The organism is Paenibacillus sp. NRS-1782 (genome assembly GCF_050467685.1).
GTDB lineage: Bacteria > Bacillota > Bacilli > Paenibacillales > Paenibacillaceae > Paenibacillus > Paenibacillus terrae_A.
Genome location: NZ_JBITPH010000012.1, coordinates 115,344 through 173,014 on the forward strand (window position 1 = coordinate 115,344; position 57,671 = coordinate 173,014).

Here is a 57,671-nt window from a genome sequence, read left to right on the forward strand (position 1 = left end):
GGCGAGGAAGTTGCCGGATTCTGATTCTACGCGAGAGACGCGCCATAAGGCTGCGGAGGTGGAGATTCATCATGAGGAGCCTGACGTAGATGCCAATACCAGGCCGATGAGAGTTAGCGTACACACCAAAGATTCCTACGGGGATCAGGACTATCGGGCGGCTTTACGCGGATTTGCCGGAAAGAGCGAAGAAAAGGAAGAACCGCATAGAAATAATCATGGAGAACGTGAGACGCACAAAAGCGAGGATGAGCAATATCGTGAAGCGCTGCGCTCTATGAACCGAAAAAAATGAAGCGCGAACGAGACATGCCTTAAGGCTGCTCTTCTGTCTGGACTACAGGCAGAGGGCAGCCTTTTTTGTGGTACACGGCTATAGCCATTCGGTTAGACCAATCATCGTAATCAGACCGAGAATAAAAGAGAAGGTTGCGATACGTTGGTTGCCGTCCCCGTGGCTTTCGGGAATCAGCTCCTTGTAGACGATAAACATCATCGCTCCTGCGGCAAAGGCAAGACCGTAAGGAACCAGTCCATGAACCCAACTGCTCAAATAAAATCCAATCAGACTTGTAATAATTTCAACGGCCCCGGTGAGGGTGGCAATGCCCAATGCCTTGAAGCGACCAATGTTTTGATTCACGAGGAATAGAGCGACGATAAAGCCTTCCGGGGCATTTTGCAGACCGATGGAAAAGGCAATGAGATTACCAAGATTTTGAGTTGCGCTCGCATAGCTGACTCCAACGGAAAGTCCCTCAGGCAAATTATGTAGTGTAATGGCCGCGATAATGAGAAAAGATTTGGATTCCAGATGAAAGGTTTTGGAATCCGGGTCCTCCAGATCGGCATGTGGAATATACATTTCCATCACTAGCAGCACAAGACAGCCGAGTAAAATCCCCGCAGACAGCACGAACCAGTTGGAATGATTGATGGCCTCGGGAATGAGGTTGTACACCGATGCAGAAGTCATGATCCCCGCAGCATAAGCCAACAGTACATCACGAAGACGGTGCGTAATTTTACGCATAAACAGTATGGGCACGGCACCGAGCCCGGTGGACAGGGCAGAAATAAGGCTGCCAACAAACATGTCACTCATAATCGGGATATCCCTCCATACCTGATTAATCTTTAAGGTTCGCTTCATGAAAACTTCATTTGACTGTTTGAAGCACTTTCCGCATAATGGAATTAGGATTTAGAATCAGTCTAATTCATTTTTTGAATGAGCGTCTGGCAGAACTACTTTTAGAGTATATGCATTAGCCCATCTCTCGGTACCGAAAACTCGCTATATCATTCTTATCATATTTTAGGAGGAACAAAGATATGTACAAGTCCATTATTATAGGTACCGGCCCTGCCGGTTTGACAGCTGCTATTTATCTGGCACGCGCAAATATGAGTCCACTGGTGATTGAAGGACCACAACCGGGCGGACAATTGACTACAACAACAGATGTTGAAAACTTCCCTGGCTTTCCCGAAGGAATCATGGGACCCGATCTGATGGATAATATGCGTAAGCAAGCAGAACGTTTCGGTGCTGAATTCCGCACAGGCTGGGTGAACAAGGTCGACACAGCCGCTCGTCCGTTCACATTGGATGTGGAGGGCTTGGGCGAATTGGTTACAGATACGCTGATCATTTCTACAGGTGCGACTGCGAAATACCTAGGTATTCCGGGTGAGCAGGACAACATTGGACGCGGTGTGAGCACTTGTGCAACCTGTGACGGATTCTTTTTCCGTGGCAAAGAAATTGTTGTTATTGGTGGTGGAGACTCGGCGCTGGAGGAAGCCAACTTCCTGACACGTTTTGCCTCCAAAGTAACGCTGGTGCATCGTCGTGAAGAAATGCGCGCCTCCAAAATTATGCAGGACCGCGCTCGTGCAAACACTAAAATCGAATGGGCACTGAATCGTACGCCTGTAGAAGTGATTGCTGACGAGAACGGGGTAACTGGCTTGAAAGTATTAAATAATGAAACAGGTAAAGAGGAAATCATTACAGTTAGCGGCGTATTCGTGGCGATCGGTCATCATCCGAATACGGGCTTCCTCGAGGGCCAAATCACAACCGATGCGAATGGTTATATCGTCGTAAATCCTGGTACCTCCGAAACAAACGTACCTGGCGTATTCGCTTGTGGCGACGTCCAGGACACACGCTACAGACAAGCGATTACAGCAGCAGGCAGCGGCTGCATGGCCGCTATGGACAGCGAGAAATACATCGAAAGTCTGGAACACAGCGCACTGGCCCTGTAATATTTCGTTTAAGTATGAATAAACATAATTTCTACAAAAATAATTGATGAGGTGATATTTCATGGAAAAAGCGATTGTATACACATCCACAAACTGCCCGCATTGCCGTCAAGTGAAAAGCTATTTGACTGAGAAAGGTGTAGAGTACGAAGAACGCAACATCGAAACCAATGATGCTTTCGCTCAAGAAGTTTGGGACATGGGCATTCGTGCCGTTCCATTGACCCTGATCGGAGAAGAACGTATTTCCGGCATGAACAAAACCAAGTTTGAAAAAGTATTGAACGCTTAATCAGCTTCACAGCGGATTCACAAATCGTCATATGATTTCAATAAGGCTCTCTCGCAGGTACAGACTGCGATGGGGGCCTTATTGCTAATTTTGAACGACAACAATTGTTAAGTTTCAAAGCAGTCGTCGCCCTGTGCCCTGTGGTCCTACGATTAGGAGAATTTTGTCGAAAAACGTTGCATCTCTTGCTGGTTGGTGTTATATTTGGATTGTAAGCGCTTAAAACCCGGGTTGCTTTATGTAACAGTTCATCATTGTACAATTATCAATCAATCAGTATCTCTTCATTAATTAAATAGCAGATTATCCAATACAGGCGTGTTACTGTTCGGCAGGCAAGACCTAGATTGGGTAGGATATTTTTCCCTACCCTTTTTAGGTCTTTTTTTGTTCCCTATTTTAAGAAAGAAGGTGTAATTCATGAATTACAAAGATATCGCACAGGCCATTTTTAATAAAGTGGGTGGGAATGATAATATTAACAGTGTCATTCATTGCTCTACTCGATTGAGAATGACGCTCCGTAAACCGGAATTGGCACAAACAGATGAAATTAAAGCCTTGGACGGGGTTATGGGAGCCGTGAATAGCGGTGGACAATATCAGGTCATCATAGGGAATGATGTAGGCTATGTCTACAATGAGCTGGTAAAATTGCTGGACCCGGATAAATCGTCCTCGGATGAAGCCGAAAAAGTGAAGGCAGACCGAAGCCTTAAGGGATTGTTTAATACCTTTGCGAACATGATCGCAGGTATTTTCCAGCCTATTATCCCGGCCATTGCCGCTTCCGGGATGCTAAAAGCATTGCTCTTGCTGTGTACAGTAACCGGAATCATGAGCAAGGAAAGCCAAACGTACATGGTTTTAAGTGTAATCGCGGATGCGGCATTTTATTTTCTGCCTATGCTGCTGGCTTTCTCCAGCGCACAAAAATTCAAGACCAACCCATTCGTATCCGTACTGCTTGGGGGCGTGCTGCTTCATCCAAACTTAATCAGTTTGTTAGGTGGTGAGAAGGCCGTTACATTTGCGGGCCTGCCCGTAGCGTCGGTACAGTATGCCACCTCTGTTATTCCCATTATTTTGACCATATGGTTCATGTCCTATATTGAGAAATTTGCTGATAAAATCTCTCCGGGACCTGTGAAAATTTTTCTAAAACCATTAATCGTTATTCTGATTGTCGCGCCTGTCGCTCTCATTGCTTTAGGGCCGCTGGGGACGTATCTGGGCTTGGGGATGTCAAACGGTGTATTCTGGATTCAGGAAAGAATTGGCTGGCTTACAGTAGTGTTGATGTCTATCGTGATGCCGCTAATCGTCATGTTCGGCATGCACAAAGTATTTTATCCTATCATATTTGCTGCGCTGGCTTCACCAGGATATGAAACATTGGTGCTGATTGCCATGCTGGCTTCCAATATGGCACAAGGAGCTGGTGCGTTTGCCGTCTCGCTGAAAACAAAAGATCCCAAGTTCAAACAAATTGCTTTGTCGGCAGGTATTTCAGGGGTATTCGGAATTACAGAGCCTGCCTTGTACGGCGTGCATTTACGCTTGAAAAAAACACTGTTCGCTTGCATGATTGGAGCTGGTGTTGCCGGATTGTTTGCCGGACTTGTGAATCTAAAAGCTTATGCCGCTGTGGGTCCTGGTTTTGCATCACTGCCGATGTTTATCAGTGAAGATCACTCCAACCTGGTATATGCGCTCATTACAATGGCCATTTCGATCGTTGTGACGTTTATAGCAGTATACGTGATCGGATTTAAGGATACGGTTATCGAACCGGTCAAAACAGAATCTCGTCCGGAGCCTGCTCAAGCGAAAGATAAGAGCATCAAGTCCAAAATCGTTATTTTTGCACCTATGGAGGGGGAGGTGATTCCCTTACAGCAGGTCAAGGATGAAGCGTTCTCTCAGGAAGCCATGGGCAAAGGGATTGCTATTCAGCCAAGTAACGGCAAAGTAGTTGCACCCTTTGACGGCACCGTGGACACTGTGTTTCGCACCAAGCATTCCATAGGCTTAAAATCGGTTGAAGGCGTAGAGCTGCTCATTCATATCGGTTTGGATACCGTGAAGCTGAAGGGCCAGCATTTTACGGTGCATGTACAAGAAGGTGACGTCATTAAGCATGGACAGCTTCTGATTGAATTCGAGCTTGAAGCCATACAAAAGGCGGGATATGATACGATAACTCCAATTATTGTGACCAATACGCCGGACTATCTGGAGATCATGAGTCATGAAAATTCAGGAAAGACAGGGCCAGAGAAGCCTCTGATTACTGTACTTTAACAGTGTGTTTGTTGGGGGAATCAAGCCTGGAAAGTGAGAGGTTGTTCGATATGAAAGTAATAAAAGTTCTCAATACGAGTATTGTGCTTGCCAAACGTGAGGATCACAAAGAGATTATCGTGATGGGGAAAGGTATCGGCTTTAAAAGCAAACCCGGTGACTTCGTCGATGAGAACGAGATCGAAAAGATATATGTTCTTGAAAATGAAAGTATGTCTTCCGATTTGACAGCCTTAATGAAGGAAACTCCCAAGGAGTATTTGATTATGGCAGATGAAATCATATCTTATGCCAAAAGCGTTCTATCCAGTCACTTGAATGAACACCTGTATATTTCCCTGACAGACCATCTGTTTATGGCAACCAAACGGTTTAAAGACCACATGACGATTCAGAACCGGATGCTGTGGGAGGTCAAAAAGTTTTACCCGGAAGAGTTTGGCATTGGTCTGTATGCGCTCACCTTGATTGAAAAGCGAATTGGTCTCAAGCTACCTGAAGAGGAAGCGGCGAATATCGCCTTTCATCTGGTCAACGCTCAACAGACCGATAACAATATGAACCAGGTTTTATTGATGACCAATACGGTCAAAGACATTTTGAACATCATTAAAATTCATTACCAAATTGAACTGGATACCCACAGCATCAACTATTCACGGTTTTTAACGCATCTTCAATTTTTTGTTCAGAGATTACTTGAGCATAAAATGTTGGATTCTCAAGACCAGGAATTAATGAGCCAGATTGTGAACAAGTATCCAGAAGAAGAGAAATGCGCGTTAACGATTCAACAGTATATTGAAGCCAAATTTGAGCTTTCTATTCCTGACGAAGAACTAATGTACCTGATTATTCACTTAAAACGAGTCATGAGCAGAAATTAAAGAGGAGGAGCTAGATGTGACAGAGATCAAAAGAACATTTCCAGAAGGCTTTCTATGGGGAGGAGCTGTAGCCGCGAACCAGGTCGAAGGAGCCTGGAATGTCGATGGTAAAGGGATATCTACAGCAGATATGGCTATTTACAAAAGAAATGTTAGCAAAAGTGATTACAAAAAACACAATTCAATGACCGAGGAACATATCCAAAAGGCGATGCAGGACACATCAGATCATGATTATCCCAAACGCCAGGGAATCGATTTCTATCATCGCTATCCTGAAGATTTAGCATTGTTTGGTGAAATGGGCTTTAAAACGTTGCGGGTATCTATTGCATGGACGCGTATTTTTCCAAACGGAGATGAGGACAAGCCTAACGAGGCTGGATTGCAATTTTATGATCGGCTGTTTGATGAAATGCATAAAAATGGGATCGAGCCGCTTGTTACCCTGTCTCACTACGAAATGCCGATGTATCTTGTCCATCATTACGGGGGCTGGACCCAACGGAAGGTTGTAGATTTCTTTATTCATTTTTGTAAAACCGTGTTTACAAGATACAAAAATAAAGTAAAGCACTGGATCACTTTTAATGAAATAGATAGTATCGTTCGGCATCCGTTTACGAGCGGTGGGATTATACCGGAACGCTTTGAAAATGTAGAGCAGGCGGTTTATCAGGGGTTGCATCATCAATTTGTGGCTAGTGCTTTGGCTGTGAAATACTGTCACGAAATTGTTCCCGGCTCGAAAATCGGCTGTATGTTAACCCGGCTGACGACATACCCGCACACCTGTAATCCGCAGGATATGCTTGCAGCGTTTAAAGCGAATCAGTTTAACTTTTTTTTCACAGATGTACAGGTTCGTGGTGCGTACCCGCATTATATGAAACGCTTCTTCCATGAAAAGGGGCTCGTGATAGAAAAGCTTGAGAGCGATGATGAAATTTTAAAAACGCATCCGGTGGATTTCATTTCTTTTAGCTACTATATGTCGCTCGTTGCCAGTGCAGATAGTGAAGGCATGGAAAAAGTCAGTGGAAATACGATTGGCGGCGTTAAAAATCCTTATCTGGAAACGAGTGATTGGGGCTGGCAGGTTGACCCGGTCGGCTTGCGACTTTCTCTTAACGAGCTGTACAGCCGCTATGAAGTACCATTGTTCATTGTAGAAAATGGTTTGGGAGCGTACGACAAGGTAGAGGAAGACGGTAGTATTCAGGATGATTACCGTATTGATTACTTCCGTGCTCATTTTGAACAAATGCATGAAGCTATTCTGGACGGGGTTGAACTCATGGGTTACACCAGTTGGGGAGCGATTGACTTGGTCAGCTACTCCTCATCTGAAATGGAAAAAAGATACGGATTTATATATGTGGATAAAGACAACGACGGTAACGGAACGCTTGAAAGAAAACGAAAAAAAAGCTTCTACTGGTATAAAGATGTGATCTCCAATAACGGTTTGTAGAAATAAATGGGCGTATAGGAACTTTAATGTTCCTGTACGCCTTTTTTTACAAAGATACCCTTACACGCCTGAGAAAAGGGGCTGTCGCTGCATAGGCAGCGCCTAACATGGTCGAACGGCTGCCAAGCGTGGAAAAACGGATTTGCAGCTGCCGTCGGTGATAGGGCAGGGCGCGTTCATCAATCACCTCACGCATACTCTGCTCCAGCCATGGTCGGGCCTCCGCCAGCGGACCGCCGATGATAAGCATTCCGGGGTTGAGGCTGTTCACAATATTGGTAATGCCCACGCCCAAATATCGCCCGATATCACGAAAGACGCTTAGCGTATTCGTGTCACCTTGCCGGGCAAACGGCAGTAATTCCGCTGTACTGTGCGCGGGCAGGGGGAGGGTAGGCGCTGTGTATGCTTTTTCCGAAGCATACAGCTCCCAGCAGCCCCGGCTGCCGCAGGAGCAGAGCCGCCCGTTCCAATCAATGGACATATGACCTGTCTCTCCGGCGTACCCCCAAGCTCCTTGATACAGCTTGCCGTCAATGATAATTCCGGCCCCGATCCCAGACCCTGCACTAATGTAGACCAGATCCCGCACCAGTTGCCGGTAATCGCTGTCCATACCATAGTACAACTCGCCCTGTGCGCCGACATTGGCTTCGTTATCCACCACCACGGGAAGCCCAAGCTCTTCCTCAAGCTGTTGCCGCAGCGGAACCTCTTCCCAGCCCAGATTGGGCGCGAACAAAACAGTTCCCGATTCATCCACCATACCTGGCACTCCTAGCCCCATACCGACGATGCCATGAGGGGAGGGAGGGACCGTCTGCATAAGCTCCTGAACCAGCCTTTGAATCTGCTCCATAACAAAAGCAGGATCATGCTGCGCAAGGGGGAAGGTAAGCTCTGTTTCAATGGTTCCTGCCAAATCGGTCAGAGCACCCTTGATATACTGCACGCTGACCTCGATGCCGAGAACAAAGCCCGCACGACTGTTAAACAGCAACATTAAAGGCTTGCGACCACCACTGGATTCACCTAATCCCGTTTCATATACAAGCCCGTCGGTGATCAGCTCCGCCACCAGGTTGGAAACGGTAGCCTTATTTAACCCGGTTTGACTGGATAATTGTGCCCGGGAAAGGGGAGCATGGAGGCGAATGCGCTCCAGCACAATGGATTTATTCAGCTTTTTGACAAGCGCCTGATCGCCAGTGACATTCATGATTTTTTCACTTCCTGTTGGTGTAATTCCCAATAGTATATCATAAAAACAAACTTAGTTTAAGCAATAGACAAAGTGTTTTGGCTGTGCTAGAATCTTTTTTGTAAACGTTTACTATAAAGGAGGAGCTTATAATGGCTTATTTCGAACAGGTATCTAAAATTAACTTTGAGGGCAAGCAATCCAATAATCCTTTTGCATTCAAATTTTATAATCCTCAGGAAATTGTGGCTGGGAAAACGATGGAGGAGCATTTGCGTTTTAGTATGGCTTATTGGCATACACTGGTTGCAGGTGGATCTGATCCATTTGGGGTAGAGACGGCGGAGCGCCCTTGGTCCAAGTTTACTGGACTGGATTTGGCGAAGGCCCGTGTGGAGGCTGCTTTTGAGCTGCTGGATAAGCTGAACCTGCCTTATTTTGCATTCCACGATGTGGATATTGCTCCGGAGGGCGCGTCGCTGAAGGAATTTTACAGCAATCTGGATACCATCGTGGATTTGATTGAAGAGCATATGAAGGCAACGGGTAAAAAGCTGCTGTGGAACACGGCGAATATGTTCAGCCATCCACGTTACTTGCATGGGGCTGCGACGACTTGCAATGCAGATGTATACGCACACGCAGCGGCCCAGATTAAAAAAGGCCTGGAAGTGGGCAAGCGTCTGGGCGCGGATAACTATGTGTTCTGGGGAGGCCGTGAAGGCTACGATACGCTGTTGAATACAGATTTGAAGCTGGAGCAGGACAATTTGGGACGGATGTTCCATCTGGCCGTAGACTATGCGCGGGAGATTGGCTTTGATGCTCAGTTCCTGATCGAGCCGAAGCCGAAGGAGCCAACCAAGCACCAGTATGATTTTGATGCGGCAACGACGATTGCTTTCCTGCAAAAATATGATCTGGATTCGCATTTCAAGCTCAATCTGGAGGCTAACCATGCAACCTTGGCGGGTCATACGTTTGATCATGAAGTGCGTGTAGCACGGATTAACGGTATGCTGGGGTCACTGGATGCCAATCAGGGAGATTTGCTGCTGGGCTGGGATACGGACGAATTCCCGGTTGATCTGTATGATGCAACCCTGACTATGTATGAAGTGCTGCAAAATGAAGGCTTGGGCCGCGGCGGTATCAACTTTGATGCCAAGGTGCGTAGAGCATCATTTGAGCCAGAGGATCTGTTCCTCGCACATATCGCGGGTATGGATACGTATGCGAAAGGCCTGAAGGTAGCCGCCAAACTGATCGAGGACCGCGTGTTCGAGGACTTTATCGATAAGCGCTATAGCAGCTTTAAAGAAGGTATTGGAGCAGACATCGTATCCGGTAAAGCAACGCTTGCGTCTTTGGCTGAATATGCACTGGCGAACGATGCACCACGTAAAAACGTATCCGGTCGTCAGGAGTATCTGAAAGCGACATTAAATCAATACATTTTGGCGGATTAATATCAGAGCCTATCCATGAGACAGCGTCTATAGGGTAACAGGAAAGGAGGAATTTCCATGCAGGAAAAGCAGAAACAGGAGCAGGAGCGCTATGTCATCGGCGTGGACTTGGGTACCAGCGCAGTCAAAACGGTGCTGGTCAACCGCAAGGGACAGGTAGCTAATGAAACCTCCGAGTCTTATCCGCTCCATCAGCCCAAGGCAGGGTACAGCGAGCAGCATCCCGAGGACTGGGTTCGTGGCACGCTAACAGCACTGAAGCAGCTTGTTGAAAAGGCTGGAATCGGCGGGGCAGATGCTGTGGACGGCATTAGCTTTTCGGGACAGATGCACGGGCTTGTGCTGACCGACAAGGACGGGCAGGTGCTTCGTCCGGCTATTCTGTGGAATGACACGCGCACAACGGCACAATGTCGTCGCATTGAAGAAAAGCTCGGACCAGAGCTGCTGAGCATCGCGCGTAACCGGGCGCTGGAAGGCTTTACGCTGCCCAAGCTGCTGTGGGTGCAGGAGCATGAGCCGGACGTGCTGACTCGTGCAGCCCATTTTATGCTGCCGAAGGATTATGTGCGGTATCGCCTGACGGGAGAACTGGCGATGGAGTATTCGGATGCGGCGGGCACGCTGCTGCTGGATGTGGCCAAAAAGCGGTGGAGCCAAGAGATTGCTGCTGCTTTCGAGCTGCCGTCGTCTCTGTTTCCATCGCTGGTGGAATCGTTCGATCAGACGGGTACACTACTGCCGGAGATTGCGGAGCAGACCGGACTTTCGCCTGCAACGAAGGTGTATGCAGGTGGAGCGGACAACGCATGTGGTGCGATTGGCGCAGGCATTTTGAGCGAAGGCCGCACCTTGTGCAGCATCGGCACCTCAGGCGTTGTGCTTTCTTATGAGGAGCGCAAGGATATTGATGTGCAGGGTCGGGCGCATTTTTTTAATCATAGTGAGCAGGACGCTTATTATATCATGGGTGTTACGCTCGCGGCCGGGTACAGCCTGACGTGGTTTAAGGATACCTTTGCACCGGAGCATTCCTTTGATGCACTGTTGGAAGGTGTGGATTCGATTGAGCCGGGTAGCCGCGGGCTGTTGTTTACGCCTTATATTGTCGGCGAACGTACCCCTCATCCAGATGCTACCATTCGAGGCAGCTTTATCGGGATGGATGCGGGGCACAAGCTCGCGCATTTTACACGGGCGGTGCTGGAGGGAATTACATTCTCGCTCAAGGAATCCATTGATATTCTCAGAGGAACGGGCAAAGCGGTGAATGAGATCATTTCCATTGGCGGCGGTGCGCGTAATGAAGCGTGGCTGCAAATGCAGGCAGACATTTTTAATGCGGATATCATCAAGCTGGAAAGCGAGCAAGGGCCTGCCTTGGGCGCGGCGATGCTGGCCGCTTACGGAAGCGGCTGGTTTGAATCGTTGCAAGCGTGCGCGGCAGCTTTTCTCCGTGAAGCAGCCAGATACTCGCCAGACCCGGAACGTGTAGCCCGATATGAAGGCCTATATGAGCTGTATCGTGAAGTCTACCTGCACACGCGGGAGCTAAATGAACGGTTGGCGGAATACCGCTAAATATTGTGAGTTTGAGAGTAAAGGAAAAGCGTCTTCGGGTCAGGATAAACCCGCAGACGCTTTTTTCATGGGGATGCTAAGCTTGGATTAGATATTTCTGTTGATGTTCGCTTGGTCTTCCTTCACAGCACTCGTGGCACAGCCCGGACATGATTTGCTAGATGAGCATCCGGCACAAGCACCTTGACGGCTTTTTCGCAAAAAGCGTACGAACACCCACGCGCTATAACCGAGAATCACCAGTAAAATGATGATATTGATCATGGAATCCACTTCCTTCTATTTTCATAAGGCTCTAACTTAACCCCAACCTAATAATCTGCCACACTGATAGATCACAACGGCAATAATATATGCAACGGTCAAAGGATAGATCACGGAAAATCCGGTCCAGCGCCACGAAAGGGTTTCTTTACGAATGACCGCTACCGTGGCCAGACATGGCACATACAACAGAATGAACACCATGAAGCTAAAAGAGGCCAATGGCGTAAAGGCATGCCTTACTTGCATTTCTAGTCCCTGCATGTCCGGAACGTGGTAAATGATATTCATCGTCGATACCACAACCTCCTTGGCCATAAAGCCTGTGAGCAGGGATGCGCCTGCTTGCCAGGTACCGAAGCCGAGAGGGGCCAGTATGGGGGCGAACCATCCTCCAACAGTGGCGAGCAGGCTGTCATTCATGTCTGCACCGAACCCTTGGGGGCCGAAATTGGACAAAAGCCAAATACCGACGGACCCTGCGAGAATAATGGTTCCAGCTTTGCGGACGAAGCCCTTGACCTTTTCCCACGTGCTGCGAAATAGCGTAAGAGCTTGCGGCACACGATAAGGGGGAAGCTCCACGATGAAGAGGGAAGGCTCACCCGACAAAAAGGATACCTTGGAGAACACCTTCGCAAGTACAAGCGACACGACAATTCCTAGCACGTACATCAGCATGATGATGCTTGCTGCGTGTGTTGGGAAAAATACGCCCGCAAACAACGCATAGACTGGCAGGCGGGCGGAGCAGGACATGAAGGGTACCAGCAACGTTGTAATGAGGCGTTCTCTGGGCTGTTCAATGGTGCGTGCCGCCATAATGGCAGGAACATTGCAGCCAAAGCCGATAATAAAGGGGATGAAGCTTTTCCCGTTCAAGCCCACAGCTTGCATGAGACGGTCCATTAATATCGTGACCCGTGCCATATACCCGGAGTCTTCAATCAGCGAAATAATAAGGAACAAAATAGCGATCTGAGGCAGAAAAACGAGCACGCCCCCAACTCCCGCCACGATACCGTCCACGATAAGACTTTGCGTAAAAGCGGACGCGTTCAAGTGAACGAGCGCTTCAGAAATCCAACTGCTCAGTGCTCCTGAGAAGAATCCATCCAGCATATCTGAAAGGATCGTACCTGCCCAATCGAAGGTGAACTTGAAGGTAGCGTACATCAGCAGCAAAAAGATCGGAATCCCCAGATACCGATGTGTCAGCAATGCGTCCAGCTTGTCTGTCAGACTGTGCGGCTTGAGTTTGGTCGTATCCAACGCCTTTGTACACAGATCAGCGATCCACGCTGTACGAACAGAACGGATATGCTGAGCGGGAGTAGCCGAATAGCCTTCAAGGAGAAGCTCTTTCTCGCAACGCTGGATGTGATCCGTTACTTTTTCACGCTGTACCTCATTCGTCATCCATTCCATAACGACAGGATTGTTTTCCAGACACTGTAGAGCTGCCCACCGAGGGTTTGGCACAGATGTATTCGTCAGCAAGCTGCCAATATCTACAAGGGCTGCTTCGACGGCAGAGCCATAATCCAACTGGAAGGAATTTGGCGAACGTCGTACCTCTCGAAGGGATGCGAGCATTTGCTTACTGCCGCTGCCCGTGCGTGCCACCATAGGAATGATGGGAACATTCAATTGATCAGCCAGCAATTCCTTGTTCACTAGCAGGCCTGTGGCATCGGCTACGTCGGTCATATTTAAGCCAAGTACGAGCGGACGGCCATATTCCAGCAGTTGTACAGTCAGGTACAGATTGCGCTGGAGCTGGGAGGCATCCACGATGTTAATCAGAGCCGCAGGCGGTTCTTCCAGCAAATAACGGGTAGCGATACCTTCATCCAGCGAAAGTGGAAGCAAGGAATAGGCACCTGGCAAATCCACCAAAACGGCAGACTTGTCGCGCAGCAGACCGGTTTTCTTTTCCACCGTAACCCCGGACCAGTTCCCTACCTCTGCATACGTACGAGTCAGCTTGTTGAATAATGAGGTTTTTCCCGTATTGGGATTACCGAATAGAGCAATCATGTCCATGAAGGAACGACCTCCAGTTGTTTTACCTGATTTTGACGGAGGCCGACCAGTTGACCGTTGCATTCAATAACGATAGGGCCGCCCAACAGACTGATTTTTTTTAACCGTATAATGGAGCCTTCGTCAATCCCCATGTCCGTTAAGCGTCGACGCAATGAGGGGTGAAGAGAAGCAAGAGATTGCAGCCGCACGGGTTGACCCGGTGGAGTACGAAGGAGTGAGATACATTCTGGCATGGTGCTCAGCCTTTCTAATATAGAATGAGAATCAATATCAATGATTTCCGATGCCAGTACCATATCATGAGGATTACTAGATTGCTGTGATAAAATTCTCTGTGAACGGTATGGCCTGTCTGTAACCGACAAAACTAGAGTCCTTGGGCCAACTGATTTTATGGTAAGATAGAGCTGTTTACAATTATGCTAAGAAGGGCAGGAACGCTCTGTATGAACAGAAAAATCGGGGTTAGGCTTATAAAATGCCTGGCGGCAGGTGCAGTGCTGGCTGTGTTGCTGCCGCATGCTGTGGAGTGGGGGAACAATGTATATGCTGCGTCGGTCAAGCCAGCTCCATCCGTTTCGTCACAGCAGCTTCAGAATAAGCTCTTACAGGCCATGGCTACGCGGAGTGAAACGCTGACCTTTACATATCAAGGGCGGGTGAACGGTCTCAAGCAGCAGCTACAGACAGCCATCAAGCAGGCGATGGAGAGCGATCCCTATGTGAATTATACGATCAAAAGCTACGCATTCAGCTATACAGGCACAACCACGTCCGCCGAGGTTACGATCCGTCTGAGTTACCGGGAGACGAAGGAGCAGACTGCATATGTAGATAGCACGGTTAAAGCTGTGCTGGGGGACATCATTACGAAGGGGATGACGGATCATGAGAAGGTGAAGGCCATTCATGACTGGATCGTGGTTCGTTTGAAATATGATGAGACGCTGCAAAAGTACACAGCATACGATGGTTTGAAAACCGGAAGCACGGTGTGTCAGGGCTATTCCTTGCTCGCCTACAAAATGCTGGAACGCACCGGGATTACCAACCGGATTGTGGAGGGAAGAGCAGGGGGCCAACTGCATGCATGGAATCTTGTTTTGCTGGATGGACAATGGTACCACATGGATACGACATGGGATGATCCGACCCCGGATCGTGGCAACGAGGTAAGCAATTCGTATTATCTATTGACTGATGCCGAAATGCGCAGGGATCACTCCTGGGTTAAACAGTATCCTCAGGCGAACACCTCGTATCGGCAGACATTGTCGGGATTGGTCGCTGCGGGAGGACCCAAGGCTGCTGTGTATCAAAAGCTGTACAATAACTTGGAATATCCGCTACAAGACGGCAAGGGTCTGGTTAAATCATCCTCCGAAATCAAGGAGCAGGTTCGCAAAGAGATGAATAAGGGAGGGGCCACGCTTACCTTTGGCTATCAGGGGACAGAGCGAAGTCTCAAAGAAGATTTACAATCGTTGTATCAGCTCGGGGTAAAAACCATCTCTTATCAGATCACAGATTTAGGCAGCACCGGAAATCTTCGTGTAACTCTGAAATGGACCTGATCATTTTGCTGCAATAAAAAAAGCACATTCGTAAGGGAGTATTTTATTCATATGCATAAGCGTTCTTTTACTTATCTGCTCGGCACGCAGACGATGTCGAATGCGGCCGATATCCTTTATATCATGGCGCTGGTTTCTCTGGTGTTTCATGAAACGGATTCAATCTTTTCCTCGGTTCTCGTTCCGTTGTTGCGAATGGGCGCACAGATGATTAGCGGCTTTTTAGCACCGCTGATATTGGCTCGGTTCCAGCTTCCATTTATTCTGTTCGTTTCTCAATTTGGCCAACTGGCTTTCTTCGCTCTTCTGTTGGGGCATTTGTGGTCAGCGGGAACAAACCCAGTATGGGTGCTTGTGTTTACACTGGTAGCAGCCATGTCCTTTCTGGACGGTTGGACCACACCTGCACGTAATGCGCTGATTCCGCGCCTTGCGTCTGGGGAAGGGCTGATGCGGGCGAACAGTCTCGTATCGGTCAGCGATCAGACCGTACAATTGGCCGGATGGGGGCTGAGCGGTGTGCTCGTAGCCGTAATGGGCTCGGAAAAAACACTGCTGGTCGCTTGCGGGCTGTATACGGTGGCCCTGATCTTTACCAGCTTGATCCGTGATCCGCTAGAGGGCAAAGCCCATTATTTACTGCAACCCGGAACTCGGGTGCGAAGCGGAGACACCTTAGCGTCCGGAGCTGTGGCTGAACAGGGGCAAGAGCATCATGATATGCCTCTCGTACAGCTGGAAGACACGCTGTACGGCCCGGAGTCGGAAAGCCCGGCGTTACCTCCCAAACGCAAAAAGGAAATATTGCGCGAAGGGTGGAGTCTTATCGGAGCCAGCCGAAGGCTCAAGGCTCTTATTTTTATGGATATGATCGACCTGCTGGGTGGTTCGGTTTGGGTAGGAGCATTCACGCTTGCCTTCGCTCAGCAGGTGTTGCACAAAAGTGAGGCATGGTGGGGGTACATTAATGCGGCGTATTTTGCAGGAGCGATAGGCGGTGGGATCATTGTTCTCGCTTGTGTCAAGTATTTGCAGCGCAGACTGCTGCCCGCGATGCTGGTGGGGATGGCTTGCTATGGACTGTTAACGGCTTGGTATGCGCTTAACACATTACCGCCGCTGACGCTGCTGATCGTACTGTTAATGGGATTGCCTGCGGAAATGTCCGTCGTATCCCGCCGCACGATGATGCAAATGAGCGTATCTGTGCACGATTTACCCAAGGTGCTATCCGCACAGGCTACGCTGACGAGCATGACGTTTTGCATCTCGCTATTGCTGATGGGCTGGATTGCAGATCATCTGGGCATCGTTAATTTGTATTTGTTTTCTGCACTGCTGACGCTGATTGCTGTGATTTATGGCATGTTTAGCCGCCGTGCCTTGTCTATGTCTTTGTCTTTGACAGCCCCGGTAGCTTCTTCTTCCGAATAACAGAAAAAGCCCGTCTCTCCACATATCAGGGAGAAGATGCGGATGAACCTGATCCGATCCATAGGATCGTTCATTCGCATTTTCACCTGTATATGCCCGGAGACGGGCTTTTTTACTATTGTTTATTTACCGGAGGACGCATCCGGGTCCAAATCACACTCATGGAGTGGAACGATTTTGGTACGCTTGATCCATTTGTAGCCGAGCCACAGAAGAAGGAACAGCGGCACACTCATGTACGTAGCGATCATCGTTTTCCAATCAATGGCTTGCCCGGTAAAGGCATCGGCACCTTGCCCGATAATCACGATGATACACAGTGCGAAGGCAAACAAGGGACCAAACGGGAACCAGCGGGCTTTGTACGGAAGCTCACTCAGACTGCGACCCTGTGCAGTAAAGGCACGGCGGAAACGATAATGGCTGACCGCAATACCGACCCATGTGATAAACCCGCACATCCCGGAAGCATTTAGCAGCCAGTTGTACACCACACCGTCCCCATACAGGGAGGCGAGGAAGGCCAGCATACCGACAGCGGTCGTGATCAGCAGTGCATTCATGGGAATGCCGCGCCGATTGATATGTCCGAGGAAACGGGGGGCTTTGCCTTCCCGTGCCAAAGCGTACAGTACACGTGTTGCCGCGTACATCCCGGAATTACCTGCCGACAATACGGAAGTTAAAATAACGGCATTCATGACGGAGGCGGCAATGGCAAGCCCCGCTTTTTCAAATACCAGTGTGAACGGGCTGACCCCGATGTCACTGATATCTCCCCGCAGCAAATTCGGATTGGTGTACGGAATAATCAATCCAATGACGAGAATCGCCAGAATATAAAAGAACAGGATGCGCCAAAAGATTTGACGGATGGCACGCGGCACATTTTCACGCGGATTTTCACTCTCTCCGGCGGCTACCCCGATCAGCTCCGTTCCCTGAAAGGAAAAGCCTGCGGCCATGAACACGCCCAATACGGCGAAAAATCCGCCATGGAACGGGGCATCGCCCACAGTGAAGTTAGCGAAGCCAATCGCTGGACCCCCCATAATGCCGAAGATCATCAGCACACCCACAGTCAAAAAGATAACCACGGTTACAATTTTAATCATGGCGAACCAGTATTCGGATTCACCGTAGCCCTTGACTGTCAGCGCGTTCAACGCGAAGATCACGGCCAGAAATAGTAAACTCCACCAGGCGGAGTGACTTTCGGGAAACCAGTATTTGATCAGCACGGTCGCCGCTGCCAACTCGGCGGCAATTGTCACGGCCCAGTTGTACCAGAAGTTCCAGCCCATGGCGAAGCCAAAAGCCGGATCGACGAAACGGCCTGCATAGGTATTAAAAGAGCCGGATTCAGGCATAAACGTAGCCAGCTCACCGAGGCTGGTCATCAGGAAGTAAACCATGAGGCCGACTGCTGCATACGCCAGCAGGGCACCTCCGGGTCCGGCTTCTGCAACCGCGCCTCCACTGGCGAGGAACAGGCCTGTTCCGATGGAGCCCCCGAGGGCGATCATCGTCATATGTCGGGCTTTGAGACTTTTCCGCAAGGTTGCGGCAGGTGTCGCTTTGTGTTGCACGTTCAAACACTCCTTCATGAAATGGTATTTCATGTCAGGGCAAGAGCCTGAAGGAGGGGGATTACAAACGTCAAAAGACCGCAGGGAATACGCCTGCGGCCTTGTCTATGCATTCCGCACCATACCTTCTTCTATAACAAGATAGCTCAACACACGTGTCTGTGTTAGGACATCGCGTGACAGTTCTGCTCCTTTCGGTTAGCAGCCCCAGCATTCGGAGGTTTACAAAGAGTCGACTCCGCATACTTCGGCGGATGCACCTTTCCACAGGAATCACAGACGGCTCTTGGCGTCTCCTCCGGTGTACTGATTACATCCGCGACCTCTACCTCATCATAAAACAGGGTTGATGAGGTGTATGACATGATATGTTATTGTATAGCAAACTAAAGTATAGCGTACCTGTACATCTTCTGACAATCGACAATTTTTTGAAGGTCCAGTCGTAAAATCATAAATTAAGAGTTGCGTTTAGCCATCTGCTGCCAAACCGTACCTGCGGCTTGCTCGCCTGACTCAATGCGCTCCAGCGCCATTTTGGCCTGTAGACTGACCTCGAATTCGGGGTCATCAACAGCCTTCTCCAGCGCGTCACGCGCGTCCTCGGTGCCGACCTCGTACAAAAAGCGGGCAGCCCGCCAGCGAACCAGCTTGCTGCTATCTGACAAGGCTCCGATCATAGCTCCGGTAGCCGCCGGGTCGCCGATATCCGACAGCGTATCGCCCGCCGTACGGCGTACGGCCGCTGAAGGATCACGCAGCGCCTCGAATAGCAGCTCCATCGCCTCCGGTGTGCGCAGATCGCCCAGATAGACGACCCCCAGCCGCCGTAGCTGCATTTTGTCGTCATGCAGCGCTTGCCGGATGAGCGGCAAATGCTCGGGCGTCGGCTCCAACCGATCCAGCGCGGCGTAGCGGGTACGCCAATCCTCGTGCTGTAGGGCCTGCTCCAGCTCAGCATCGCTCCATTCGCGGCGTTCCTCCACGAATTCGCTGTTGTCCGCGCCGTGGGCAATCGCCTGCTGGATAATCTGCTCCAGCCGCTCCTGCGGGAAGGCCGCCTCCAACTCCTGCTCCACCTCGCGTGCGATATCCGGCAGCTCTCCGTAGCGGACGCCGTAATCGCTCAGCTTGCGCTCCTTGATCAGTGTCGCGCTGGCTACCCGGGTTACGGCCTGCACGAAACGGTCGGACAAGGAAATCCGTTCCTCCTGCTGGCCCGCTTTGACCCGGATTTGCATCGGAATGCCCCGGAAAAATTGCACAAATACCTGTGCCTCACCAAACGCTTCCCCTGAGGTTTCCTCCGGCAAGTCCCAATTGGCGTCTGCGCCTTCCTCGCCTAGCCGGTCCCGAACCTGACCCAGAATGGTAGACCAATCTGCGTTCCCTTTGCGGTCGAGGGCTACAAAATCCGTCGTATGAAACACGCTTTTGACTCCTTCAATGCCCAGCATACGCCGGATAAACGGGGGAGCGGAGCGTTCATTATCCCGTGTATATGTTCTGCGAATGCCCGCTTCCAGCCGTTCATCCAGATGCAGCATCATGGTGTTCGGACTGGGAGTTGGCTCGATAGATGTTATTTTCATAGCTCGGTACAGCCTCCTATTCAAAAGTTCTCCATATATAGCTTATCTGTATTGTACCTCATTCTACGAATGTCTCCAAAGAGAGATTTCGTCATTTTGAGAAAAATACAATGATAAATCTCACACTAATGAGGCTAAAAAGTAGCTGCCCAGAACGATTCGAATGCACATAGCAATATCCAAAATGGAATCCTGCTAAATTTATAACGGCAGCATGGTTAAAAATAACAAATTTTAGCTAGACTAAGATGTGTTCTCCCCATGCTCCAAACGACGAGTAAAGGAGGCGTTCCCATGTTCCGCAAGCAGGAAAGGACGCTCATTATTGTGTGTATTGTGATAGCGGCTATTATGCTGTATGCAGTCATTAAAAGCATAGCCCGCCTGACTCCCTAGATCGTAATCCAAAGGAATATATGCAGGTGCTTTCTATTTAGAATGTGAAATGAAGGAGTGAGTACCATTTGTCTTCACTGGACCCCGTATTGCTAAGCCGGATGTTGACTGGAATTACCCTGTTTGTTCATATTGTATTTGCATCCATTGGCGTTGGCGTACCTTTGATGATTGCGCTCGCCGAATGGCGCGGGCTGCGAACTGGTGATCCGCACTATACGCTGCTGGCCCGACGGTGGGCGCGAGGGTTTGTCATCACCGTTGCCGTAGGTGTCGTCACAGGTACTTCCATTGGACTGCAACTCAGCTTGCTTTGGCCTACCTTTATGCGGGTGGCTGGACAAGCGATTGCGCTGCCCCTGTTTTTGGAGACGTTTGCTTTTTTCATTGAAGCCATTTTTCTGGGTATCTACTTGTACACCTGGGATCGGTTTAAAAGCAAATATTTTCACCTGATGCTGCTCATTCCGGTAGCGATTGCCTCATCTGCATCAGCGGTTTTTATTACAACTGTGAACTCGTTCATGAACCAGCCTCAAGGCTTTACACTTAAAAATGGAGTCATGACAGATATTCATCCCATCCAGGCCATGCTGAATCCGGCCACGCCGACCAAAGTTTCTCATGTGCTGGCTTCCTCGTATACGTTGAGCGCCGGGCTGCTGATGGGACTGGCTGCCTATAGTTTGCTGCGGGGGCGTAACCACCCGTATTTCAAAAAAGCGCTGAAGCTGACCGCCACCTGCACCATTGTATTTGCTATCAGCACCGTGATGATCGGAGATGCCTCCGGTAAATTTCTGGCCAAATATCAACCGGAAAAGCTGGCTGCTGCCGAATGGCATTTTGATACCATGACGCACGCTCCTTTCGTATATGGCGGTTATATGGACAAGAACGGAGATATCAAGTATGCCCTGAAAGTGCCTTATGCGCTTAGTATTTTAGCCGGTAACCTGCCCAGTACGGAGGTCAAGGGACTGAATGATTATCCCGTGGATCAGCGTCCACCGTTGTCTATCCACTATATGTTCGATCTCAAAATCACCACCGGGGTGCTGATTCTGGTCATTCCGCTGTTGTATCTGATTCGCAAACGTTTGCCGGGACGCAAACCATACCCCAAATGGCTGCTGCTGGCACTTATTCTGGTGGGGCCGATGGCTATGGTAGCCATTGAGCTGGGCTGGATGTTTGCGGAGGTGGGCAGGCAGCCGTGGATTTTGCGCGGCTACATGAAGGTGTCCGAGGCGGCAACCACCTCCACGAGTGTCGGATGGATGCTGATATTGTTTATCATTTTGTATCTCGTGCTGTGTTTCTCGGCCATTAAGGTCCTCAGCAAGCTGTTCCGTAATAAAGATGCAGTGGAGGAGCTGAGGCAGCTGGGGCTGGAGGGGGCTGAAGGGAAGTGAGCTATGAAATTGTCGGTATCGCCATTTTGTGGACCTTCCTGTTCGGTTATTTGATTGTGGCATCTATTGATTTTGGCGCAGGCTTTTTCAGCTTTTACAGTGTGCTGACAGGTCACCAGAATAAAATCCACAACATTATTCAACGGTATTTATCACCGGTGTGGGAGGTAACGAACGTATTTCTCATTTTTTTCGTGGTGGGACTGAACGGTTTCTTCCCGGATGCGGCTTATTACTATGGCACCGCGCTGCTCGTTCCCGGCAGTATTGCCATTGTGCTTCTCGCGATTCGCGGGGTGTATTATGCGTACAATACGTATGGACATTCCGGTACAAATAATATCGTCTACATGGCATTGTACGGTGCGACGGGGCTGCTGATTCCGGCGGCGCTGTCGACGGTTCTCGCCATTTCGGAAGGCGGCATTATTGTGGAGAACAGCACAGGTGTTCATCTGCGCTGGGGTGAGTTATTAAGCAACTCCTATACGTGGGCGGTTATTTTCCTGGCGCTGGTGAGTGTGCTGTATATCTCGGCGATGTTTCTGTCCTATTATGCCAAAAGGGCAGGAGACAAGGTTGCTTTTGAAATCGTGCGTGGATATGCGCTGCTCTGGAGCGGCCCAACGATTGTGGCGAGTCTGCTCGCATTTTTTCAGATTAACAAACAAAATCCGGACCACTTTGCCAATATGCTGAACATGGCATGGATGTTTGTCGCCTCCTTCATCTGCTTTGTCGGAGCTGTCTATCTGGTATGGCGGCGGCGTCATCTCGGAACCACCTTTATTCTGGTCATGCTGCAATTTGCATTTGCCTGGTATGGCTATGGACGCTCGCATTTGCCGTATGTTTTGTATCCCTACATTAATGTGCATCACAGCTTTACGAACTCCGCCATGGCGTATGCATTGATTGCGGCGTTTAGTGCGGGGCTGCTGGTGCTGATTCCGTCACTGATCCTGATCTTGAGACTGTTCCTGTTCGATGCGGATTATGTGCGAGGACAAGCGGGGAAGAAAGGGTGAGTACAAATGGCTGCTTTCGAGCATTTTACGATCATGTATGAGTCGCCTATTATTATTGTGGTGGCGATTGGATTTCTGTTTATGTACTCGGCACGCTTTAAAAATCCACAGGACTGACAGCAGCATCTGAGATGGCCCTTCCTGATTGATGGGGAGGGTCCATTTTTGCATGTAAAAGGCGGATTGAATTATACTTTACATACACCAGCATGTTGCATCATTGGATGTTCACACTTGCGTGTAATATATAAATGAATTGAGCCGCTTCGGTTTCTTTGGAGAACGGGTCCATCAGGGGAGGAGTTACATCATGCCCAAAGTTCGTTTTAACAACATGGATCATGTCAACACGGATAAAACACTCAAGCAATTCAGACAATGGCGGCAGGAGCGCCGCAGCAAAACGAAGGATTATACGTTCGTTGTTCCGAACCATCCGCCGGAGCTGGAGTTTTTGCACAGTAACCGGGAAACGACGACGGCGACCTGGGTAGGGCATTCTACCTTTTTCATCCAATACCTCGGACTGAATATTGTTACGGATCCGGTGTGGGCTGAGCGTATGGCTTTCGACAAAAGACTGGCTCCGCCCGGCATCCGCATTCAGGATGTACCGCCGTTGGACATCATTCTGCTGTCTCATTCGCATTATGATCATTTGCATATGGAATCGTTGCGCAAATTGTATCGTGCAGATACGCTGATGCTTGTACCTTCGGGGTTAAAGTCGAAAATGGTCCGCAAAGGCTTCCGTAACTGCCATGAGCTGAAATGGTGGGATCATTTTACGATAGGCGGGGTGTGCTTCACATTTGTTCCGGCCCAGCATTGGACGCGGCGTACGCCGTTTGATACGAATACTTCGCATTGGGGTGGATATGTGCTGCAAAGTGAGCAGCAGGTGATTGGCTCTGCCACGTCCGTCACAGAAACGGCAGCTGCACCGACGTTGTACTTTGTGGGAGATACCGGATATTTTCGTGGCTTTAAGGAGGTTGGCGAGCGCTTTGACATTGACCTGACCTTTATGCCGATTGGTGCGTATGAGCCGGAATGGTTCATGACTTCGCAGCATGTGACACCGGAGGAGGCGTTGCAGGGGTTCGTGGATTGCGGTGCGGATCAGATGATCCCGATGCATTACGGAGCCTTTAAGCTGGCGGATGATACGCCGAGAGAGGCGCTGGATCGTCTCGAAGCGGAGCGTGAACGCTTGGGCATCGCCAAGGAGCGCATTCATATACTGGGACACGGTGAGACGCTGAAAATTCAAAGCCGCTGTTCAACTACAATCTGAGGATTCCACATAAAAAGCGACTCTGCGGACAATGGTCTGCGGAGTCGCTTTTTATGGTTGGCTTGAATATGTGAAAAGGTGCGGGCAGACAAGTCTGTCGCTGTGTTACAGGATTAGACCGCTTCGGTATCGTTCACCAGAGAGGAATCGGAGTCGGCGATGCTAATGGGATGACGCACGATTTTGACTTCATAAAACGTAATTTTATTTTCTAATATATAGTCCGGAATTTGGCGGTGGCTGTGTGATTCACGGAAGGCCTCGCTTTTGGTCCAGCCTTGGAAGTTCTCTTTTTCCTTCCAGCGTGTGCTAATCGTTACTTCCTCATAATCTTTTGTGTTTTCAGTGAGCAGTACCTCCAGACCGAGGAAGCCTTCCATTTTTTCCACTTTACCTTCTTTGTTAAAGCGTTCGATGAGCAGGTGGGCATTGCCCGGGGTGATTTTAGATGTGTTGGTAATAATAATCATATTAAATTCCTCCTGAATGATGTGGTATGGTCGGTATAATGACCGGATAGCCATCCTCAAATTTGATAGTAGCGTTCATTTCATAAATGTCGCGAAGAAAAGCAGACGTCAAAATCTGACGGGGTTCGCCAGCCATGGCGATTCGTCCCCTTTTAAGCGCAATCATATGATGACAATAGGCCGCAGCTTGCTGCAAATCATGCAGTACCATAACAATCGTTAAGCCAGACTCGTGATTAATACGCCTCAGCATATCCATAACCTCAAATTGATGGGCGATATCCAGAAAAGTGGTAGGTTCATCGAGCAAAAGAATGCCCGTTTGTTGGGCCAAAGCCATTGCAATTCGCGCTTTTTGTTGTTCACCTCCCGATAGAGTATGGAACATCCGATCCGCATAGGGCTTCATGCCTGTGATTTCCATGACATGGTCTACAATATGCTGATCCTGTCCGGTATGCCGTGTCCTCAAGCCTTTGGCATGAGGGGATCTTCCGTAAGCAATCAGCTCACGAACCGTTAATAACGGCAGCATATCCTTCATTTGCGGCAGCATGGTAATCGTCTGGGCAAAATCACGCCGCTTGTACTCCTGCACGGGCTTGCCCAGTACGGAAACCAGCCCCTGATCCTGCTTGAGCAGCCGAGTAATGATCCGTAGAAGCGTGGATTTGCCCGAACCGTTGGGCCCGACAATTGCAGTGAGCTGTCCGGCGGGCAAGGTGATGTTTACATCGTCCAGCCTGAAATACCCGCGCTGCAAGGAGATATGCTCACCCTGAATGGCTGTCATCCGAAATTCCCCCGTTTCTTGAGCAGGATTAAGAAGAACGGCGCTCCGATGACGGCCAGCAAAATACCTACAGGCAGTTCAATCGGGTCAAACCAGGACCGTGCCACTGTATCCGCCAGTACGACCAGTGTCCCGCCGCCCAGAATGGAAAGGGGAAGGAGGAAACGGTAATCCTCCCCGATCAGCAATCGGATGACATGAGGGACAACCAGTCCTACAAAACCGATCAGCCCCGCTACACTGACTGCCGTACCGGCGAGCAGGGCAGAGAGCAAAATAATGAGCAGCCGCTGAAGCTCTACACGCTGTCCGAGCAGTTGCGCTGAATCGTCGCCCAGTAGCAGCAAATTGGCAGGCTTGATCGCAAACAGGGAGGCGATTAAGCTAATGATGGCGTAAGGTGCCATGAACTCCAGATGATGCCAGCTTCGTCCGTTCAATCCACCGGATAGCCAAGGGAGAACCGCTTGCACGCGGTCGCTGTACATGACCATCACGCCGTTCATGATCGCGCCCAGCAGTGCGTTGATCGCAACACCCGCTAATACGATTTTGACGGGAGAAGCGCCCCGATCCCAAGCCAGCAGGTAAATTGCAACGGCAGTCAGGAAGGCTCCCAAAAAGGCAGTTACCGGAAGAAGGTAGCTAAGCTGTGGAAGCATGACCATCGTGATGACCGCAGCGAGTCCGCCACCAGCCGATACACCAATAATGCCGGGATCAGCCAGTGGATTTTTCATGACTCCCTGAAGAAGTGCTCCCGCAGCTGCCAGACAGGCTCCTACGAGCAGACCCACTAATACTCTGGGCAGCCGGAGATCCATGAGGATCGTGCGATAGGTGGAGTCATCATGATGTAGCAAAACCTGATTGATTTCTCGTAGTGGAATCGACACCGATCCGTAAGCCAGGCCGTACACGGATACAGCTAACAGCAAGATCGGAAGCGTAATCCAGGCGATGGTGCGTCTTCTGGCGCGTTGTAGTTTGTTCATCGCTTATTTCGCCGGATACAGCTTCTGGTGCATCAAATCCAGTGCCTCAGTAACCCGTGTGCCCGGATTGGTTCCGAACAGATCAGAGGGTAATACCTCGACCTGATTGTTTTTGACCGCCTTGATTCCGCTCCAGGCTGCATTTTCCTGCATTTCCTTGATAAATGCAGCTTTGACCTCCTCCGTATTGCCGTGGGTCATAATCAGGATGTAGTCAGGGTCGGCCTGTACGATGCGTTCCGTGTTTAGCTGCGCGTATTGCGGGAAATTTTGCAGGCCCGGAAAATCAGCGGCAATATTGGCACCGCCAGCTAGTTCCAGAATATTTCCACCTAATGAATTCGGCAATGCCGCCATATATGTGGCCGGGGCTCCGTAAACAAGTAGCGCTTTAGGTTTGTAGGTAGAGGCTGTTTCCTTTTGTAAGGTGGCTATCTGCTGGTCAATTTGCTGATTCAGCTTCACAGCCTGAGCCTGCTTTTGCAATAATTGCCCGAAGAGTGTAATTTGCGACTGAATATCCCGGACTGAATTGGCGCCTGTCAGCAGCAGCTGTGAACCGACACCTTCAATAGCTGGAATGTCCTTCTCATTCATAGGGTAATTGCCCAATACAACATCTGGTTTGAGCATCGTAATTTTCTCCAGATCGACCTCATGAGTAGAACCTACTTGTTGAACGTTTTCAGCAGCAGGCACGACGGAAGGTCCATTCGAGTTGGGTCTGCCGACGGCTGTTCCGCCCAAAGCATATATGATATCCAGATCGCCATTGCTGAGAGCAATGATATGTTGAGGGATACCTTGGAACGCCAACGTTCGCTTGGAAAAATCAGTAACCTGTATTGCCGCATCGCTTGTTGTGCCGGAAGTGGCAGATACAGATGCAGTGGTTGGTTTGTGATCTGCGGCCGGAGTATCGTTACTGCATCCGGTAACTGCCAATAAAAGCGCTGCGGATGACCACAACACATAAGATTTCATGTCATTCCTCCTGCAATTTTAAGTTAAACAATAATGATAATCATTTTCATTTATGTATAAGAGAATGATAATGAATATCAACGGGGATTGTCAATTGAAAAAACCAAAATTTTAAATAATTTATTTACTGAAATGGAGAGGAGGGGATTCATGGTATAGAGGAAGGTATCCTAAATTTTTCTTAAAAAATAGCATATATCAAGGGGTTATATACACGCAAATACATATTGACATATTCGAAAAGTGTAAGATATATTGGTGATGGGTTCACTTGGTTTTGCGAATTTCTGGATGGAAAGGTGGGAGGAAAAGCTCAAGAAGAGCTATTTTTTTTTAAAATTCAATTGAGAATGATAATCAATTAACTTATATTCTCGTGGGGAGGGACTGCTGTCAAAATGAGGAAGGGTTATTCTGCAATGATTGCTGTGTTTCTGCTGGTCAGTGTGCTTAGCTTTTGGCCAACTTCATCATCTGTGGTAGCCGCTACGGCTTCTACAAAATTGGCGGATGGTACATACACGCTTAAATACGATATTCTCAAGGCCGAAAATGATTCTGTATCCATGGCTAATGATTATTTTGAGAAGCCAGCCAAGCTGTATGTGAAAAAAGGCCAAATGACCATGCAAATCAAGCTGAATCACAGCGAATGGACAACCGGGTTTAAAGTGGATTACAAAGGAAAAATCATCGACACAAAGGTCATTCATAAGGATGCCAAAACCGATACCCGCACTGTACAATTTCCAATAACAACTGTGAACAGTCCGTTAATTTCAAAAATTCATGTTACCGTCCCTGCGTATAACTACGATCATGACTATACCATTCGCTTCGCTTTTGATTCCAAAAGTGTCAAAAAAGTAGCAGCAGTCCAGTCAACGAAATCAACCAAATCTTCTAAGAAGTAAATTCAAGCAATCTTATCGTTCATGAAATCAACATAAATTCAAGCATAAAAAATAGAGGAGTGTATGTAGATATGAATATGGTAATGAATCGCTTTGAATCGTTTTCTTTCAAAAAGGTACTCGTAGCCTTGATCATGACAGCGTTTGTTTTTGCAGTTTTCACTCCATTCTCAGCTAAAGCGGCAGCAGCGGACGGCACGTATGCAGTAGACTATACTGTTCTGAAAGACCAAACGAATGAAACCTCGCGTCTGGATAGCTATTTGACGAAACCAGCTCAGGTAACTGTGGCTAATGGTAAAACTATTGTTCATTTGACTGTGAAAAGCAGCAATCTGATCACAACGTTCAAAGTGGAACAAAATGGCGTACTGCAAGACGCGACTGTGGTAAGTACAGATACTGCCAGCAACACTCGTGTAGTAGAATTCGAAGTTGCTGACCCGAATGCTAAAGTCAACGCTTATGCCGAAATCACTATTCCAGTTATTGGTTACACAGGCCAGTATGATGTACAACTGCAATTCGACGAAATCTAATCCAAAATAAAACGTAAAAGGAGACTGAGAACATGAACATGATCATGAACCGTATGGAAAAATTGTCTTTAAAAAAAGTGATGCTTACTGTATTGATGGCTGCGCTTGTTTTTGTGGTACTAGCTCCGTTTTCTGCAAATAAAGCGAATGCGGCTTTGCCTAATGGTACGTACACCATTGATTACACAGTGTACAAAGATGGTACAACTTCACCTTCCTACATGGATACAGGCGGTTATGTGGCGAAGCCAGCTACCTTGATTGCTGCTAATGGTCAGTACAAGGTTAGAGTGATGATTACCAAAAGCGCTTGGGTCACTGAATTCAAAACACAACAAAATGGTCAATATGTGAATGCAGCTGTAGTCAGCACATCCGGTGATACTAGAGTGGTTGAGTTTCCGGTGAGCGATGTGTCCGCGCTATTGAACGCTAAACTTCACGTAAGCGTGCCGAAAGAATATACTGGCGGTGTGCCATACGATCACGATTACATCGTTCAATTTGGTTTTGATGAAGATACGATGAATTAGTACAGAGACATTGTATTGATTTGAATACTCATTTGAAGCCCGGGAGAGCTTCAAATGAGTATATTTTAAGTAGGGGGATTAATACACTTGAAGAGGCAATTTAGAAAATACTTAATAATGTTAGCGACCTTTGCCATGCTGCTTTCGGTTGTTTTCCCGTCTGCACCAGTTGTATCTGCCGAAGATACTGTCACATCAACTGAATCTGGTGCGTCTGCTACTTCTGTGAGTGAGGATGTATATTCGACAGAACCAAGTATGGCGGAAACAACCCTGACAGAGAACGAAACGGCACCATCGGTAGGTGTGGTTTCAGTTGCAGAGGTACAGAGCCCCAGCGTCGTTCAGGACTCCAATAAATATTCGATTGAATATGCAGTGAAGAACAGAAAAACAGGCAACAATTCACCACAAGCTCTCTATTTTGTGAAACCAGCTACTTTTAAAGTAGAGTATAATGCGTCAGTCGGACAAGCTACGTATCATGTTTCTTTGAATATTGATAATCCAACAGAACCATTATTAACAGATTTTGAATTGAAACAAAATGGAGAAGGTATCTCTGCTCATGTTTCAGATTTGATCCAAACAGGAGATAAGTATAATCAAAGATCTGTAACATTTGACGTGTATGATTTAACTCAGAAAATTGATGTGGATTTTAATTTCAAAAATATAAAAAGAGAAAACTCGATTGAATTTGATCCATCTACAATAAAGGTTGCAGAGGAGACGACTCCGCCTGTAACATCGCCAGAACCCGAAGTTCCTTTACAACCAGGAAGCCTCGACTTCACGATTTTGACAGATAAATCGCAAGATGTTTCCGTTATGGACGGCTATGCTGTAAAACCAGCTAAACTGGTTCAAAAAGCGAACAAATGGTATGTTCAACTGACGATTAAAAACAGCAGTTGGATACCATCCTTCCAAACAGAACAGAATGGAAAATATGAAGAAACGACTACGGTATCCACTGAGGGTGACCAACGTACAATCGAGTTTGAAGTAGGCAATCTGTCTAACAAAGTAAATGCTTATGCTCACATTATTGTGCCTGGGCTGGAATTGGGCGGAGTACCATACGATCATTGGTACAATGTTCAAATTCAGTTTAACGGCAGTGTTACCCCTGATCCGGGTTCTTCTCTGCAATCGGGAAGTATTGACTTCTCTGTTTTAAAGGATAAGTCGCAAGATATGTCTGTTATGGACGGCTATACTCTAAAGCCAGCTAAAGTAGTCCAAAAAGGAAACAAATGGTACGTTCAACTGACGATTAAAAACAGCAGTTGGATACCATCCTTCCAAACAGAGCAGAATGGAAAATATGAAGAAGCGGCTACGGTATCCACTGAGGGTGACCAACGCATAGTAGAGTTTGAAATAAGAAGTCTGTCTAACAAAGTAAATGCTTACACTCACGTTATCGTACCTGGCTTGGAATTGGGCGGAGTACCATACGATCATTGGTACAATGTTCAAATCCAATTTAACGGCAATGTTACACCTGATCCAGGTACACCTTCGACCTTGGTAGATGGTACGTATTCCATTAACTTTGATGCGCTGCACGCAACCAAGGATCAAGCCTCTTCGATGGCACGGTACTTGGTGTCGCCAGCAACACTGACAGTGACGAAAGGCAAGTATGAGGTGTCCATCCAGATCAAGGATAGCGCAACGATTACGAAGTTCAAAACCGAACAAAACGGAACATTAACGGACGTGGACATTGTGAGTGAGGATAAAGCATCCGATACTCGCATGGTGAGGTTCCCATTGGCTGATGTGGATGCCATTTTAAATGCACAGGTTCATGTTAGTACCAGCTACAACGGAACCTCTTATGAAATGGACCATACGATCCGTCTAAAATTTGATAGAAATAGTATAACGCTTAAAGATTCGACACCAACAAATCCAGGCACACCATCGACTTTGGCGGACGGCACATACTCCATCAGCTTTGATGCCCTGCATGCTACCAAGGATCAAGCATCCGCGATGGCACGATACTTGGTGTCTCCAGCAACGTTGACGGTATCGAAGGGTAAGTATGAAGCTTCCTTTACGATCAAAGACAGTGCCACAGTGACCGAGTTTAAAACGGAACAAAATGGAACGTTAACGGATGCAGATGTCGTAAGTGTGGACAAGAAAGCAGACACTCGTGTTGTAAAGTTCAAAGTGGCGGATTTGGACGCCATTCTGAATGCACAGGTCCACGTAAATACGAGCTATAACGGAACGGTTTATGAGATGGACCATAAGATTCGTCTTCAATTCGACCGTAGCAGCCTTGCGGTTAAAGGAACGGATGGGGGTACAACTCCTGGGACTGAGAACGGCAAATATAGCATTGATTTCTCCGTACTCAAAAATGGAAGCAATGAAATATCTGTGATGGATGGCTATATGCAAAAACCAGCCACTCTGTTGAAGGAATCCGGCAAAAATTTGATCCAGATCAAAATGGACAAGAGCAGCTGGATTAAAACGTTCAAGGTAAACGGTGCAGAGGCTCAGGTTATTGATCAATCGACCTCCGCAGATACAAGAACCGTCCAATTTGAAGTCGCAGATCTATCGGATAAAGTTTCAGTGAATACACATGTCATTGTACCGGGTCTGGATTTGGGTGGCATCCCTTATGACCACGTATACGATGTGCAGTATCAATTCGAGCCTGCTACCATTCGCAGCTTTGTCGAACCGTCCTCTACAGGAGCGGCAGATCCAATCGTTAAATTGGATTTTGACAAGCTCGCCAATGGTAAATATGTTTTGAAATTCAGTATTGTATTAGCGGATGGAACAACAGGAGAGAATTCTCCGGCTCAACGCTTTATTGCCAATGAACCAGCGCAATTGGTCGTGGAAGGCGACAAACGTTTTGTAGATCTGAAGCTGCAAAACAGTAATGAAGTGAAGGCATTGCGTATTTGGGATAACGCAAGCGGAGGCTACAAAGACGCAGAAGTGACCCAGGAGGATGCAGCAAGTAATACAAAGAACGTTCGTTTTAGCGTGAGCGACTTTAAGAACAACGTAAAAGGCCAACTGGTTGTTTACGAAGCTCCCAAGGTAGCGAGTGCTGCTCCGATGGTCTTCAAGGCTGAGGATCGTGTGGAGAAGGTATATGATTTTGAATTCAAATTCAATACTAGCGATGTAACGTATTACAACGATAAAAAGACAGGCGAAGTTGAAAAAGGGAAGAGCAATTTAGCCGATGGAGAGTACACAGCGAGCTTCCGTGTGCTGGCGAATGGAACAGACAAGGATTCTCTTGTGGCGCCTTTTGTACAGAGTCTCGCAAAGCTGGTTGTGAAGAATGGCAAAGTGCAAGCACATCTCACCGTTACGGACAATCAGGCTTTGAAGTTGTTCCAAACGGACTTTGAAGGCCGCTATGCCAATCCAACCGTTGTTGGTTCCAACACGAAAGGTGACACGCATACCATCGCTTTTGAAGTGCCTGATCTGGACCAAAAGCTGAGCGTGTACACACAGGTATACTTGCCTGAGAAATTTATTGTGAACGAGAAGTTCGGCGGACAAATTCAATTTGACCGTGCATCGCTTAAAGGTGAGGGAGTCAATGCAGCTACAACCGCACCAGCTACTGAGCAGACAGCAGAAACGCCAACACCTGTGGCTGAAACGAAACCTGTAGTGGAGCAACCAGCTCAAACAGTCACTTCCGAGAAGCAATACTCGATCAATTACAACGTATTTAAAGATAAAACGAGCGAAGCTTCCGTCATGGATGGATACCTCGACAAGCCTGCTACATTGATTGAAAAGGGAGACAAGCGTTATATTCAAGTCACTTTGAAAAATAGCTCTTGGATGCCTATTCTACAAGTAGAGCAGAATGGTAGCCTGAAAGATGTAGAGGTCATCTCGACATCTGGCGATACGCGTGTCATTCAATTTGAAGCAGGGGACTTGTCTCGGAAAATCAGTGCCTACACACACGTCATTGTGCCCGGTTTAGTTCTTGGTGGCGTGCCATATGATCACTGGTATACCGTTCAATTCCAGTTTGATGAAGCGAGTCTGAAAGCAAAGTAGCATCAGGTCGCAGTAGCATCAAGCCTGCTCCAATAACAGAATAGCTTGTATGCAAGCAAGTCTTGGTGCCCTGGCATCAAGACTTGTCAGCATTTCATTACCCGAAAAGTTGAGGCTCAGGCTGCTTCTATATTTTGAATTGAGGTGATTTGGCTTTCATGAAACGATATGCAGCTGTGGTAAAAAGGAAAACGTTCTGCTTTTATATGTTGATCGGTCTGGTGCTTTTGTTGCTCGCTGGATGCTCGGGAGGGGCGGCGGCCGGACAGAACGATAATGAAGGTGCAAAATCGGTGGCAACGTCTGGCGATAAAGCACAATCACGTATTGTCGCTACAACGGTAGCCATTACGGAAATTACGGATGCGCTGGGCCTGGATTTGGCAGGCAAGCCGACAAGCACGAAAGTACTGCCTGACCGTTACAAGGATGTCCCTGATGTGGGCAATCCGATGAGTCCTGATATGGAAAAGGTGATGTCGTTGAAGCCGACAGACGTACTGTCGGTTACGACACTAAAATATGATCTGGAGCCTAAATTTAAGGACATGAAGATCAATGCCGAATTTTTGAATTTTGAAAGTCTAGCGAATATGCAAAAAGAAATTCAAAAGCTGGGAGATTCGTTCGGCAAAGCCGAAAGGGCCAGGGAGATTAATGGAGCTTTGGACGCCAAGGTAACCGAGATTCAACAAAAGATCAAAGAGAGGAAATCCCCTAAAGTCTTGATCTTGCTGGGGGTGCCGGGAAGCTATCTGGTGGCTACCGAGCATTCCTATATAGGGGATCTGGTTAAAATCGCAGGCGGGACGAATGTAGTCCAAGGTGAGAAGGTTGAATTTATTGCCCACAATACAGAAGCCTTGCAACAGTCCAATCCGGATATTATTTTGCGTGCTGCACACGGGATGCCGGATGAAGTGGTCAAAATGTTCGACGAAGAGTTCAAAACTAACGATATTTGGAAACATTTTAACGCTGTGAAAAACGGACACGTCTATGATCTGCCAGAGCCGCTGTTTGGAACAACAGGAAATTTGGCGGTAAACTCGGCACTGGATGAGCTGGTGAAAATGTTGTATCCTTCGAATTAAAGGAAGTTGATGACATGTCGAAAAAAGGTTGGAGCTTTATCGTTGTAATCGCCTTGCTCATCGGCGTCATTCTCTATTCAGCGATGACAGGCAGTCTCAAGGTGAATTTGAGTCAATTGGTGACCGGATTGTGGACAGGGACGGATGATCAGGTGAATGTGGTCAAGGATTTGAGACTACCGAGAATTATCGTAGCCGTGATGGCGGGAGCCACGCTTGCGGTGGCGGGTGTTTTACTGCAAGCCGTGATGAAAAACCCGCTGGCTGATGCCGGGGTTATCGGTATTTCCTCGGGGGCGGCTTTGGTTTCGCTGATTGCGGTTACGATCTTTCCGGCACTCTATTTCTGGATGCCCTTCTTTTCTTTTATCGGTGGTGCGCTGGCCTGTCTCATGGTTTACGGATTTTCATGGAAATCCGGCTTGCATCCGATTCGTCTGATCTTGATCGGGGTCGCTGTGAATGCGATTTTTTCGGGTCTCGGGCAGTCGTTTAACTATCGGGGCAGTTACGCGGTCACCAGCATTAATCAGGTTACGACCTCAACCTTGTCCATGAAAAAATGGGTCGATGTCGAGGTTATTGTGACCTATGGCGGGATGGGGCTGATTTTAGCCATGCTCGTGTTTTCATGGTGCAATTTTTTGTCTCTGCAAGATAAAACAGCTAAAAACCTCGGATTCAATGTGACGCGTGCGCGTCTTTTGATTTCTGTCATTGCTGTGCTGCTTGCGGCAACGGCTACAGCCATTGCTGGAGTTATTGCCTTTATCGGCCTGCTCGTTCCGCATTGTGCCCGCTACTTGGTGGGTTCGGATCACAAATGGCTGATTCCGTTCTCTGCCTTATGCGGGGGATTGCTGCTGCTGCTCGCGGATACACTAGGCCGGACGGTACTTGCTCCCAATGAAATTCCGGCTTCCATTATTATGGCCGTCATTGGCGGGCCGTTCCTGATATTCCTGATCAGAAAGGCGGATCGCACTTATGGACATTAAGGATATTACCTTTTCATATGACCGGAAAACGGATCGTCTTCACGCCATCAATGCTGTCATTGAGCCGGGACGGATTACAACCATCATTGGTCCCAACGGCTGTGGCAAATCGACGTTGCTTAGCGTCATGTCGAACAATGCGACTCCCCGCTTGGGTCAGGTGATTCTGGACGGTAAAGAGATTGCCCGATACAAGCCCAAGGAACTGGCCCGTCAACTGGCGGTGGTTCATCAGCAGAATGAGGCACCCTCTGACTTGACCGTAGAAAAGCTGGTCAGCTTCGGAAGACTTCCGCATAAGAACATGTTCACAGCAAGACGTGACGAGGACGAGCAGGCGGTCGAATGGGCGCTAGCCTGTACGAATCTGGAGGAACGCAGAACACGCACGCTAGATCAGCTATCCGGGGGAGAAAGGCAGCGTGTATGGATTGCAATGGCCTTGGCACAACGGACACCGATTTTATTTTTGGATGAGCCGACCACCTATCTGGATATGTACTACCAGCTTGAAATTTTGGAACTCATCCGGCAGTTAAATCAGGAACACGGCCTGACGATCGTAATGGTGCTGCATGATATCAATCAGGCTATTCGTTATAGCGACGTTATGATTGCCATGAAGGAAGGACGCATTATAACGAACGGTCCGCCCGCTAAGGTCGTCACATCCGATATGATTCAGGCAGTCTACGGCGTGGAAGTAGTCGTAAGACATGACGCTGAGGCGGGAATGTATCTGATTCCGATAGGGGTTGGGGCTTCCGCAGATTCTTCCATACATTTACAAGCACAGGGAGTGTAGATATTGTCTGCTGAATAGCTCGTCTGTCTCCAGCGGCATCGAAATTGCAAACAAGAAAAAATGGTTCTGGCCCGCGTTTTTGTCAGGAGACAATCGTAGGAATGGAAGCATTTTTTATTTTATTTTTAGAATATCGACGGAGGTTTCAGGGTTGTTCGGTTGACACACGGTTCGAATCCGATCCGTTGTGTGTTATACTATTGCCGTCGGTAATTTTGTGATTAGCACTTTACTAATGATAAGGATGGTATGCTCATATGATCAGTACAAGCGGCGTAACGCTTCGTTATGGTAAACGCCCACTTTTTGAAGACGTAAACATCAAATTTACTCCTGGGAACTGCTACGGCCTGATTGGGGCAAATGGCGCGGGCAAATCTACCTTTTTGAAAATTCTTTCTGGTGAAATCGAAGCCAATTCAGGCGAGGTTCACATGACACCGGGCGAACGGATGGCAGTGCTCAAGCAGAACCATTACGAATACGATGAATTTCCGGTTCTGGAAACCGTTATTATGGGCCATACGCGTCTGTATGAAATCATGAAGGAAAAAGATACACTGTACGCTAAATCTGAATTCACAGAGGCAGACGGCCTGCGTGCCGGCGAGCTTGAAGGTGAATTTGCGGAGCTGAACGGATGGGATGCCGAGCCGGATGCGGCTTCCTTGCTGATCGGTCTTGGGATTACGCGTGATCTGCATGACAAGAACATGTCTGAGCTGAGCGGTAATGACAAGGTACGTGTTCTCCTGGCTCAAGCGTTGTTTGGTCGTCCAAACAACTTGCTGCTCGATGAGCCTACCAACCATTTGGACCTCGAATCCATTCAATGGCTGGAAAATTTCTTGATGGACTATGAAGGCACCGTCATCGTCGTATCCCATGATCGTCACTTCCTGAACAAGGTATGTACGCATATTGCGGATATTGATTTTGGCAAAATCCAGATGTACGTCGGCAACTACGACTTCTGGTATGAGTCCAGTCAGCTTGCGCTTGCCTTATCTCGTGATGCCAACAAGAAAAAGGAAGAGAAAATCAAGGAACTGCAAGCCTTTATTCAACGCTTTTCCGCGAATGCTTCCAAGTCCAAACAGGCTACTTCACGTAAAAAACAACTGGATAAAATTACGCTGGACGATATTCGTCCGTCGAACCGTAAATATCCGTTCCTGAACTTCAAGCCTGAACGCGAAGCGGGCAAACAGCTGTTGACGGTAGACCGTCTCAGCAAATCCATGGAAGGCGAGCAAGTGCTGAATGAGTTCAGTCTGGTTGTGAACAAAGGTGATAAAATCGCGTTTGTCGGCCCGAACAGCTTGCCTAAATCAACGCTCTTCCAGGTATTGATGCACGAAAATGAAGCGGACAGCGGTGAATTCTCTTGGGGGATTACCACTACTCAGGCTTATTTCCCGAAAGACAATTCCACCTATTTTGAAGGTGTGGATATGAATCTCGTGGAATGGCTGCGCCAATATTCCAAGGATCAGGACGAAACGTTCCTGCGTGGGTTCCTGGGACGTATGCTCTTCTCAGGTGAAGAAGCGCTCAAGAAAGCAAGCGTGCTGTCCGGGGGCGAGAAGGTTCGCTGTATGCTGGCCAAGATGATGCTGAATGGTGCCAATGTGCTGCTGCTGGATGAACCGACCAATCACTTGGATCTGGAATCCATTACAGCGCTGAACAATGGTCTGATCGACTTTGACGGTACAATATTATTCACATCGCATGACCATCAGTTCATTCAAACCATTGCGAACCGTATCGTGGAAATTACGCCGAACGGTGTAATCGACCGTACGATGAGCTATGATGAATACTTGGAAAACGATGAAATCACGAAATTGCGTGAAAGTATGTATCCGGTAGAAATCGTCTAAAACCAGCCAACCTTCAGTAAATCGATAAATAAAAAAGAGGAGCTCCTTCAGGCCATTTATGATGGCGGGGGGAGACTCCTCTTTTTCATTTGCGCCATTACCAATGGCTCACACCGTCAGGGCTACAGGGCGAAGATAATTTTGCCTGAGTCCGGTACGGTATAGCCTAATGAGTTGGCTTATGATCCGCCTGTACGACGGCGTTGGTTGTTCGGCTTCTTCGTATTTTGGCTTTTCAGTGTTTTGGCGGAACCGCCTTGAAAGCCGCCCTGCTGTGAAGCGCCGGACTGCTGTTTTTTTTGTGCCAGCTTTTCCCGAATGGCATCTGCGAGATTAACTTTACGTGGTTCATTAGCATCGCTCATGAATAAATTCCTCCTGTTGCCGCCAAATTCATGTCAATCATGCTGGATTGAAGGAAAACGCGGCTGTGTCCCCATTTTATACGTTTTTAAAAGATGGGACAAGGGCAACAATGATAACAAGACGATGGGGCGGACCGGAAGAGGGGATGTCTATTTTTTGTATAAAGGAAAAAAAGTTTCATATACCCCACAGGAATGGGGCTTGGCAATATTTTTTCATGGTTCCTACAGCGATGCGGAGCGGAAAGACTGTTTCTCTAGACCCACACAAACATGGTCTGTTATCCTGAAAATAACCGTTACTCAACGGCAAATGGTTATTTTCAGGGCAGCTACGCTGCTATTTTTATTTTTGGGTTGGACGCAGCAAGGAATGGTATAAAAGCTTATCCTGACTTTATGGCTTTCCCGTGATTATTAGGGTGAGAACGTTCTGTCGGGAACTCTATTTTTGAAGGAGTGTCCCCCGTTGTGGTGAATGTGTATGATGAAATACGAAAAGGTGAACGTGGGGCATGGGTGAGCATTATCGCCTACCTTTTTCTATCCGCCTTTAAGCTGATTAGTGGATATATATTTGCTTCCAGTGCGTTGCTGGCCGATGGATTTAACAATGTCACGGATATTGTGGTGTCCGTTGCCGTACTGATCGGTCTGCGAATATCTCAAAAACCGCCGGACTCCGACCACGCCTATGGACATTTTCGGGCAGAAACAATAGCGGCATTGCTGGCATCCTTTATTATGGCTGTTGTCGGTCTTCAGGTGCTTATTGACGGGATCGGAAGTATTTTCAGAGGCGGCAAGCAGACGCCTGATGTTACTTCCGCAGGAGTAGCGGTAATATGTGCGGTCATTATGCTGGGAGTATATATGTACAACAACAGACTGGCGCGGAAAATTAACAACAAGGCGTTACTGGCGGCTGCCAAGGATAACCTATCAGATGCGCTCGTCAGTATCGGTGCAGCGGTTGGTATTATCGGGGCACAGTTTGGATTGCCATGGCTGGATACGGTTGCGGCGATAGCAGTAGGATTTATGATCTGTAAAACGGCGTGGGATATTTTCAAGGACTCTACACACAGCCTGACGGATGGTTTTGATGAGCAGGAGCTGTCAGAGTTACGCAGTACGATTGCTCATATACCCGGTGTGGAGGGGATTCGTGATGTCAAGGCGCGGATACACGGCAATCATGCTTTGGTGGATGTCGTCATAGAGGTGAACCCGCAACTCAGCCTGATTGAAGGACATCGGATCAGCGACCGGATTGAGGAACGGCTGCAAGAGGTTCATAATACGATGCATGTTCATGTCCATGTGGAACCCAAATTATAGATTATTTATTTAATAATTAGTGTTGAAAATGACTTTAGACCTATATGTAAAAGGTGTATGCGCTACCTTTTGTGACGTTTGGATTATATCTCTCTTCCTGTTGCTTTTACTATAATGAAAGCATGTCCGGCTATATTCGTCGGAATTGGACTTGCTCTTCAAATTCGTAAAAACAGCCAGGAGGTGCAACATTGAGAAGACGCGTGATGGGAATGCTCATGACGTCAGCCGCGCTGTTGGCAGCCATTCATGTGGCGCCGAGTCAGGTTGGTGCAGCGGCATCGCCAGCATCTACGGGACAGAAGGCGGTTATTCAGACGGCTGTAAAGCTTAGATCCGGGCCTTCGACTACGGGGGATGTAGTCAGCTTTATGAAGCAGGGAGAGGCCGTAACGGTATTGGAGAAAACAAACAGCTATTGGTATAAGATCAAGACGTCTGATGGGGTAACTGGGTACACAAGCAGCTCCGACAAGTACATAAAAGTAGGCGCTACCAGCGTCGCTGCTGCTGTCACCGAGCCTGCCGTCCGTAAACCGGAAGCCAAAGAAGTGCTTAAAACTAACAGTTCAGCCAAAGAGGCTCCAGCCTCAGTGAATAGTTCTGCCGGTCAAACGAAAGCTACGATTCAAACGTCCGTTCGTTTGCGGGCGGAGGCATCCACTTCATCCGAGATTTTGGGCTATTTGAATGCAGGAGATATCGTGACGATTACCGATCCAAGCAACGCCTATTGGTTCAAGATTACCAATGCTGATGGCACGGTGGGTTATGTCAGCTCGTCCCCACAGTATATTCGTATTGGTGAGGGCGTTGTTGTACAGCAGCCAGTGGCTGCTCCGGTGACGTCTGCTCCTGACACCACCGTGATTCCTGCTGTAGCAACACCTGCGGAAGCCATAAACTTGTCTTCTGGTGACGCAGTGGCTGCCATTGAACAGGTTATTAACACAGGGATGACTTATCTTGGTACTCCGTATGAATATGGTTCCGATCGTAGCAGTACGGCTACTTTTGATTGCTCGGCATTTACCCGTCAAATTTTCCGTCAGGCTGCAGGTATTCAGCTTCCGGCGGATTCTCGTTCACAGGGCGAGTGGATCAAGCAAAATAGTCAGCCAAACACAGACATGACCACGCTGAAACGTGGAGATATGCTTTTCTTTACCAATTACAATGCGTCTTCCGGGGCATATACGTCCTTGGACAACTCCTCCCAAACGATTACACACGTAGCTGTATATCTTGGAGACAACAAGCTTCTTCATACGTTTTCTGTAGCGGGTGGCGGTGTGAAGGTTACGGATTTCAGCAAGGCTTGGCAGGATCGTTTCCTGTTCGGGGGAAGCGTAATCCAATAAAAGCATCATTAACCTTAAAAAAATTCCGCATTAAAAATAGGATGTTCCACAACCCTGTGATCGGGGCGGGAACATCCTATTTTTAAAGCTACAAAAATAATATATCTTCACTACACGTATCTCAAACTTCTTCTATTACACCTATGACGCTCGTTTTCTTCCGGTAAATAGTGAAATGACGAACAACACCAGAAATAACACAAATAATATTTTGGCGATTGTAGCAGCTATGGATACAACGATACCAAAAAAACCTAAAATCCCGGCGATCACGGCAAAAACCAAAAATAAAGCGGACCATTTCAGCATGTTCTGCATCCTCCTTGAATTGTATATAATGTGGCATACTCACGCCCGATAGAGCGTGGCTGTGAATGACGGCTGAATCATTTGAATCCTTCGTGGCTCTGCCATCGTTATATGTTGCTTTAAACCGTGTCTGAATCCGTGAAACATAGCGTCAGGAGTGGGGGAAAGCAAGATGCAACGTTGTTTCGTGTCTGAACGTAAGGGGTAACTATGCTGTAATCATAAACATCATCGTGAAAAATGAAAGAGGGGTTAGGCCATGTTAACACAGGTCAGTATTTTTATTATCGCTATCGCATTTGCAGTTCTCGTTATTTTCCTCATTAGAACACTTAAAGCAGCACAAGGCTCTCTGGAAAAGGTAACTCAGACTCTCCAGGATGTACAAAAAACGGTAGATGAACTGAGCTATGAAGTAAAGCAAACAGTTCGACATGCCAATGATATTACCGCAGATGTTGATCATAAATTGAAGCAGGTGGAGCCTGTGATGGAATCGGTTAAAAACCTGGGCGAGGTGCTTAACGAAGTCACTTTGGCTGCGAAGCAGGCTTCAGCGGCATTAATCACCCGGTTTCAGAAGCCGCATCATACAGTGGATAAAAAGACCGATACGGAAACCGCGATGAAGTCAGCTGCGTCGAACAGGCCGCTAACTTCAACGGAACGGACGGTTCATAGCTACAATGCGACCTACGAGGAGCCAGCAGCAAAGCCGGCCAAAAACTGGTTGGGTTATGTTGATATCGCTGCCGGGGTGTGGCAGAAAATGCGTCAGTAGCATAGTGGCTGAACCGTAAACTATAGGAAATTCATTGAAAGGGTGAGATTTATGATGAAGATATTATGGCTAGCTGCTGGTTTGCTCACTCCCTTTTCCGGACAGGATACGGTTCAGCAAGCCGTTTCCCCGCATACGGCGGGGCATGTAGTAAGGGCTGTGCAGACGATTCCCGCCAAAAATGCTGTACCGGCTGATTTTCATACGTTAAACGGTATATCTTTGGACGATACGCGTGCGGATGTATTGAAAAAAAGGGGCACGCCCCTCCGAGTGAAGGAGGATACGCTGCTGCTTTCTACGGAATATCAATATCCTGATGTCGTGGTAGGTATGCGAGGTGATATGGTTTCTTATGTGCATGTAGATCCCGCTGCTGGACGGATCAAGGTCAATGACCAGTGGCTGCCGTTAAAACCGCAAACGCTGGATAAGGCGCTGGGTGGCTCGCAATTTACGGCAGAGGACGGCGAGGTATACGTTCGTGGACAGCGTGCAATCAAAGTTTTTATGGATGAGGCGTCCGATAAGCCTAAATATGTAGAGTTTTTTGACGAAGCCGAGTGGTAATGTCTCTAATTTTAAGAGCATGACATAACATGGAAGTTTCAAACAAATGTACAGCGTGTAATAGTCAGAGAAGTCAATCCTAATAAGGAGCGTGAGAAACATGAATCAGATCCATCATAAATCTTATGCCAAAGTGGTAGAGAACGGTGTACAAGCCATCGAAGCGGTGAATGAATTGCGCAACACGGGCTATCGTTATGAGGATGTGTTCGTGCTCGCTCATGATCAGGACCGGACGGATCGTATTGCAGATACGGTGGATGCCAAGGAAATCGGGATGAAGGAAGAGGGCGTTTTTGATTCATTAGCCAATCTGTTCCGTTCCCGTGGCGACGAGCTTCGCGCTAAAATTACTTTCTTGGGATTTACAGATACGGAAGCTGATTTTTACGAAAAAGAACTGGATCAGGGCAAAGTTCTGGTCATTGCCAAAAAAGCTTGATAACGCCGGTTGAACAGGAAAATAGACTGGCATTAGAGCTAAAAAATAGGATGCTGACCGCCGCACAAGTGCTTTGCGGTTCCTCCAAAAACATAGATAAGGAATGGGGCGAGGGCCTCATTCCTTATCTATGTTTTTGGAATGCCTTCTTATGGAAAGCTAATTCATGTCCATAAGGCGTTGCCGCTTAAACAGGTATAGTATAATACATGGGTTACAGATAAGGAGAGAGAAATGAGAATCTTAATTGTTGACGATAATCCGACCAATGTCATTATTATTCGTGAAATATTAAAGAAAGAAAATTATAGGGACGTCATCTCTGCCAGCTCAGCCGCAGAAATGTTGGAGCATCTGGGGATTGGCGACCGTTCCATCAGTCTGCGACCTCAACCTTCCGATATTGATTTGGTTCTGCTGGATATGATGATGCCTGAAATGGATGGTATCGAAGCATGCAGCATCGTGCAGGAATACGAGCATCTGAAAGATATACCTATCATCATGGTAACTGCTGTAGGCGATTCCAAGAAACTGGCAGAGGCACTGGATGTAGGGGCCGTCGATTACGTCACCAAGCCTATTAATAAGGTAGAGTTAATGGCCAGAATACGGCTTGCCTTGCGTCTCAAACAGGAAAAGGACTGGCATAAAGACCGGGACCAGAGGATTCAGGACGAGCTGAAGCTGGCCGCGATGGTACAGCAGGCTGTGCTTAGTCCTGCCATTCAAGATCCGGTGCTGCAAGTCAATGCACTGTATCAGCCTTCCTTTGAACTGGCGGGAGACTTGTATTCCTGGTATCCGCTCGGGGAAGGTAGATATGCGATCATTTTGCTGGATATGATGGGTCATGGCATCTCTTCTTCACTGTTCTGCATGTTCATTGCATCTGTACTCAAGGATACCGTGACCACCTACGTAGAGCCGGAAAAGGTGATTCAGGAGCTGAATCGTCGCTTTAATCAACTGGATTTGGGCAAGCAGCTCGTGCAGTATTATTTTACGGCGATTTATATGGTCATTGATACCCGTTCTCGGCGGATTGATTATGTGAATGCGGGGCATCCGCCTGGGCTGCTGTTTAGTCAGGACGGGAGCATCACCAAATTTGACCGTGCGTGCAGTCCGGTAGGCTTGTTTAATAAAATTGATGCGGAAATGCACACGGTCCATTATGAAGGAACGGGGCATATCGCTTTGTATACCGATGGCTTGCTGGAGGCTGTAGAGGGCGAATATGAGGAACAATTGGAGTATTTGACTGCGTGTCTGCGCAAGCATGAGGAATGGAATGAAGAAGCGATGCTGGATGCTTTTTTTCGTAAAGAAGCACCGCAGGATCGCGATGATGATAAGTGCCTGATCTGGATTTCATTGAAAGAGGGAGAGAGCTTGCATGAAAATCAGAAATAAACTGCTGATCGGCTTCGGGTCGCTTATGACGATCCTCCTTGTGCTGACACTAATCAGCTATGATCGAATGGGGAGTCTGAATGAGCAGCTGAATCAGGTTTACCAGGAACGCTATATGAAGGTCCGAAAAACAACGGCCATTCGCGGACAGGTGAACGATATGGCGAAGGTTATGGCTAATCTGATCCTGAATCCGGGGTCCTCTGTCAGTGAGGCCAAGCGAGAACTTGATGGTACTACTGCTTCAGGAACTAAGGTGCTGGAGGAATTGGAAGCTGGTTCCAATACCAGTGAGGAGCAGCAGCAAGTGGATCGGGTAGCGGCTGCCTGGAAAGACTTTTTGAGCTATGAACAAAGACTGATTTCCTTGTTGGAGCAAGACCGTATTGAGGAAGCGAACGCTTTCCGTAATAGTACGGGGTTACCTGCTCAACAGGAGGCGCTGGACAGTGTTTCAACACTTTCTGTTTTTCAGGATCGGGAAATAGATCATGATATGGAGCAAGCCAATCAGGCTTATCAGGAATCCGTACAGATTACTACAATTCTGATGGTCGCCGGGCTGCTTATGGGGTTATTGGTTATCTTGTGGGTGCTTCCAAGTATTGCGAAAGGTCTAAACATCGTTAACCTCATGATCAATGGCTTTGGCAAAGGAAAATACAGGGCGATCAGCCGAATGAACGTAGCTTCCAAGGACGAGATTGGGGAGGTTGCCCGTGTATTTCAGCAAATGGCTGGAGACCTGGAGGAAAAGCGTAAGTTCGAGCACTCCGTCCTTCAGACGCAGAAGGATCAAGCCTGGCTCAATGCCAACACGGCACGGGTGACAGAACTGTTCCGAGGCGTGAATTCACTGGAGCAGGTCGCACAGATGTTTATCAGTGAGTTTACGCCTATTTTGGGAGGCAGCTACGGAGCGATTTATTTGCAAGGCAAGCAAGTGGAAGATGATCAATTTAAGCTGTACGGCTCCTACGCGAAGGAGGCTACTGAAGATTCGATCAAGGACGTTATCCATGTTGGCGAAGGCTTGCTTGGACAAAGTGTTCTGGATCGCAAACCGATCCTGATTACGGAGACTCCTGACGGATATTTGTCCATCGGCTCCGCATTAGGGGCAAGTAAGCCGGTGGGGATTATGATTTTCCCTGTATTATTCGAGGATGAATGCATCGGTGCTGTGGAAATAGCGTCGCTGGATCGCTTTAGTGATCTGGAAACGAAGCTGCTTGCTCAATTAGTCGAGAGCTTGGGGATTATTTTGAACAACATCAAGGGACGGATGCGGGTAGAGCAGCTGCTGCGCGAATCGCAGGCGTTGACTGAGGAATTGCAGTGCCAGTCCGAAGAGCTTCAAACCCAGCAAGAGGAGCTCAAGCGTTCCAACGAAAATTTGGAGGAGCAGACGGAGGAGCTTAAACATTCGGAAGAGCTGCTACAGCGTCAGCAGGAGGAACTGGAGCATTTTAACACCGAGCTGATTGCCAAAACGAGAGCGCTGGAAGAGCAGGTTCGGGAAGTGGAGGAAAAGAACGACGAGATCGAACGTGCGCGTGCCCAGTTGGAGCAGCAGGCAATGCAGTTGGGCATCACGAGCAAATACAAATCCGAGTTTTTGGCGAACATGTCGCATGAACTGCGTACTCCGCTGAATAGCTTGCTCATTCTTTCTCAGCTCCTGTCCGAGAACAAGGACGGCAATCTCAAGCCCAAGCAGGTAGAATATGCACAGACCATTTATAGGTCAGGCGCAGATTTGCTGAAAATGATTGATGAAATTCTGGATCTATCCAAAGTGGACGCCGGGAAAATGGATATTAACCATGAGGCCGTCAACCTGAAAGAGCTGGAGATGTTTGTGGAACAAAATTTTGCTCCGGTCGCAGCCAAGCGTGAGCTTCAGCTCCATACCGAGATAGAAGAAAGCTTGCCGGAAGCCATAATAAGTGACGGGTATCGTCTCAAACAAATTTTACGGAATTTATTGTCCAACGCATTCAAGTTTACGGCAGAGGGATCTGTTCGTTTTAGTGTATCAAGGGCAACCGGTGACCAGCTTCCCGGGTTTCCAAATCCGCATAAATCCTATCTGGCCTTGTCTGTACGTGATACGGGCATCGGCATTGCTTCGGATAAAACGGATCTGATTTTCGAGGCATTCCAACAGGTAGATGGAACAACCAGCCGTAAATACGGCGGAACTGGACTTGGCTTGTCAATCAGCCGCGAGCTTTCTAGATTGCTGGGCGGTGTTATTACAGTAGAATCTGAGCAGGGGCAGGGCAGTTGCTTCACGCTGTATCTGCCAGAACAAACGCAAACAGCAGAGGGAGCAGAGATGCAATCGGGCACGGCACTGGATATGGGTGGCGTCGCAGCATCCGCAGAATCGGATTCTCCTATGCTTGTTCCCGCTGAGCAGTTGCCTATGTATCAGATGCCTTCGAAGGAAAAATCGGAGGACATCGTGCACCCGGGCGACGACCGGAACGATATTGCCTCAATGGATAAGGTCTTACTGATCATAGAGGATGACGTTAAATTCGCTAAAATCCTGTACGATATGGCTCGTAGCCGTGACTTTAAGGCACTTATTGCTCTCCAGGGAGACGAGGGGCTGGACATGGCCAGATCCTATTTGCCCGAAGCCATTATTCTGGATATTCAATTGCCTGTTATGGATGGTTGGTCCATTTTGGGTGAGCTGAAAGGAAATGCATCTACGCGGCATATTCCGGTACATGTTATTTCGGTTATCGACGATGTGAAGCAAGGCTTGATGATGGGCGCAATTGCCTATCTCAAAAAGCCATCTTCAAAGGAAAGTTTGGATAAGGCATTTTCACATATTAAATCATATACAGATAAAATGGTGAAACGTCTTCTCGTGGTTGAGGACGATGATAATCAGCGTAAATCCATTATTGAACTGATTGACCATGACGATGTTGCCATTACGGCGGTTTCGACCGGGCAGGAAGCGCTGAACGAGCTGGGAATGCAGCGGTATGACTGTATGGTGCTGGACCTCATGCTGAACGATATGACAGGCTTTGAACTGCTGGGCCGCATTCGGGACAATGAGCAGCTGGCCGATCTGCCGATTATTATTTATACGGGTAAAGATCTGGACAGCAAAGAAGAAACGCAACTGCGTAAATTTGCGGAGTCCATTATTATTAAGGATGTCAAATCGCCGGAACGGCTTTTGGATGAAACGACCCTGTTCCTGCATCGTGTCGAGGCGAATCTCCCTGAGGACAAACGTAAAATTTTGCAGAAGCTATATAACAAAGAAGAATTGTTTGAGGGTAAAAAGATATTGTTGGTGGATGATGATATCCGGAACGTATTCGCCCTGTCCAGCGTGCTGGAAAGCTACCGCATGGAGGTTACCTTTGCGGAAAATGGTAGAGAAGCGCTGGAAATGCTGGAACAGACACCTGATTTTGATCTGGTGCTGATGGATATGATGATGCCTGAAATGGACGGATATGAAGCCATGCGGCGAATCCGGCTGATGCCGCAATTCGAGAAGCTGCCTATTATTGCCCTCACAGCCAAGGCTATGAAGGATGATCGTTCCAAGTGTATTGAGGCAGGCGCTTCCGATTATGTGAAGAAGCCGATTCAAACCGAACAGCTTTTGTCATTAATGCGGGTATGGCTGTATTCGTAGCCCGAAAAAATGGGTAATATAAATCAACACATGATTGGAGCGGTACTGGCAAAACCTATTCAGGAATTGGAGAGAGACTATGACATCAAAGGATACGGCGGATAATGCTGCTATTGAACTGAAATCGAATGAAGCTGAGCGGGAAATGATTGAAATTGAGCTGTTGTTGGAAGGCATTCATCGGCTATACGGCTACGATTTTCGTAATTATGCTCTGCCTTCGATCAAGCGGCGTATTTATTATCATGCACAGTCCGAGAATGTTAGCACGATATCAGGGCTTCAGGAGAAGGTGCTGCATGATCGCAGTGCCTTCGATAGACTGGTACAGAGTCTTTCGATTCCAGTAACCGAGATGTTCCGCGATCCAGAGCTGTTTTTGAATTTCAGGCAGAAAATAATACCGATTTTACGGACATATCCGTACATTCGAATATGGCATGCAGGTTGCTCGACAGGTGAGGAAGTATACTCGATGGCGATCATGCTGCATGAGGAAGGCTTATATGATAAAGCCCGTATTTATGCGACGGATATGAATAACCTGTCTTTACAGCAGGCGAAGGAAGGCGTATACGGAATTGATCGAATGAAGCTGTATACCAAAAATTATTTGGATTCAGGAGGCACACAATCGTTCTCCGAATACTATACAGCCAAGTATGATTCAGTCATGTTTCAGCCTTTTTTACGTAAAAACATTATTTTTGCGGAGCACAACTTGGCGACAGACCGGTCCTTTAACGAGTTCAACGTTATTTTTTGCCGGAATGTCATGATTTATTTTAACGATGAACTTCGCAACCATGTACACGGGTTGTTTTATGATAGCTTGAGCCATTTTGGCGTGTTGGTGCTGGGGGCCAAGGAATCCATTCATTTTACCGATTATAGTGATTCCTACGAGCCGCTGGACCGGATAGAAAAAATATATCGGAAGATTAAATAGAGATGCTTAGGAGGATCCTATGGGGCTTCATGAACCGATTCATATACTGCTGGTAGATGACAGACCTGAGAACCTGCTCGCTCTTGAAGCGGTGCTGGAGAGTGAACAATATAATTTGGTAAAGGCTACATCCGGGGAAGAAGCGCTGCGATGTCTGTTAAAAGATGAATTCGCACTGGTAGTCCTCGATGTGCAGATGCCGGGTATGGATGGAATTGAGACTGCAAAGCTGATCAAGGCCAGAGAGAAAACGAAGGATATTCCGATTATCTTCATTTCCGCTAACAGTAAGGAAGCAGAGCATTTATTTGCGGGGTATTCAGCGGGCGGTATTGATTATATGGTGAAGCCGTTCGTCCCTCAAATTCTCAAGTCCAAAATTGAAGGCTTTGTGCAAATGTATTTGACCAACAAACGCCTGAAAACACAGTCCATGCTGCTTCATCAGAAGACGCAAGAACTGGAGAAGATGAATAGCGAACTGATTGCCGCTAAGGAGGCAGCCGAAATCGCGGCTAATGCCAAAACGGAGTTCCTGGCAATGATGAGCCATGAAATTCGGACACCTATGAACGGCGTGATTGGCATGATTGACCTGTTAATGGAAACGGAGCTGCAAAGCGATCAGCAGGAATATGCCGATATCATTCGCCGCAGTGCAGATGCGCTTGTAGCGGTCATTAACGATATTTTGGACTTTACCAAGCTGGAGTCAGGCAAAATGGAGGTAGAGGAATATCCGTTCGATCTGGTTTCCTGTATCAAGGAAGTTTTCAGCCTGTTTACGGTGGAAGTCAATCGAAAGAATCTGGAGATGGATTATTTTCTGGATGAGCAGCTACCGCCAGTGTTATACGGTGATATGGGAAGACTGCGTCAGGTTCTCATTAATCTGGTATCCAATGCCGTCAAATTTACAGATCGTGGTGGTGTATATGTCTTTGCATCGGTCAAAGAGTGTAGCGACGAAGCACTTACCATTGAATTTTCCGTGAAGGATACAGGCATTGGTATTGAGCCCGCCAAGGTTGGAAGGCTGTTTCAGCCCTTTTCCCAGCTTGATTCTTCGATGACGCGCAAATATGGTGGAACTGGTTTAGGGCTCGCTATTTGCAAAACATTGGTGAACATGATGGGCGGCGATATCCGTGTGGATCCAAGTGGAGAGCAGGGGGTAACATTCCATTTTACAACGAAGCTTGGCTTTGCTCAGGAAAATGAACTGGAGGGAGAGTCCAGTCACGAATGGGAAATTCCCCATCAGAACTCCTCAAGCCGTAAACCTGTACTGGTCGTGGATGACCATCCGATCAACCAGAAGCTGATGGTCAATATACTGGATAAGCTCGGTTTGGCTTCGGATGTGGCAGCAGACGGGCAACAGGCGCTTGATATGGCATGGCTAACCAGGATTATGACTATATCTTCATGGACCTGCAAATGCCTGTGATGGAAGGTATTCAGCCCCGATGTATTGAGGCTGGAATGAACGATTATATTAGCAAACCCGTGAAAATCAGCAGTGTAAAACAGGCTCTACTGCGGCATTCTCCGAATCATTTTCCAATGCAATCAGGCAAAGACCAAATTCACGAGGCGTAGCCTGATGCGTAGATGATGACCTTTGGAAGGTGCAGAAAGCATCATACGGTGATTCAAGCGATCGTATAATGGGTTAGTATGTAAGGAAATCTTTTTTCGGGAGAGTAGGCCTATGAATACTAATAAAAATGAGAAGTTTAATGCGATTACAGAAACAAGTGATGGAGTAAATACCGTTTACCTTAACGGAGAGCTGGATCTTTCGGTGGCACCTAATTTTCGTCTGGTGATGGAGCCTTTGGTGGGGGAATCCGGCCAGGACTTGATTATTAATTTAAAAGAACTTAAATACATTGACAGTACAGGTATCGGTATTTTGTTATCTATTTTGAAGGCAAGGCATGGGATGGAGTCCCGGTTTGCCGTTCAAGAGGTACCCCCTCAAATTCAAAAACTGTTCGATATGACCGGTATTGCCAAATTCTTTGTCCCCCAGGAGAATTCCCAATAGGAAAGGAAAGAAAAAGAAATGAATGCTCAAATTCAAAAAGTAGTTCTTAATTTGCCGGCAACTGCTGACTTTGTCGATATTGTAAGATTAAATTTGTACGGAATTGCCGCGAAAATGGGATTCTCTTACGAGGATATAGAAGACATGAAAGTGGCTGTATCTGAAGCCTGTAATAACTCTGTCCTTTATGCTTACGGTCATGAAGGCGGAGTGGTGGAAGTAACATTCGAATTTGACGAAGCTTCGTTGTCCATCCGTGTCAAAGATGAAGGGGAGAGCTTTGAACGAATGGAGAACCCGTCCCGACTTGCATCCTTGCATGACAAGGAGCTGAATGATGCGCAGGTAGGCGGACTGGGCTTCTATCTCATGCAGGCACTTATGGACGATGTCCAAATCTTGAATGAGACTGGAAAAGGCACGGAAGTCGTGCTTGTAAAGCGTCTGGTCAGAAGCGAGGAAAAAGTATGAATGAAAAGGTAACTCCCCCGGAGTCGATGGATGAAGCCGTTGGTCTAATCTGGGAGTACCAGCAAACCAAAGATAACGAGATTGCTACCGTACTGATCCGCAAGTATGAGCCGATGGTCAAGATGGCTGCCGGGAAAATCTCCCGTAACCGTCCGGACTTATACGAGGATTTATATCAAACCGGTCAGATGGCATTGATACGTCTGCTTCAGCAATACGATATCAGCTTGGGTATCCCCTTTGAACCGTATGCTATGAAAAGTATGCTGGGACATATGAAAAATTATTTACGCGACAAATCCTGGTACATTCAGGTTCCCCGCCGCATCAAGGAAAAGGGTGCGCTCGTTCAGCATGCCATCGACGAACTGACCGTTAAACTGGAACGTTCGCCGAATGTGAACGAGATCGCGGAGTATTTGGAACTTACCGTGGAGGAAACGATCGAAGTGCTCGCAGGCCGTGAGTGCTACCATTATGTGTCACTGGACTCACCTTTATCCCAGGAGGAGAGTGCGGCTACGTTAGGCGAGCTTATTAGCTCGGATGCCAATGACTACGACACCGTGGAAAAACGAATGGATTTACAGCAAGCCTTAAGCCAGCTTAAAGAACAGGAACAGAAGGTGCTCCTTCTGGCATTTCAGGATGGTCAATCTCAACGTGCGATTGCGCAGACCTTGGGCGTATCGCAGATGAGCGTATCCCGCATCCAGAAGCGGGCGACCGAGAAGCTGAAACAGATCATGTCTAATTCTTCTATCTCATGAGTGAAAGACGACCTTCATGGTTTCGATTACTGGACGTCACATCGTAAGGACACGCCATTCCATAAGGGAAGCGTGTCCTTTTTTAAAACGGAAAAGGAGGGGGAGGGGTGGACAGGAGATTTGCTGAAAACAAACAAGCGCAACAAACTTTAGCTGAGTCATCCCAAATGTACAGATAAAAACGATCCATGGTAATGGGCTACGTGTACGCACGAACCTCTGGTTACTATGGATCGTTTGCCGTCTAATTTCCACCTTGGCTCATTTTAATATAGCCCAGCAGCTCGGCCATAAAATCTCCGATGATCGGAAGATTCAGTTGTACAAGGAAGCTGAGCAGCCAAGCGAGCAGAGCGAGTATGACGACCGTACCCAGTGTAAGGCCAAGCCCCCTTGCGATGCCTGCGGTCAGGTTGCTGATGATCCTTTTTTTTGGATTGGAATAGGTTTCCAATACATCGCGAAATTCTACTCTTTCCAGCATGTCGGCTATTTGATCTAAGCGCTTATTAAGTCGCTTCACCTCATGACGCAGTTCAAAGGGGTGCTCATTCACATCAAAATCCCTTGTTTGATCCTGACCCTGTCGGGTATGAAAGGTCCGATTGTTGTTTACGCTTAGGTCATCTCCATACGAGTTTGGTTTGCTCATCGTCATCCCTGCCTTTCTGTCATCTAAAAAACAGCCAGCTTCGTGCATGCTGGCTGTTCAGTGTTTTAAGGTCTATTCTTGTTGTACACAGAATTCCCTGTCATTAGGAAGTGGTGTTTAATTGTTTTTGCGTTTCCTTGGCAGCTTGGGCCGCTGCATTCATAATTTCTTGATCAGCCTTGACTGCTTCATCAGCAACATCGGCAGAGGCTCTGGCTACGCTGGATAAAATGATGTCTTTGCTACCGGATACGGTTTTAGCTACATCTTCTGTTTTAGTGGAAACCGTTTTAGCCAAATCTGTTGCTTTGTTGCTGACTACAGATGCAACGTCTTTTGTTTTATCGGCAACCACTGTAATTTTATCAGACAAATCGCTACGCAAATCGCGACCCGGCTTCGGTGCGAACAGCAGGGCTGCCGCAGCACCAATCAAACCTCCGATCAATAAACCCTTTGCAAAGCTTGAGCTATTACCTACCGTATTTTGATTATCAATGTTACTCATGTCATATCACTCCTCTTATAGAATAAAAAAATATATAAATGTTAGGCAGCCCTTCTTAAAAGCCTGGACACAAGTCCGAGCAGGAACACAAATAATGCGGTTCCGAGTATGGCGGGAATGACTGCAAAATCACTGATGACCGGACCCCAGTTTCCCAGCAGCGTGACACCGAGCCAGCTCCTACAAATCCGGCGATCATAGAGCCTGCAATGCCACCGGGCATTTCATGACCAGCGAGCGCGTCGCCAATCAATCCGATAATAATAGCCATTACAATACTTAATACTATTCCCCACACAAGGATCGCCTCCTTTATCCTTCAGTTTAGCAGAAACATCTGTTTAACAGAATCATAATGCTTTTTGTGAGCGCTTAGTTTAGAGTGCGGCGTTGTCATGCTTACTTCGTATATAAACGCCGTGACTCCGTGTGAAACAGGAAACCGTCCCGAACCGCTTACGGGCGCGGAGCAGTAGGAGGCAGAGAACCCTGCAGCCGCGCTCGCCAATAGATAACAGGAACGGTAAACACGAGCCAAATGATTCCGGCGATATAACCACCCGCGATGTCGGTTGGAAAGTGAACCCCCAGATAGACACGGCTTAGCCCGATCAGGAGAATCAAAAGGGTGCCAAGAACGCAGGGAAGGAAGATCAAGCGCCCATGAATTTTTCGTTCTGTCGCCCAAATGGCAAAATCATACCGTAAAATCCCATGGAAATCATGGCGTGCCCGCTGGGAAAACTATAGCCTCCGACTTCTACCAAATGCTGAAGGGATGGGCGCTCCCGTTGCAAAACTTCTTTAATGAGCGTGTTTAACGTCCACATGGCCGTAAAGCTGCTTATTACTGCAAAGGCATAAGCTCTCGAACGGAGATATACCCGGCACAAGGCGGCAATACCCAGGGCAATGAGTAAAGAGACACGGAAGGAACCGAAAGACGTAATGAATACAGCGACAGGCAGGAGCTTGTGATGAGCCGCCGTTGTGTCCGGAAAGATTGCAGCCTGAATGCGTTCATCCCAATATAGAAAAGGAGCTGTACCGATCCATCGAACAGTGTAGGCAATAAGAAGCAAAACGGCAATCATGACGATAGACGCGTACAGACTGTGACGTAAATAGTATGGCAAAAAACGGGATGGTTGAGGTTTTTGGGACAGCATATGTAGGGAATCTCCTCCTTATGGCTTCGTGCATCAATTTATTTTTTCGTACTATTAATCCATCAGAGAATGATAAAAAAATAAAACTCGTATCCCGTTGCGCGTGTGTTGATGCGAACGGAGATACGAGCTTTATTTATGGGCACAGGCCGCTACCATGAACAGTGTCACCCAAGATGATAGGCTGTAAGTTAGCTAAACGGCGTGCATCTGTCTTCTGATCAGGAGGGATTACGTAATCTGCCCAGCTCGGAGACGATGGCCTCGACTTCTGAAATACTCAGATTAGGCTTGCTTATCACCATATCATAGACATCACGGAGATCCTCGTATTGCTCCAGAGAGAAAGCGGAGGACTGCATTGCAGCGCCACTCGCCATACGAAGCTTGGTTTTGATGCCTTCAATCATATGTTCAATGTTGGCATGAGACGGTACAGACAAATCCATCGTTAATGTTCCATCCTTTCATATCAGGGGAAGTTGCCTGTATTGTATCATGTTTTTATTGTAGAATGTACTGAAAGTCAGATTATCGGTCAACGGCCGGATCAAGGAGGATGGACGAAGGTGTCTTTGTATAATCGGGCTTCTGTATCCAGGCGCTCTCCTATAGACAGTAATGCGGAAAAAACAGATCGCCAAGGGCTCGTACCGTTTTTTCGGGAAATTCATTCTCAGCATGAGATGAATAAGCTGACCTTTGTTTGTATCGGCACAGATCGCTCGTCAGGCGATTCACTGGGACCGCTGGTCGGCACCATGCTTATGGAACAGGGCTTTCCACACGTGATCGGCTCCATGACTGAGCCGTGCGACGCGGAGCATCTGGTTTCGTATCTGGAGCGTATTCCCCAAGACCACCATATAATTGCTATCGACGCTTGTCTGGGACAGCAAGGCTCGGCGGGAATGTTTCTGGTTGCCCGTGAGCCGCTGACTCCGGCACGTTCGGTCGGACTGGCGCTGCCGTCTGTCGGAGATTACAGCGTCGCGGCTATTGTAAACGAGCGCAGTCCCAAACCCTACTGGACATTGCAGATGACATCACTGCATTTCGTCATGACGATGGCTGCACACATAGCCCATGCTGCGGCTTGCGGGTTTGGTTTAAGAGCAGATTCGAGAGAATTACCAGAGGGCTACCGTTTCAGATATTGACGGTCTGCTTAATAATATACATCAGCATGTTCTGATCATCATATATTCGCTCCAATAGATTATATACAGAGAAAGAAGGGTTCCGCATGGAAAAGGTACTATGTGAAGGAACGACGATCTGCTATGCCGAACAGGGAAAAGGAGAGCCCATCATCCTGCTGCACGGATTTTGTGGAAGCTCTTCCTATTGGGCTGAGGTTGTTCCATTGCTGTCTCAAAGCTATCGCTGCATTGTTCCAGACTTGCGTGGTCATGGACGTAGCGATGCTCCGCTTGGGGCCTACACAATTGATCAAATGGCCAACGATGTGCTTAAGCTTCAAGAGCAACTGGACATCCCACAGGCTGCCTGGTTCGGTCATTCCCTCGGTGGCTATCTGACGCTTTCTGCGGTACAGCGCCATTCCGACCGGCTTACAGCCTTCGGGCTGATTCACTCCACCGCCTATGCGGATACGGAGGAAGGAAAGGAAAAACGGAACAAGGCCGTAGCCACTATTCAAACCGAAGGGATTACAACATTTGTAGATGGACTCGTCCCCGGACTGTTTGCTCCAGAGCGTGTAGAGTCCTTATCGGATCAGGTACTCAAGGTCAAAGAAATCGGTTATAAAACGCCGCCGCAAGGAGCCGTGGGCACATCTTTGGCCATGCGTGAGCGTGCTGACCGCCGCGACGTGCTGTCGGCCTCCACCTTGCCAGCTCTGTTAGTGGCGGGTGAGCAGGATCAGGCGGTTCCGCCCGCCCGGACGTTTACGACAGATCGGGCCGGGGTCACTCAGGTCACCATATCTGAAGCTGGCCATATGAGCCTGTTCGAAGCGCCGGAACAACTGGCACATGCCATTTTGGCATTTTCACAACAAAACATCCAGCAGTAAGCCCGAGCAGCGAAGCCAAAAACCGGAACCATCTGGTGCAAATACAGAGGGTCTCCGGCTTTTTTTGCATTTTAAATTGATTTTGGTTATACAAACTGTTTTTTGTCTTGACTGAGTCATTTGGCTTTTGCACAAGGATGACTTACAATCAGAATGTAAGGGTTCCTAGTTGTCGAGGCATCGGGATGAAAGGAAGGGAACGGCTTGCTCAGAAAAGATTATTTGCTCAGTATGATGGAAGAAATGACATCCGCAGTGGCATCGGTGCTCGGTCTAAGGCGTGAAAATAAACACGTCGAAGCGCTGAAACAACTGGATGACCTGCTCAACAAGCAGTTTCGTCTTCGTTCAGATTTGCTCAGACGATTGCCGCCGGAACAAATTATAGAGCTTTTCCGACTGGGTCCCGGTATTGAAGCGGACAAGCTTCAGCAGGTGGCTCGCGTTTTGGAAGAAGAAGCCGCTATTTACCTGGAAACCGACAGAACAGACGAGGGAATACGAATCTTGATTAAATCCCTTCATCTATATTTGTACAGTGATTTGAATGGCGCGACCCGTGACATTCAGGTTCTGC

The 57,671-nt window shown here is 47.9% G+C and carries 54 protein-coding genes, 2 pseudogenes and 1 riboswitch (2 of these 57 cut by a window edge); of the genes and pseudogenes, 37 read left to right on the forward strand and 19 right to left on the reverse strand.

From position 1 onward, the window contains the following. Positions 1–295 carry the 3' portion of a hypothetical protein gene (locus ACIFQM_RS04545; protein ID WP_430036836.1) on the forward strand. It extends 164 nt beyond the left edge of the window, so 295 of the gene's 459 nt are visible here — the last part of the coding sequence; its start codon lies off the left edge, out of view; its stop codon occupies positions 293–295. 78 nt (positions 296–373) lie between these two features. On the opposite strand, the gene ACIFQM_RS04550 is transcribed toward ACIFQM_RS04545, so the two are convergent. After that, positions 374–1,105, reverse strand: a complete 732-nt coding sequence (locus tag ACIFQM_RS04550) for a ZIP family metal transporter (RefSeq protein WP_430036971.1) — start codon at positions 1,103–1,105, stop codon at positions 374–376. 230 nt (positions 1,106–1,335) lie between these two features. Here ACIFQM_RS04550 and trxB point away from each other — a divergent pair, with 230 nt between their 5' ends. The 5 genes from trxB (at position 1,336) to ACIFQM_RS04575 (ending at position 7,234) form a co-directional block, all read left to right on the forward strand. Continuing rightward, positions 1,336–2,277, forward strand: coding sequence for a thioredoxin-disulfide reductase (gene trxB, locus ACIFQM_RS04555; RefSeq protein ID WP_430036833.1), 942 nt, complete (start codon positions 1,336–1,338; stop codon positions 2,275–2,277). 61 nt (positions 2,278–2,338) lie between these two features. Beyond that, on the forward strand, positions 2,339–2,569 hold the full coding sequence (locus ACIFQM_RS04560) for a glutaredoxin family protein (protein WP_014278134.1): 231 nt from the start codon (positions 2,339–2,341) through the stop codon (positions 2,567–2,569). 420 nt (positions 2,570–2,989) lie between these two features. After that, positions 2,990–4,873: a beta-glucoside-specific PTS transporter subunit IIABC gene (locus ACIFQM_RS04565; protein WP_430036830.1), complete on the forward strand. Its 1,884-nt coding sequence runs from the start codon at positions 2,990–2,992 to the stop codon at positions 4,871–4,873. 50 nt (positions 4,874–4,923) lie between these two features. Next, positions 4,924–5,760 carry a BglG family transcription antiterminator LicT gene (gene licT / locus ACIFQM_RS04570; protein ID WP_430036827.1) on the forward strand — a complete coding sequence of 279 codons (837 nt, stop codon included), beginning with the start codon at positions 4,924–4,926 and terminating at the stop codon, positions 5,758–5,760. A gap of 16 nt (positions 5,761–5,776) precedes the next feature. Further along, a complete protein-coding gene (locus ACIFQM_RS04575; RefSeq protein ID WP_430036824.1) occupies positions 5,777–7,234 on the forward strand; it encodes a glycoside hydrolase family 1 protein in 1,458 nt (485 codons plus the stop codon). 46 nt (positions 7,235–7,280) lie between these two features. On the opposite strand, the gene ACIFQM_RS04580 is transcribed toward ACIFQM_RS04575, so the two are convergent. After that, positions 7,281–8,453: an ROK family protein gene (locus tag ACIFQM_RS04580; protein WP_430036821.1), complete on the reverse strand. Its 1,173-nt coding sequence runs from the start codon at positions 8,451–8,453 to the stop codon at positions 7,281–7,283. Positions 8,454–8,587: 134 nt separating this feature from the next. On the opposite strand from ACIFQM_RS04580, the gene xylA reads away from it, so the two are divergent. Both xylA and xylB read left to right on the forward strand, forming a co-directional pair. Beyond that, positions 8,588–9,904, forward strand: coding sequence for a xylose isomerase (gene xylA, locus ACIFQM_RS04585; RefSeq protein ID WP_430036818.1), 1,317 nt, complete (start codon positions 8,588–8,590; stop codon positions 9,902–9,904). Between the two features lie 57 nt (positions 9,905–9,961). Beyond that, positions 9,962–11,485, forward strand: a complete 1,524-nt coding sequence (gene xylB / locus ACIFQM_RS04590) for a xylulokinase (RefSeq protein WP_430046497.1) — start codon at positions 9,962–9,964, stop codon at positions 11,483–11,485. A gap of 87 nt (positions 11,486–11,572) precedes the next feature. On the opposite strand, the gene ACIFQM_RS04595 is transcribed toward xylB, so the two are convergent. Genes ACIFQM_RS04595 through ACIFQM_RS04605 form a run of 3 tightly spaced genes read right to left on the reverse strand, consistent with a single transcriptional unit; the run spans position 11,573 to position 14,031 of the window. After that, positions 11,573–11,749 (reverse strand): FeoB-associated Cys-rich membrane protein, encoded by a 177-nt coding sequence (locus tag ACIFQM_RS04595; protein ID WP_082067089.1) that lies wholly within the window; start codon positions 11,747–11,749, stop codon positions 11,573–11,575. 36 nt (positions 11,750–11,785) lie between these two features. Further along, positions 11,786–13,795, reverse strand: coding sequence for a ferrous iron transport protein B (feoB, locus tag ACIFQM_RS04600; protein WP_430036812.1), 2,010 nt, complete (start codon positions 13,793–13,795; stop codon positions 11,786–11,788). Beyond that, positions 13,786–14,031, reverse strand: coding sequence for a FeoA family protein (locus tag ACIFQM_RS04605; protein WP_044644606.1), 246 nt, complete (start codon positions 14,029–14,031; stop codon positions 13,786–13,788). The genes feoB and ACIFQM_RS04605 overlap by 10 nt, the downstream gene beginning before the upstream one ends. A gap of 213 nt (positions 14,032–14,244) precedes the next feature. Between ACIFQM_RS04605 and ACIFQM_RS04610 the strand changes: the two genes are divergently transcribed. Both ACIFQM_RS04610 and ACIFQM_RS04615 read left to right on the forward strand, forming a co-directional pair. Further along, complete coding sequence (locus ACIFQM_RS04610; protein WP_430036809.1) at positions 14,245–15,372, forward strand: transglutaminase domain-containing protein; 1,128 nt, start codon at positions 14,245–14,247, stop codon at positions 15,370–15,372. A gap of 51 nt (positions 15,373–15,423) precedes the next feature. Then, complete coding sequence (locus tag ACIFQM_RS04615) at positions 15,424–16,806, forward strand: MFS transporter (RefSeq protein WP_430036806.1); 1,383 nt, start codon at positions 15,424–15,426, stop codon at positions 16,804–16,806. A 122-nt stretch (positions 16,807–16,928) separates the two neighbouring features. On the opposite strand, the gene ACIFQM_RS04620 is transcribed toward ACIFQM_RS04615, so the two are convergent. Both ACIFQM_RS04620 and ACIFQM_RS04625 read right to left on the reverse strand, forming a co-directional pair. Beyond that, the gene (locus ACIFQM_RS04620; protein WP_430036803.1) at positions 16,929–18,395 is read right to left on the reverse strand and encodes an amino acid permease; all 1,467 of its coding nucleotides are present in this window, start codon (positions 18,393–18,395) and stop codon (positions 16,929–16,931) included. Between the two features lie 134 nt (positions 18,396–18,529). After that, a riboswitch (Lysine riboswitch) is annotated at positions 18,530–18,731 on the reverse strand. 122 nt (positions 18,732–18,853) lie between these two features. Then, positions 18,854–19,987 (reverse strand): virulence factor, encoded by a 1,134-nt coding sequence (locus ACIFQM_RS04625; protein WP_430036800.1) that lies wholly within the window; start codon positions 19,985–19,987, stop codon positions 18,854–18,856. 464 nt (positions 19,988–20,451) lie between these two features. Here ACIFQM_RS04625 and ACIFQM_RS04630 point away from each other — a divergent pair, with 464 nt between their 5' ends. From ACIFQM_RS04630 to ACIFQM_RS04645, 4 genes are all read left to right on the forward strand, one after another. Further along, positions 20,452–21,798 (forward strand): cytochrome ubiquinol oxidase subunit I, encoded by a 1,347-nt coding sequence (locus ACIFQM_RS04630; protein WP_430036797.1) that lies wholly within the window; start codon positions 20,452–20,454, stop codon positions 21,796–21,798. Next, on the forward strand, positions 21,795–22,826 hold the full coding sequence (locus tag ACIFQM_RS04635) for a cytochrome d ubiquinol oxidase subunit II (RefSeq protein ID WP_430036794.1): 1,032 nt from the start codon (positions 21,795–21,797) through the stop codon (positions 22,824–22,826). The genes ACIFQM_RS04630 and ACIFQM_RS04635 overlap by 4 nt, the downstream gene beginning before the upstream one ends. A 6-nt stretch (positions 22,827–22,832) precedes the next feature. After that, the gene (locus ACIFQM_RS04640; RefSeq protein ID WP_430036791.1) at positions 22,833–22,943 is read left to right on the forward strand and encodes a cytochrome bd oxidase small subunit CydS; all 111 of its coding nucleotides are present in this window, start codon (positions 22,833–22,835) and stop codon (positions 22,941–22,943) included. 193 nt (positions 22,944–23,136) lie between these two features. Beyond that, complete coding sequence (locus ACIFQM_RS04645; RefSeq protein WP_430036788.1) at positions 23,137–24,123, forward strand: MBL fold metallo-hydrolase; 987 nt, start codon at positions 23,137–23,139, stop codon at positions 24,121–24,123. Between the two features lie 113 nt (positions 24,124–24,236). Here the strand turns inward: ACIFQM_RS04645 and isdG are convergent, their stop codons facing one another. The 4 genes from isdG to ACIFQM_RS04665 are packed head-to-tail and all read right to left on the reverse strand — an operon-like array spanning position 24,237 to position 27,365. Further along, positions 24,237–24,593 (reverse strand): heme oxygenase, encoded by a 357-nt coding sequence (isdG, locus tag ACIFQM_RS04650; RefSeq protein ID WP_430036785.1) that lies wholly within the window; start codon positions 24,591–24,593, stop codon positions 24,237–24,239. A 1-nt stretch (position 24,594) separates the two neighbouring features. After that, positions 24,595–25,386 (reverse strand): ABC transporter ATP-binding protein, encoded by a 792-nt coding sequence (locus ACIFQM_RS04655; protein ID WP_430036782.1) that lies wholly within the window; start codon positions 25,384–25,386, stop codon positions 24,595–24,597. Next, complete coding sequence (locus ACIFQM_RS04660) at positions 25,383–26,381, reverse strand: FecCD family ABC transporter permease (protein ID WP_430036779.1); 999 nt, start codon at positions 26,379–26,381, stop codon at positions 25,383–25,385. The genes ACIFQM_RS04655 and ACIFQM_RS04660 overlap by 4 nt, the downstream gene beginning before the upstream one ends. Before the next feature lie 3 nt (positions 26,382–26,384). Then, positions 26,385–27,365, reverse strand: a complete 981-nt coding sequence (locus ACIFQM_RS04665) for an ABC transporter substrate-binding protein (protein WP_430036776.1) — start codon at positions 27,363–27,365, stop codon at positions 26,385–26,387. Positions 27,366–27,763: 398 nt separating this feature from the next. Here ACIFQM_RS04665 and isdC point away from each other — a divergent pair, with 398 nt between their 5' ends. From isdC to ACIFQM_RS04705, 8 genes are all read left to right on the forward strand, one after another. Continuing rightward, positions 27,764–28,279, forward strand: a complete 516-nt coding sequence (isdC, locus tag ACIFQM_RS04670; RefSeq protein WP_283653305.1) for a heme uptake protein IsdC — start codon at positions 27,764–27,766, stop codon at positions 28,277–28,279. 71 nt (positions 28,280–28,350) lie between these two features. After that, complete coding sequence (locus tag ACIFQM_RS04675) at positions 28,351–28,818, forward strand: NEAT domain-containing protein (protein ID WP_430036772.1); 468 nt, start codon at positions 28,351–28,353, stop codon at positions 28,816–28,818. 32 nt (positions 28,819–28,850) lie between these two features. Next, positions 28,851–29,351, forward strand: coding sequence for an NEAT domain-containing protein (locus tag ACIFQM_RS04680; protein WP_430036769.1), 501 nt, complete (start codon positions 28,851–28,853; stop codon positions 29,349–29,351). 87 nt (positions 29,352–29,438) lie between these two features. Next, on the forward strand, positions 29,439–33,431 hold the full coding sequence (locus ACIFQM_RS04685) for an NEAT domain-containing protein (RefSeq protein WP_430065070.1): 3,993 nt from the start codon (positions 29,439–29,441) through the stop codon (positions 33,429–33,431). Positions 33,432–33,589: 158 nt separating this feature from the next. Then, on the forward strand, positions 33,590–34,525 hold the full coding sequence (gene isdE, locus ACIFQM_RS04690; protein ID WP_430036764.1) for a heme ABC transporter substrate-binding protein IsdE: 936 nt from the start codon (positions 33,590–33,592) through the stop codon (positions 34,523–34,525). Positions 34,526–34,539: 14 nt separating this feature from the next. After that, positions 34,540–35,523: a FecCD family ABC transporter permease gene (locus ACIFQM_RS04695; protein WP_430036762.1), complete on the forward strand. Its 984-nt coding sequence runs from the start codon at positions 34,540–34,542 to the stop codon at positions 35,521–35,523. After that, positions 35,513–36,328: an ABC transporter ATP-binding protein gene (locus ACIFQM_RS04700; RefSeq protein WP_430036759.1), complete on the forward strand. Its 816-nt coding sequence runs from the start codon at positions 35,513–35,515 to the stop codon at positions 36,326–36,328. The genes ACIFQM_RS04695 and ACIFQM_RS04700 overlap by 11 nt, the downstream gene beginning before the upstream one ends. A 257-nt stretch (positions 36,329–36,585) precedes the next feature. Next, positions 36,586–38,214 (forward strand): ABC-F family ATP-binding cassette domain-containing protein, encoded by a 1,629-nt coding sequence (locus ACIFQM_RS04705; RefSeq protein ID WP_430036757.1) that lies wholly within the window; start codon positions 36,586–36,588, stop codon positions 38,212–38,214. 179 nt (positions 38,215–38,393) lie between these two features. Here the strand turns inward: ACIFQM_RS04705 and ACIFQM_RS04710 are convergent, their stop codons facing one another. Then, positions 38,394–38,579: a hypothetical protein gene (locus tag ACIFQM_RS04710; protein WP_013311941.1), complete on the reverse strand. Its 186-nt coding sequence runs from the start codon at positions 38,577–38,579 to the stop codon at positions 38,394–38,396. Positions 38,580–39,050: 471 nt separating this feature from the next. Between ACIFQM_RS04710 and ACIFQM_RS04715 the strand changes: the two genes are divergently transcribed. Both ACIFQM_RS04715 and ACIFQM_RS04720 read left to right on the forward strand, forming a co-directional pair. Continuing rightward, on the forward strand, positions 39,051–39,920 hold the full coding sequence (locus tag ACIFQM_RS04715; protein WP_430036755.1) for a cation diffusion facilitator family transporter: 870 nt from the start codon (positions 39,051–39,053) through the stop codon (positions 39,918–39,920). Between the two features lie 191 nt (positions 39,921–40,111). Further along, positions 40,112–41,281 carry an SH3 domain-containing protein gene (locus ACIFQM_RS04720; RefSeq protein WP_430036753.1) on the forward strand — a complete coding sequence of 390 codons (1,170 nt, stop codon included), beginning with the start codon at positions 40,112–40,114 and terminating at the stop codon, positions 41,279–41,281. A gap of 141 nt (positions 41,282–41,422) precedes the next feature. Here the strand turns inward: ACIFQM_RS04720 and ACIFQM_RS04725 are convergent, their stop codons facing one another. Continuing rightward, positions 41,423–41,590: a DUF1328 domain-containing protein gene (locus ACIFQM_RS04725; RefSeq protein WP_430036751.1), complete on the reverse strand. Its 168-nt coding sequence runs from the start codon at positions 41,588–41,590 to the stop codon at positions 41,423–41,425. A gap of 259 nt (positions 41,591–41,849) precedes the next feature. Between ACIFQM_RS04725 and ACIFQM_RS04730 the strand changes: the two genes are divergently transcribed. The 10 genes and pseudogenes from ACIFQM_RS04730 (at position 41,850) to ACIFQM_RS04775 (ending at position 52,724) form a co-directional block, all read left to right on the forward strand. Continuing rightward, positions 41,850–42,371, forward strand: a complete 522-nt coding sequence (locus ACIFQM_RS04730) for a DUF948 domain-containing protein (protein WP_430036748.1) — start codon at positions 41,850–41,852, stop codon at positions 42,369–42,371. A 51-nt stretch (positions 42,372–42,422) separates the two neighbouring features. Further along, positions 42,423–42,941, forward strand: coding sequence for a hypothetical protein (locus ACIFQM_RS04735; protein ID WP_430036746.1), 519 nt, complete (start codon positions 42,423–42,425; stop codon positions 42,939–42,941). Positions 42,942–43,041: 100 nt separating this feature from the next. Further along, the gene (locus ACIFQM_RS04740) at positions 43,042–43,383 is read left to right on the forward strand and encodes a general stress protein (RefSeq protein ID WP_430036744.1); all 342 of its coding nucleotides are present in this window, start codon (positions 43,042–43,044) and stop codon (positions 43,381–43,383) included. Between the two features lie 234 nt (positions 43,384–43,617). Then, positions 43,618–44,799 (forward strand): PP2C family protein-serine/threonine phosphatase, encoded by a 1,182-nt coding sequence (locus tag ACIFQM_RS04745; protein WP_430036742.1) that lies wholly within the window; start codon positions 43,618–43,620, stop codon positions 44,797–44,799. Then, on the forward strand, positions 44,783–48,481 hold the full coding sequence (locus ACIFQM_RS04750; protein ID WP_430065072.1) for a response regulator: 3,699 nt from the start codon (positions 44,783–44,785) through the stop codon (positions 48,479–48,481). The genes ACIFQM_RS04745 and ACIFQM_RS04750 overlap by 17 nt, the downstream gene beginning before the upstream one ends. A 79-nt stretch (positions 48,482–48,560) precedes the next feature. Further along, the gene (locus ACIFQM_RS04755; RefSeq protein ID WP_430036737.1) at positions 48,561–49,430 is read left to right on the forward strand and encodes a CheR family methyltransferase; all 870 of its coding nucleotides are present in this window, start codon (positions 48,561–48,563) and stop codon (positions 49,428–49,430) included. A 19-nt stretch (positions 49,431–49,449) separates the two neighbouring features. Further along, positions 49,450–51,032 (forward strand): annotated as a pseudogene (locus ACIFQM_RS04760) (response regulator). Between the two features lie 112 nt (positions 51,033–51,144). Then, positions 51,145–51,483, forward strand: a complete 339-nt coding sequence (locus ACIFQM_RS04765; protein WP_430036735.1) for an STAS domain-containing protein — start codon at positions 51,145–51,147, stop codon at positions 51,481–51,483. A gap of 18 nt (positions 51,484–51,501) precedes the next feature. Then, positions 51,502–51,954 (forward strand): anti-sigma B factor RsbW, encoded by a 453-nt coding sequence (gene rsbW, locus ACIFQM_RS04770; protein ID WP_430036732.1) that lies wholly within the window; start codon positions 51,502–51,504, stop codon positions 51,952–51,954. Further along, positions 51,951–52,724, forward strand: coding sequence for a sigma-70 family RNA polymerase sigma factor (locus ACIFQM_RS04775; RefSeq protein ID WP_430036729.1), 774 nt, complete (start codon positions 51,951–51,953; stop codon positions 52,722–52,724). Before rsbW ends, ACIFQM_RS04775 begins: the two co-directional genes overlap by 4 nt. Positions 52,725–52,968: 244 nt before the next feature. On the opposite strand, the gene ACIFQM_RS04780 is transcribed toward ACIFQM_RS04775, so the two are convergent. The 6 genes and pseudogenes from ACIFQM_RS04780 to ACIFQM_RS04805 all read right to left on the reverse strand — a co-directional run bounded on the left by ACIFQM_RS04780 (position 52,969) and on the right by ACIFQM_RS04805 (position 55,502). After that, complete coding sequence (locus ACIFQM_RS04780; protein ID WP_430036727.1) at positions 52,969–53,382, reverse strand: DUF5665 domain-containing protein; 414 nt, start codon at positions 53,380–53,382, stop codon at positions 52,969–52,971. Positions 53,383–53,479: 97 nt separating this feature from the next. Beyond that, positions 53,480–53,884 carry a YtxH domain-containing protein gene (locus tag ACIFQM_RS04785; protein WP_430036725.1) on the reverse strand — a complete coding sequence of 135 codons (405 nt, stop codon included), beginning with the start codon at positions 53,882–53,884 and terminating at the stop codon, positions 53,480–53,482. Positions 53,885–53,925: 41 nt separating this feature from the next. Continuing rightward, positions 53,926–54,182: pseudogene (locus ACIFQM_RS04790) on the reverse strand (GlsB/YeaQ/YmgE family stress response membrane protein). A 158-nt stretch (positions 54,183–54,340) separates the two neighbouring features. Then, positions 54,341–54,541, reverse strand: coding sequence for a phosphatase PAP2 family protein (locus ACIFQM_RS04795; protein WP_430065074.1), 201 nt, complete (start codon positions 54,539–54,541; stop codon positions 54,341–54,343). Then, the gene (locus ACIFQM_RS04800; RefSeq protein ID WP_430065076.1) at positions 54,538–55,053 is read right to left on the reverse strand and encodes a phosphatase PAP2 family protein; all 516 of its coding nucleotides are present in this window, start codon (positions 55,051–55,053) and stop codon (positions 54,538–54,540) included. The genes ACIFQM_RS04795 and ACIFQM_RS04800 overlap by 4 nt, the downstream gene beginning before the upstream one ends. A 221-nt stretch (positions 55,054–55,274) precedes the next feature. Then, on the reverse strand, positions 55,275–55,502 hold the full coding sequence (locus tag ACIFQM_RS04805; RefSeq protein ID WP_430036719.1) for a DUF1128 domain-containing protein: 228 nt from the start codon (positions 55,500–55,502) through the stop codon (positions 55,275–55,277). Positions 55,503–55,622: 120 nt separating this feature from the next. Here ACIFQM_RS04805 and yyaC point away from each other — a divergent pair, with 120 nt between their 5' ends. The 3 genes from yyaC to ACIFQM_RS04820 form a co-directional block, all read left to right on the forward strand. Beyond that, on the forward strand, positions 55,623–56,213 hold the full coding sequence (yyaC, locus tag ACIFQM_RS04810) for a spore protease YyaC (RefSeq protein WP_430065078.1): 591 nt from the start codon (positions 55,623–55,625) through the stop codon (positions 56,211–56,213). Positions 56,214–56,299: 86 nt separating this feature from the next. Further along, entirely contained in the window at positions 56,300–57,094 is a 795-nt protein-coding gene (locus ACIFQM_RS04815) for an alpha/beta fold hydrolase (protein WP_430036713.1), read from the forward strand. 204 nt (positions 57,095–57,298) lie between these two features. Then, positions 57,299–57,671: the 5' portion of a DUF6483 family protein gene (locus ACIFQM_RS04820; RefSeq protein WP_430036711.1), read on the forward strand. The gene runs 284 nt beyond the window's last position; the window shows 373 of its 657 coding nt (coding positions 1–373); the start codon lies at positions 57,299–57,301; its stop codon lies beyond the right edge, outside the window.

Bases quoted from the DNA above. Each gene is read 5' to 3' on its own strand.
- ACIFQM_RS04625 (WP_430036800.1), bottom strand. From the start codon at position 19,987: ATGAAAATAACATCTATCGAGCCAACTCCCAGTCCGAACACCATGATG.
- ACIFQM_RS04560 (WP_014278134.1), top strand. From the start codon at position 2,339: ATGGAAAAAGCGATTGTATACACATCCACAAACTGCCCGCATTGCCGT.
- ACIFQM_RS04705 (WP_430036757.1), top strand. From the start codon at position 36,586: ATGATCAGTACAAGCGGCGTAACGCTTCGTTATGGTAAACGCCCACTT.
- ACIFQM_RS04695 (WP_430036762.1), top strand. From the start codon at position 34,540: ATGTCGAAAAAAGGTTGGAGCTTTATCGTTGTAATCGCCTTGCTCATC.
- ACIFQM_RS04780 (WP_430036727.1), bottom strand. From the start codon at position 53,382: ATGACGATGAGCAAACCAAACTCGTATGGAGATGACCTAAGCGTAAAC.
- ACIFQM_RS04745 (WP_430036742.1), top strand. From the start codon at position 43,618: ATGAGAATCTTAATTGTTGACGATAATCCGACCAATGTCATTATTATT.
- ACIFQM_RS04675 (WP_430036772.1), top strand. From the start codon at position 28,351: ATGAATATGGTAATGAATCGCTTTGAATCGTTTTCTTTCAAAAAGGTA.
- feoB (WP_430036812.1), bottom strand. From the start codon at position 13,795: ATGGACATGATTGCTCTATTCGGTAATCCCAATACGGGAAAAACCTCA.
- ACIFQM_RS04565 (WP_430036830.1), top strand. From the start codon at position 2,990: ATGAATTACAAAGATATCGCACAGGCCATTTTTAATAAAGTGGGTGGG.
- rsbW (WP_430036732.1), top strand. From the start codon at position 51,502: ATGAATGCTCAAATTCAAAAAGTAGTTCTTAATTTGCCGGCAACTGCT.
- ACIFQM_RS04800 (WP_430065076.1), bottom strand. From the start codon at position 55,053: ATGCTGTCCCAAAAACCTCAACCATCCCGTTTTTTGCCATACTATTTA.
- ACIFQM_RS04610 (WP_430036809.1), top strand. From the start codon at position 14,245: ATGAACAGAAAAATCGGGGTTAGGCTTATAAAATGCCTGGCGGCAGGT.
- ACIFQM_RS04655 (WP_430036782.1), bottom strand. From the start codon at position 25,386: ATGACAGCCATTCAGGGTGAGCATATCTCCTTGCAGCGCGGGTATTTC.
- ACIFQM_RS04710 (WP_013311941.1), bottom strand. From the start codon at position 38,579: ATGAGCGATGCTAATGAACCACGTAAAGTTAATCTCGCAGATGCCATT.
- ACIFQM_RS04785 (WP_430036725.1), bottom strand. From the start codon at position 53,884: ATGAGTAACATTGATAATCAAAATACGGTAGGTAATAGCTCAAGCTTT.
- ACIFQM_RS04665 (WP_430036776.1), bottom strand. From the start codon at position 27,365: ATGAAATCTTATGTGTTGTGGTCATCCGCAGCGCTTTTATTGGCAGTT.
- ACIFQM_RS04580 (WP_430036821.1), bottom strand. From the start codon at position 8,453: ATGAATGTCACTGGCGATCAGGCGCTTGTCAAAAAGCTGAATAAATCC.
- isdG (WP_430036785.1), bottom strand. From the start codon at position 24,593: ATGATTATTATTACCAACACATCTAAAATCACCCCGGGCAATGCCCAC.
- ACIFQM_RS04750 (WP_430065072.1), top strand. From the start codon at position 44,783: ATGAAAATCAGAAATAAACTGCTGATCGGCTTCGGGTCGCTTATGACG.
- isdC (WP_283653305.1), top strand. From the start codon at position 27,764: ATGAGGAAGGGTTATTCTGCAATGATTGCTGTGTTTCTGCTGGTCAGT.
- ACIFQM_RS04615 (WP_430036806.1), top strand. From the start codon at position 15,424: ATGCATAAGCGTTCTTTTACTTATCTGCTCGGCACGCAGACGATGTCG.
- ACIFQM_RS04735 (WP_430036746.1), top strand. From the start codon at position 42,423: ATGATGAAGATATTATGGCTAGCTGCTGGTTTGCTCACTCCCTTTTCC.
- ACIFQM_RS04605 (WP_044644606.1), bottom strand. From the start codon at position 14,031: ATGCCAGAATGTATCTCACTCCTTCGTACTCCACCGGGTCAACCCGTG.
- trxB (WP_430036833.1), top strand. From the start codon at position 1,336: ATGTACAAGTCCATTATTATAGGTACCGGCCCTGCCGGTTTGACAGCT.
- isdE (WP_430036764.1), top strand. From the start codon at position 33,590: ATGAAACGATATGCAGCTGTGGTAAAAAGGAAAACGTTCTGCTTTTAT.
- ACIFQM_RS04740 (WP_430036744.1), top strand. From the start codon at position 43,042: ATGAATCAGATCCATCATAAATCTTATGCCAAAGTGGTAGAGAACGGT.
- ACIFQM_RS04775 (WP_430036729.1), top strand. From the start codon at position 51,951: ATGAATGAAAAGGTAACTCCCCCGGAGTCGATGGATGAAGCCGTTGGT.
- ACIFQM_RS04680 (WP_430036769.1), top strand. From the start codon at position 28,851: ATGAACATGATCATGAACCGTATGGAAAAATTGTCTTTAAAAAAAGTG.
- xylB (WP_430046497.1), top strand. From the start codon at position 9,962: ATGCAGGAAAAGCAGAAACAGGAGCAGGAGCGCTATGTCATCGGCGTG.
- ACIFQM_RS04815 (WP_430036713.1), top strand. From the start codon at position 56,300: ATGGAAAAGGTACTATGTGAAGGAACGACGATCTGCTATGCCGAACAG.
- ACIFQM_RS04640 (WP_430036791.1), top strand. From the start codon at position 22,833: ATGGCTGCTTTCGAGCATTTTACGATCATGTATGAGTCGCCTATTATT.
- ACIFQM_RS04765 (WP_430036735.1), top strand. From the start codon at position 51,145: ATGAATACTAATAAAAATGAGAAGTTTAATGCGATTACAGAAACAAGT.
- ACIFQM_RS04660 (WP_430036779.1), bottom strand. From the start codon at position 26,381: ATGAACAAACTACAACGCGCCAGAAGACGCACCATCGCCTGGATTACG.
- ACIFQM_RS04755 (WP_430036737.1), top strand. From the start codon at position 48,561: ATGACATCAAAGGATACGGCGGATAATGCTGCTATTGAACTGAAATCG.
- ACIFQM_RS04700 (WP_430036759.1), top strand. From the start codon at position 35,513: ATGGACATTAAGGATATTACCTTTTCATATGACCGGAAAACGGATCGT.
- ACIFQM_RS04550 (WP_430036971.1), bottom strand. From the start codon at position 1,105: ATGAGTGACATGTTTGTTGGCAGCCTTATTTCTGCCCTGTCCACCGGG.
- ACIFQM_RS04595 (WP_082067089.1), bottom strand. From the start codon at position 11,749: ATGATCAATATCATCATTTTACTGGTGATTCTCGGTTATAGCGCGTGG.
- ACIFQM_RS04805 (WP_430036719.1), bottom strand. From the start codon at position 55,502: ATGGATTTGTCTGTACCGTCTCATGCCAACATTGAACATATGATTGAA.
- xylA (WP_430036818.1), top strand. From the start codon at position 8,588: ATGGCTTATTTCGAACAGGTATCTAAAATTAACTTTGAGGGCAAGCAA.
- licT (WP_430036827.1), top strand. From the start codon at position 4,924: ATGAAAGTAATAAAAGTTCTCAATACGAGTATTGTGCTTGCCAAACGT.
- ACIFQM_RS04730 (WP_430036748.1), top strand. From the start codon at position 41,850: ATGTTAACACAGGTCAGTATTTTTATTATCGCTATCGCATTTGCAGTT.
- ACIFQM_RS04645 (WP_430036788.1), top strand. From the start codon at position 23,137: ATGCCCAAAGTTCGTTTTAACAACATGGATCATGTCAACACGGATAAA.
- ACIFQM_RS04725 (WP_430036751.1), bottom strand. From the start codon at position 41,590: ATGCTGAAATGGTCCGCTTTATTTTTGGTTTTTGCCGTGATCGCCGGG.